This window comes from Amycolatopsis sp. NPDC003865, from assembly GCF_053605345.1.
In genome coordinates this window covers 1-55,642 of record NZ_JBSGJA010000002.1, presented here as the reverse complement: position 1 = coordinate 55,642, position 55,642 = coordinate 1, and the positions used below count along the sequence as shown (strand labels likewise).

The window sequence follows — 55,642 nt, the reverse complement described above, 5'->3', positions numbered from 1 at the left end:
TACGCGTCGCAGGCGATCCGGGCGCAGCAGACGGCCGCGCCGCTGGCCGCACAGTTCGACCTGGACGTCCAGGTCGTCGACGGCGTCCACGAAGTCACCGCCGGCGACCTGGAAGGGGCGACCGACCACGAGTCGATCCGGACCTACATGGAGGTCGTCCGGCGGTGGACGCTCGGCGAGCTGGACCCGGCGCTGCCCGGCGGCGAGAGCGGCACCGACGTGCGCACCCGCATGCTCGACGCGGTCGGTGGGCTGCGGGCCAAGCACGAGGAGACCGACCCGGACGGCGTGATCGCCCTGGTCAGCCACGGTGGCGCGATCCGGCTCTCGGCCGAGTGGCTGGCGTCGAACGTCCACGCCGACGTCGCCAACGCGGCCCTGATCCCGAACACCGGCCTGGTCGAGCTCGAAGCCCGGCCGGAGGGCCGGTGGCACTGCCTGACCTGGGTTGACACGCCGCTCTGATCGTCACGAAAGTGTGATCCCGTCACGTTTAAGACACGTTTGGTGGGGAATTAACGAGGCGAACCAACCTGCCGGAGATCCGTACGTCTACCCAGTAGCACCACACCAGGGAGGCGATTGACATGGTTCGGACGAAGCTTTCTCGGTTGCTGCCGATCATCGCGGCTTCGGCGGGCGTTCTCGCGCTTTCCGCCTGCGGGAGCGGCGGGACCACGAACGCGGCGAGCAGCTCGACGCCGTCGACCACGGCGTCGCCCACCTCGACCACCGTCACCTCGACCGCGCCCAGCGCGAGCAGCTCGACGGCCGCCGCGCCGCCGGTCGCCCAGCCGGCCGACAACGGCCTCTGCAAGGCCGGCGACGTCACGCTGTCGCTCGGCCAGGGCGACGCCGGCGCGGGCTCGGTGTACCGGCCGCTGCTGATCAAGAACACCAGTGCGAAGCCGTGCGAGATCCAGGGCTTCCCCGGGGTCTCCTACGTGGCCGGCGCGGACGGGCACCAGGTCGGCAAGGACGCGTTCCGCGAAGGCACCAAGGGCAACGCGGTCAAGCTGGACCCGGGCCAGACCGCGGCCGCCGACATCCAGTTCGTCAACGTGCAGAACTTCGATCCGGGCACCTGCCAGCCGACGGCGGTGAAGGGCCTGCGCATCTACCTGCCGCAGGAGACGGCGTCGAAGTTCGTGCCGACCGACGGGACGGCGTGCGCGAGCACGAAGATCCCGGGCAACCAGCTCTCGGTGAAGACGGTCCACCCGGCGTGAGCTAGATGCGGCCGCAGATCTCCTGCGCCTGGACCAGGTGCCGCTGGCCGGAGATGTCGTTGAAGTGCAGGCTGAGCACCATCCTGGCGACGCCGTCGATGTGGTCGGCCAGCGGCTGGTAGGTCGCGTTGACCTGGGCCGCGGCCGCGGACAGCTCGCGGGCGGCGGTCATCCGGTGCAGCCGTTCGGGCGTGAGGCCGGGTGTCAGCGACGGCTGCGTGTCCCGGCTCGTGTCCGGCAGGTCGCCGACGCGGTCGAGAGCCTGACACGCGGCCAGCGCGTCGTCGAGCGCGCCCGCGTGCACGCCGGACAGGCCCCACAGCAGCCCGAGTACCCCGCCGCCGAGCACGAACCCGGCCACCGCGCACAGCACGAGCAGCCGCCGCGACTGCGGCGGTGCCGCCGCCTTGACGTCGTCGGACTCGCCCGCGGGCTCGTCGAAGTCGGGGCCGGCGTCGGTGCCGGTTCCGGGGTCCACGGTGCGCATAGCCGCCTCCCACCACCTGGGTGATGAGATATTTCAGCTCACAAACCCGGTTCCTGGTGCTGTAGCGCCACGGCTGAGTCCGATTTGTCATCCAGCGGGAAGCGTCGCAGCGCGACGGCCGCGAACGCGGCGATCACCAGCATCGCCAGCCCCGAGACGGCGAACGTGCGCGCCGCCGTGCCGAGCGCCGTGGTCAGCACCCCGCCGAGCAGGGCGCCGAGCGGGATCGCGCCCCAGACGACCGTGCGCCACACCCCGAGCACCCGGCCGAGCAGCTCGCCGGGCACGAGCGTGTGCCGGGCGGTCGCGAGCACGACGTTCACCGCGACGACCGCGGCCGCGAACAGGCCGAACAGCGCGGCGCCCGCGACCGGTGAGCGCACCAGGCCCATCCCGCCGAACCCGGCACCGCAGCAGAGGATCCCGCCGGTCACGACCGCGCGCCGGCCGGCCACGCGCACCAGCCGCGGGGCGACGCCCGCGCCGAGCAGCCCGCCGATGCCGCCGACGAACGCGAAGAACCCGAAGGTCGCGTCCGAGAGGTGGAGGTCGTCGAGCGCGTACAGCACCAGCTGCGCCTGCGCGAGCTCGCTGACCAGGCTGAGCAGCCCGGCGATGACGACCAGCCGCAGCAGCAGCGCGTTGCCGCGCAGCCAGCGCAGGCCGTCGGCCAGTTCGGTGCGCAACCGCGCCGGCTGCTGTTCGCCGCGACCGCGGTAGGTGCCGGCCAGCCCGAGCAGGACCGCGGCCGCGATCGCGAAGCCCGCGGAGTTGAGGAGGAACGGGAAGGCGGCGAAGAGCGCGAAGGTCATGCTGCCGATCGGGCCGCCGAGGAACGTCTGGCCGACGATCTCGCACGCCTGCAGCTTGCTGTTGGCGCTGTCGAGCGAGCCGTCGCCGACGACGGCGGGGACCAGGGCGTTGGCCGCGCTGTCCGCGATCGTCTCGGCGGTGCCGATGACGAGCGCCGTCAGGTAGACCAGCCAGATCGTCATCCCGCCGGCGGCGACCAGCACGGCGAGGGTGCCGACCGCGACGGCGCGGGCGGTGTTCGCGACGACCATCGCGCGCCGCCGGTCGATCCGGTCGACCAGCGCGCCGGCGACGGCGGCGAAGAGCAGCCACGGCAGGAACTGCGTCGCGGACAGCCCGGCGATGAGCACGGGGTCGTGGGTCAAGGTCGTGGCGAGCAGGGGCAGGGCCACCTTGCCGATGCCGTCGCCCAGGTGGGAGGCGGCGCTCGACGTCAGCAGCCACGTGAGTCTTCGAGCAGGGTTCACCGGATCCCCCAGCACTCATCGCAGTCACCCAATGACTTCGGGTAACAGGATAAGCGCGTGGTCAGCCGCCGGTGGTCACGTTGTGGCTTCAGCCCCAGCCGAGCTCGTGCAGCCGGGCGTCGTCGATGCCGAAGTGGTGGCCCAGCTCGTGCACGACGGTGATGAGGACCTCTTCGACGACCTCGTCCTCGTCTTCGCACATCGCCAGGATCGGCTGCCGGTAGATCGAGATCCGGTCGGGCAGCACCCCGCCGTACGACGACGTCCGCTCGGTCAGCGCGATCCCGTGGTAGAGCCCGAGGATGTCCGGCGCCTCGTCGTTGAACTCCTCGACGAGCACGACGACGTTGTCCATGGCCCGCGCGAACTCGGCGGGGACCTCGTCCAGCGCTTCCGAGACCAGTTCCTCGAACCGCTCCCGGCTCATCTCGACGGGCATCAGCCGTTCGTCTTCGTCGACGGCGGGGCGGAGCTCGACGTCGCCGGGCCGCCGCCCCCGTCCGAAGGCGGGCCGCCGTCCTGGGGCTGGCCGCCGTCCGGGCCCGCCGGGGCGGCCTTGAGGCTGCCGGTCACCGCCTGCAGGCCACTCTTGTCCGGAAGCAGCGCCGCCACCTTGCAGTTGACCTTGGTCGAGCCGGCGTCCCAGCTCTCCTGCTCCCGCAGGTCCCAGGTCAGGATCAGCTTCTTCGCGTCGAGGTCCGCGCCGCCGGTGTAGTCGGCCGCCTGCTTGGTGCACTCGGTGTCGAGCCAGGCCTTCTGGTCGTCCTGCTTCGGGTAGGCGTCCTTGAACTTCGACTTGAGGTCGAGGGTCGCGATGATCTCGTAGGAGTGCGGCTTCGCGCAGTCGATCGGGTCGCCGACGCCCTTGCCCTGCAGCGCGAGGCAGGTGCCCGGCTCGAAGACGAGCGACTGGTCCTGCTCCTTCGCCGGCCCGGTGGTCGGCAGCAGCTTGCCGCCCGGGCCCGCCCACTGCAGGCCGCACCGCAGCTGGCGGTCGCCGTCGTCCCACTGCGACGGCGTCGGCCGCAGCAGGTTCGTCGTCAGCTTCCCGTACGGATCGAGGTTGTGGCCGAGGTAGGGCTTCACGTCCGAGGTGCACTTCTGCTGCGCGATCTGCTGCCACTGGTCCAGTGACGGGACCGGCGCGCCCTCCGGGAACTGGGCGCCGATGTCCACGAGCGCGGTCACCTCGAACAGGTGCGGCTGGGTGCAGGCGACCTTGCGCGCGTCGCTCGCGTCCGGGTTGTCCCAGGTCAGGCAGCTGCCGGGCGGGGAGTGGAAGGCCTCCTGGGCCTCCGCCGAGAGCCTGCCCGCGCCACCGCCGGCGCCGCCGGCGAAGCCGCCGCCGCCGGTGAACAGGACGCTGAGGGCGAGCGCGATGAGCGCGCCCGCGAAGATCCCGCCCATCACGACGCGGGTGCGCAGCGTCTGCGTGGCGGTGGGGAACCGATCGGCGCTGGGAGACATCGCAGTCCATGATGCCCGCGCCGCGCGAGACGTGCGCGATCCGGGTGGTTAGGGTGGGTCACGGTTTCGTGGTGGCCGGGATTACGGAGCGCACATGACGCAGGACAACAACACTGGGGACCAGCCGCCCCCCGAGCCGCCCAAGCGCGGTTCGATGAGATTCCAGGACTCGAACACCCGTCCCAAGCAGCCCTCGCTCGCCGAGCAGCGCGCGCGGCAGCAGGCGCTGGTTCAGGAGGAACGGGACGAGGAGCTCGCCCGCCAGGCCGACGCGAAGGCGGCGACCCGGCGCAAGATCCTCATCGGCAGCGGCGTCACGGTCGGGCTCGTCGGCCTGGTCGCGACGTTCTACTCGGTCGCCAAGACGGAGAACGTCACGGCGGTCTGCACCGACGCGAACGGCGTGGTCCAGAACGACGACTACTGCGACGAGTCGTACGTGACCAGCCACCACGGCTACTCCAGCGGCGGTTTCTGGTTCATCCCGATCAACGGCGGCGGCTACCAGAGCTACCGGTACAACTACGGCGGCACCGGCACGATCGGCCAGCACGTCTCCGGCGGCTCCTACGACCCGCCGTCGTCGCGCACCAACGTCACCACGAAGACCGGCAAGTCCGTCCAGCGCGGCGGCTTCGGCATCAGCGGCAAGAGCGGCAGCACCGGGGGCACCGGCGGCAGCGGCAAGAGCGGGGGATCGTAGGTGTACCGGGACCGGCGTGAGCCGCGGCGCGACTGGCAGCGGATCGTCGAGGAGCAGGGACTCGTCTACGGCACGCCGGCCCGCGACGCCAGTGGCCGGATGCGGCCGTACTGGGACGAGTCGGTGCACTACGTCTTCGACATGGACGAGGTCCTGTCGCTCGAGGCGGACGTCGAGCTGCTGCACTCGATGTGCCTGGAGGCCGTCGACAACGTCGTGACCACCGAGGGCTACCAGCGGTTCGGCATCCCCGAGTGGGTCTGGCCGCACATCGCCGAGTCGTGGAAGCGGCAGGACCCGCACGTCTACGGCCGGTTCGACCTGCGCTACGACGGCAAGTCGCCGGCGAAGCTGCTGGAGTACAACGCGGACACGCCGACCACGCTGCTGGAGGCGTCGCTGCTGCAGTGGCACTGGAAGACCGACGTCTTCCCGGACGACGACCAGTGGAACTCGATCCACGAGAAGCTCGTCGAGCGCTGGGCGTTCCTGCAGGACAAGCTGCCGTCGAACGAGCTGCACTTCACCTGGTCGGCCGCGGATCCCAGCGGCGAGGACAACGTCACCACGGCGTACCTGCAGGAGACCGCGGCCGAGGCCGGGCTCGACACGGTCGGCCTGGCGATCGAGGAGATCGGCTGGGACCCGGTGCTCAAGCGGTTCGTCGACCTCGAAGAGTCGCAGATGGCGACCGTGCTGAAGCTGTACCCGTGGGAGTGGGTGGTCGACGAGGAGTTCGGCCGCCACGCCGTCGAGTCGCTGCCGCGGACGCTGTGGATCGAGCCGCTCTGGAAGATGATCCTCTCCAACAAGACGCTGCTGGCGATCCTGTGGGAGAACTACCCGGGCCACCCGAACCTGCTGCCCGCGTTCGCCGACGACCCGGGCCTGCTCACCGAGTACGTCCGCAAGCCGAAGCTGGGCCGCGAGGGCGCGAACGTCCAGATCGTCGCGACCGGCTACGAGACCCAGACCGACGGCGTCTACGGCGCCGAAGGCTTCGTCTACCAGGCGTTCGACCCGCTGCCCGAGTTCGACGGCTACCGGCCGGCGCTCGGCGCGTGGATCGTCGGGGACAGCTCCGCCGGCCTGGGCATCCGGGAGACCGGCGGCCTGGTCACCGACGACGGTGCCGCATTCGTCCCACATCGCATCCCCGAAGCGTGATACAACACCGTCGCTGATCAGCTCTTTTCTCCTGGGAGACAATTCGTGAACACGACCCTTGCGCTGTCCGACACGTTCGGCTCCGACCTCGTGCGGGGGATCGGCGCGATCCTGCTGTACGGCGTCGTCGGCCTGCTGCTGATGTTCGCCGGCTTCTACGCGATCGACTGGACCACGCCGGGCAAGCTGTCGAAGCTCGTCACGCAGGGCCTGCCGAACGCGGTGATCGTGACCGCGTCCGGGATGCTCTCGATGGCCTTCATCGTCGTCGTGGCGATCTTCAACTCGGCGAGCGACCTGACCGAGGGCCTGATCACGTCGCTGGTCTACGGCCTGCTCGGGATCGTGGTCCAGGTCATCGCGGTCCGGCTCCTGGAGTGGGCGACCCGCATCGACGTGGCGTCGACCATCGAGAGCGAGAAGTTCGCCCCGGTCAGCATCGTCGTCGCGGCCGCGCACATCGGCCTGGGCCTCGTGGTGGCGGTCGGCATCTCCTGACGTCGTGGGCCGATCGGGCATGATCGTGGCCGCGTTCGGCCGTTCGCACTAGCGTGGGGTTCGTGCGCCTGCTGAGGACACCGGACGACCGGTTCACGGACCTGCCCGACTTCCCCTTCGAGCCGAAGTACGTCGAGCTCGACGACCCGCACGGCGGCGTGATCAGAGTCGGTTACGTGGAGGCGGGCCCGGCCGACGGCCCGGTCGTCCTCCTGCTGCACGGCGAGCCGAGCTGGTCGTACCTGTACCGGAAGATGCTCCCGGTCCTGGCCGCGGCCGGCTTGCGCGCGATCGCCCCGGACCTGGTCGGCTTCGGCCGCTCGGACAAGCCGGGCGACCTGACGGACCACACGTACGCGCGCCACGTGGAGTGGATGCGCGGGTTCGCGTTCGACGCGCTGGACCTCCACGACGTGACGCTGGTCGGCCAGGACTGGGGCGGCCTGATCGGGCTGCGCCTGGTCGCGGAGAACCCATCGCGGTTCGCCAGGGTGGTCGCGGCCAACACGGGCCTGCCCACGGGCGACGTCGACATGCCGCCGCAGTGGCACGCGTTCCGCGAGGCCGTGCAGAAGGCCCCGGTGCTGGACGTCGCGCGGTTCGTGCAGTCAGGCTGTGGTTCGAAGCTGTCGGAGGCGGAGCGGGCGGCGTACGACGCGCCGTTCCCGAACGAGATGTACAAGGCCGCCCCGCGCGCGATGCCCGGGTTGGTGCCCTACCGGCCGGACGACCCGGCATCGGAGGCGAACCGCGCGGCCTGGAAGACGTTGACGGAGCTGGAGATCCCGTTCCTGGTGGCGTTTTCCGACGGCGACCCGATCACGGGCGGGATGGGCCCGATCCTGAAGCGCTCGATGCGCGGGGCGGCGGGCTTGGACCACCCGGTGATCGCCGGCGCGGGTCACTTCCTGCAGGAGGACAAGGGCGAGGAACTGGCGGGCCACGTGGCGAGGTTCGTCCGGAGCTGAGCCGAGCGACCCACCGAGCACGTCCGGACGATTGCCGTCCGGGCGTGCTTTTTTCGCACCCTGATGGTGACTGACCGGCTACAGTCGCGACTGGTGAGGGGTTACCCGAGGCAATAGACGGGGACGAGGGGTGGAACGGTGGTTCATCAAGGTAAAGAGTTCGGCGTCGACCTGTACGAGCTGGAGAAAGTGGCGAAGGTCGATTTCCCCACCGTGTCGGCCGACTACGGCGACGCGATCGGCAGCTGCAACCGGGTCCGGAGCGACCTGGCCCAGGTGATGCGACGGCCGGAGCGGTTCGGCGGGGACCCGCTCGGACCGGTGTACCAGGCCTATCTGAATCTGCACGACACCGTGCTCGGGTTCCTGAACGAAACCAGGGCGAATCTGGACGACACCGCTACGGCGCTGGACAAGGCGGCGCGGCACTACGCCGAGACGGACCAGGCAGCTCGTGACGAGCTCTACCGGCGAGCGCAGAACGACCCGGAACTGGGTGGGAAGTTGTGAGCTTCGACCAGCTGATGCAACACGCCCGGGACATCACCGACAAGGCAGTTGACCTGACGGCGAAGGAGCTGGCCCAAAAAGGGGCGACGCAGTCCGGGGCGAACCCCGACCGCAATGCTATCCGGCAGCACTTCGGTTTCATCGAGTCGATGTTCGAGCCGTTTTCCAGGCTGCCCGATCCGGCTCGGTACGACCCGCTGATCGCGGACCTCAACGCGGCCATGGCGAAGCTGAACACCGGTTCTGTCAACAACACCGAGCTCAGCAACGACGTCAGCTTCGTGAACCCGCACCTGGACAAGATGACGACGGACGGTGGGTACCTGCAAGGCTGGACCGGCGACGCCGCTATGGCGTTCAAGGCCAATTTCGTCGATACCTTCAAGTCGATCTCCGGGAACCAGTTCACGGTGCTCTCCACCCTCAAGGGCATCCTCCAAGCACACCGCGAGATGTGGCTGAGGGCGCGTGCCGACATCGACAAGATCGCGGAAAACACGAAGAACGCCCTCGACAACGCCGGCGGGTGCGGCAAGAACCAGTGGACCTTCGAGTTCTCTGTGCTCTCCGCGGTCAGTGCCATCGGCGGGGTCGTGGTCGCCATCGCGACCGGGGGCGTGGTGCCGCTCGCGGCGATCGGTGCGCTCGCTTCGGTGGGGGGGTGCCGGCGTCGCCGGCCTCACGGCGTCCGGAGATTCAGCCGAGACGATCGTCAATTCGATGAGGCAGGCAGCCGATGAGCTCCTCAGGCACATCCAAGAGGTCGAAACACAGCAAATCGCGCAGAAAGTGCGGGCGTTGACCGATGCGGTGAACGCGAACAAGGACAAAATCGTCGCGGCCCGCCCGAACCTCGCCGGCATGAACGATCACGACCTCACCGGTGACAGCGGCTTGGGCCGGTCGGACTAGGCCAGGAGGCGGATCGTGGAGGATTTGGCCGAAAGGCTGGACAGCATCCGGGTTCACGTGCGGGCCCCGGGAACGGAAATCGAGGCCGAGTTCCGCCGTCGGACCGGCGCCACGTTGTCGTTCGGCGAAAGCGTCTACGACTTCATCGGCGAGTCTGCGCTGGAAAGGGCGCTGGCCGCGACGGCGCGCTTGCTCTGGGTCGGGTGGCAGCGGCAGTACCGGACGGCGATCGAGGAGACGGACCTCAACATCGACGCCGATGACTTGCGGGATTCGAACTTCTTCGCAGACCGCGCCAAGGTCGAGGCAGCCGGTGCTTCGAGCGACGAGCGGATCACGATAAGCACGGTGGGCATGGAGAATTTCTCCGTTCACATCGTGCCGGGAACGATACGTGAGATATCCGAGGACGAGTTCGCGGCGAGTGCCTCCGAGGCGGCCACCAAGGTGATCGAAGCTTTCCAGGCCAAGGTGGACGAACTGAAGAAGCGGTACTACGAATGACGCGGCGCGCGCTTGTCCTGTCAGTGCTCGTCGTGGCCGTGGTCGCCGCCGGGGTGATCACGGCGGTGGTCCTGACGCGCGACGAGCCGGTGGCGAAGGCTTGCGACATCCCCGGCGCGGTTCCGGAACAGCCGGTGTCCGCGAAGACAGCGCCCGGCGGAGGCGGGATCGAAGTCACGGAAAAAGGCGTCTCTTCGTCGGGGCTGGCCAGCATGGGAGCCGTCCTGCGCAACACCAGCGAGCGCATCGCCTACCGGACTCGGGTGACGCTCGAAGTGGTCGTCTCCGTCAACGGCCTGCCGCCGGGGCCCGTTCACGGGCCGCTGATGACCGTGGAGATCCCGGTGTTGCTGCCGGGGCAGCAAACCGGCGTCGGCCGGCCGCTCGTCAACGTCGGCGGGACCGCCAAGGTGATCTCGGCGGACGTCGACGTGCGGACGACCACCTGGTTGCCGCCCGGTTCGCTCGGTGGCTTCAGCCCGGTGACGGACACCTACGAATCGACCAGCCGCGTCAAGGCATCGCTGCCGGCCGACGCGGTCCGGTACACCGAGCGCTCGGCCAACTGCCGGGCGCTGGTCAGCCGTCGCACCGCGGTCGTGTTCCGCGCGGCGGACGGCAAGATCGTGGGCGGTGGCTTGCTGCCGCCCGACGGCAAGGGCAACCCCGCGGGCAGCGCGCAGCAGCCGCCGGCGAGCCCGTCGTGCGCGCCGGGCGAACGCATTACCTGGGTCGTTCCGCTGCAGACGATCCCGCCGGGCACGGACGACCGGCGGACGGAGCTGTACTCGTACTGCGATCTCAACGCCCCGCCCTCGGACGTGAACGCCGTCGATTAGGCGTCCAGCGACTGGGTGCCGAGGACGGTGGCGAGTTCCAAGCGGTCGGCGTCCTCGGTGCCCGGCTCGGCGGTGTAGACGCTGATGCGCAGGTCGTCCTGGGCTACGACCAGCGTGTCGCAGTCGAGGGTGATCGGGCCGACCGCCGGGTGGTCGATCGTCTTGCGCCGGGACGGGTCGGGCAGCGGTGGCGGGGCCTCGGCGTCCCAAAGCCCGGCGAACCGCGGGCTGCCGGCCGTCAGGTCGGCGATCAAGCGCCGCAACGCGTGGTCGGCGGGGTAGCGCGACGCCGTCAAGCGCAGGTCGGCCACCAGGCGCGCCTCGTGCTCGGCCTGCTCCTGCTCACTGTGGACGACCCGTGACGGCAGGTGCGTGACGTTGCGCCAGACGGCGTTGCGCTCCAGGCCGCGCCACGCGGTCGTGTCGCCCATCAGCGCGTTGTACGGCGCGTTGGCCAGCACCAGCGTCCAGCTCGCGTCGTAGACGACCACCGGGGTGTGCGACAGCCGGTCGAGCAGCCGCTGGACGCTCGGGGCGATCCGCGACGGCACGACGTCCGGGCCCGGCGCGGCGTGGCCGGCCAACCGGAACAGCAGGTCGCGTTCGACGTCGGACACGCGCAGCGCCCGGGCCAGCGACTCCACCACCTGCGCCGAGGGCGCCGTCGCGCGGCCCTGTTCGAGGCGGGTCAGGTAGTCGGCCGAGATGCCGGCCAGCGCCGCCAGCTCCTCACGGCGCAACCCACTGGCCCGCCGCCGCCGGCCCGCCGGGACGCCGACGGCCTCGGGTGCCACGCGATCGCGCCAGCGACGGACCGTCCGGCCGAACTCCCACGCCTCCACACCGTCCATTCTCGACGAACCCGGGCTCGCTGTCCTGGCCCTGGCAGTCCTACGAAAACCGGACGACTGGTTGCGGCCCGCGCGTCCTCGCAGGCTGGAGGCATGACCGAAACCGGAACCGTCCTCATCACCGGCCCGACCCGCAACCTGGGCCGTCACACCGCGCTGGCCCTCGCCGGCCGACCGGAAGCGCAGCGCCCCGACCTGCTGCTCGTCGGCCGCGCCGGGCGTGACCTGACCGCCGTAGCGGACGAGGCCCGCGCCCTCGGCGCCCGCGTCCGCGAGATCGGCTGCGACCTGGCGAGCCTGGAAGACGTCCGGAAAGCCGCGGCCACCGCCCGCGAGCTGCTCGACACCGGCGCGGTGCGGCCACTGCGCGCGCTGATCGCCAACGCCGGTGTCATGTCGGCCGACACCCGGCAGGCGTCGGCCGACGGCTACGAGCTGACCTTCGCCGTCAACTACCTGGCGCACGCCCAGCTGATCGGTGATCTGCTCGGCTCGTTCACCGCGCCCGCGCGGATCGTGCTGCTCGGCTCGAACACCTACCACGCCAATTTCTGGCGCAAGCTGCTGCACGTCGCCGAGGCCGACTGGGCGGACCCCGTCGAGCTGGCCCGGCCGAGCACCGGCGAGCCGAGCATGGAGGCGTCCGGTGTCGCCTACTCCAACGCCAAGCTGGCGATCCTCTACTACGCCCACGAGCTGCAGCGGCACACGGACGTCAACGTGTCCGTGTTCGAGCCCGGCTGGATGCCGGGCACCGCACTGGGCCGCGGCGCCCCGGCGGCGTTCCAGGCGATGAGCCGCGCGCTGGCCCGCATCCCCGGCGTCTCGACGCCGCGGCGCTCGGGCCCGCTGCTGGCCGCGCTGGCCGTCGACGAGAAGTGGGCGCACCTGCGCGACGGCGCGTTCGTGCTGAAGGACGAGCCGGCGGAGGTCCAGCCGGTCGCCCACGACCGTGATCGTGAGCGCCGGCTGTGGGAGGCGACCGCCGAACTGCTAGGCGAGCGCCGCGTGGGTGGCCGCCAGTGAGTCGACCAGGATGTCCAGGCCTTCCTGGGCCTCCTCGGCGGTCAGCGTCATCGGCGGGCCCAGCCTCAGCACGTTGCCGTGCAGGCCGCCCTTGCCGATCAGCAGGCCACGCTTCTTCGTCTCCTCCAGCATCCGCGCGGCGGCCGCGACATGAGGCGTAGTGGTCCCCGGCTTGATCAGCTCCACCCCGATCATCAGGCCCTTGCCCCGCACCTCGGCGACCAGCGGTGAATCACACGCACGCAACCCCGACAGCAGCTGCGCACCCCGAGCCGCGCAGTTGGCCTGCAGGTCGTGGTCCTTGATGTAGTCCAGCACCGCCGTCGCACCCGCCATCGAGACCGGGTTGCCGCCGAACGTCGAGAACGACTGTGCCTGGAAGCAGTCCAGCACGTCTCCGCGGGCCACCACCCCACCCACCGCGAGCCCGTTGCCGAGCCCCTTCGCGAACGTCATCATGTCCGGGGTCACGCCGTGGGCCTCGATGCCCCAGAAGTGCTCGCCCGTGCGGCCCCAGCCGGTCTGGACCTCGTCGGAGATGAACAGCACCCCGTACGAATCCAGTACCTCCTTCATCGCCTGGAACAGCCCGTCCGGCGGGAGGCTGAAGCCGCCGACGCCCTGGATCGGCTCCGCGATCAGGCACGCCACGTCGCCCGCCGTCGCCGTGTCGAGCACGTCCACCAGGTCCGCGACGCACGCTTCGATGTACGAAGCGTCGGACAGGTCGCGGAACGGGCTGCGGTACCGGTAACCACCGTGGACGTAGTTGACCTTCACCGGGCTCAGCGCCGACGCCGACCAGCCGCGGTTGCCCGTGATCGCGACCGTCCCGAACGACCGGCCGTGATAGGAGTTGCGCATCGCCAGCACCTGGTTGCTGCGCCGGAACTGCGTCGCCAGCATCAGCGCCGTGTCGTTGGCCTCGCTGCCCGAGTTCGTGAAGAACACCTTGGCGTCCGGGATGTTCGACAACGAAGCGATCCGCTCGGCCAGCTCGACCTGCGAACGGATCAGGTACAGCGTCGAGGTGTGCAGGATGCCCGTGTCGAGCTGCTTGCGGACCGCGTCGCCGATCTCGGCGACGTCGTAGCCCATCGAGTTGGTCAGCACGCCGGCGAAGAAGTCGAGGTAGGTGCGCCCCTGCGAGTCCGTCATCCGCCGGTCGTGGGCGTGCACGATCTCGATCGGCTCTTCGTAGAGCAGCGACATCCAGGACGGCATGACTGCGCGGTGCCGGGCGAGCAGCTCATCGGTCATCGAACGCCTCCTCGGGGTCTCAAGCGAGTATGAGGAGGCCGTGAACAGCGCTTCAACGATCAGACTGTCGGGATAACCCAGTAGGGACGCACAGTCTGTACGGACTACCCTCTGTCTTCGTGATTGACCCCAGGACTCTGCGCGAAGACCCGGAAGCCGTGCGCGCGTCGCAGCGCGCCCGTGGTGAAGACGAGGGAGTGGTCGACAAGCTGCTCTCCCTCGACACCCGGCGCCGGTCTTCGATCGCGGCCGCCGACAAGCTGCGCAACGAGCAGAAGCTCCTGGGCAAGCAGATCCCGAAGGCGCCGCCGGAGGAGAAGCAGCAGCTGCTGGCCACGGCCAAGGAGCTCGCCGCGCAGGTCAAGGCCGCCGAGGCGGAGCAGAACACCGCGTCGGAGGAGTTCGACACGCTCTTCCGGACCGTGCCGAACCTCGTGCACCCGGACGCCCCCGTCGGCGGCGAAGACGACTACACCGTGGTCAAGCACGTCGGCGAGCCGACGAAGTTCGGCTTTACGCCGAAGGACCACCTCGAGCTGCTCGAAGCGCTCGGCGGCGTCGACATGGAGCGCGGCGCAAAGGTGTCGGGCTCGCGGTTCTACTTCCTCACCGGCGTCGGCGCGCAGCTGCAGCTCGGCCTGCTCAACATGGCCGTGGCGCAGGCCGTCGAAAACGGCTTCACGCCGATGATCACGCCGTCGCTGGTCCGCCCGGAGGTCATGGCGGGCACCGGCTTCCTCGGCTCGCACTCGAGCGAGATCTACCACCTCGAGGAAGACGACCTCTACCTCGTCGGGACGTCGGAGGTGCCGCTGGCCGGCTTCCACTCCGACGAGATCCTCGACCTGACCGAAGCGAAGCGCTACGCGGGCTGGTCGTCCTGCTACCGCCGCGAGGCCGGCTCGTACGGCAAGGACACCCGCGGCATCATCCGCGTCCACCAGTTCGACAAGGTGGAGATGTTCGTCTACGCCAAGCCGGAGGACGCCGAGGCGGAGCACGCCCGGCTGCTGGGCTGGGAAGAGCAGATGCTCGCGAAGATCGAGGTGCCCTACCGGGTGATCGACACCGCGACCGGCGACCTCGGCACGTCCGCGCACCGCAAGTTCGACTGCGAGGCGTGGATCCCGACCCAGGACACCTACCGCGAGCTGACCTCCACGTCGAACTGCACGACGTTCCAGGCCCGCCGCCTCTCGATCCGCCACCGCGACGAGAACGGCAAGCCGCAGATCGCCGCGACGCTCAACGGCACGCTGGCCACCACCCGGTGGATCGTCGCGATCGTCGAGAACCACCAGCAGGAGGACGGCTCGGTCCGTGTGCCGGAGGCGCTGCGCCCGTTCGTCGGCGGCAAGGAAGTCCTCACGCCCCGCTGAATCGGGCGGATCCGCGGTGCTGCTCCGTTCGTCCCAGTAGTGTCCGGGCCGAACGGGAGGATTCATGCGCATGAAGTGGCAGGTCGTGGCGGCGGTGGCGGCCCTGACCGTGGTTTCCGGCTGCTCGGTGGCCGTCGACGGGACGGCCTCGCCGGTGCCGGGTCAGGGCCCGATCGTGACGGACTTCGACGCTTGCACGCTGCTCGACCAGGAGCAGGTCGACGCGCTCGGCTACGAGTCCCCCGGCCGCTCGGTGAAGGAGAACAAGGAGCGGCTGCAGGCGCCGATGTGCCTGTGGAGCACCAAGGACGACATCGAGCCGTCGGCCACGCTCAACGTCGGCTACACGACGGACCTGGACTTCAACGAGTACATCGCCGGCGCCGTCCCGAAGTCGGAGCCCCAGCAGCTCGGTGGCTTCACCTGGACGCAGTACCCGTCGATCCTCGCCGACGACTGCGTCTTCTACGCCATCCTCGGTGACCAGTCCTTCGCGTTCGTCAGCGTCTCGGGCCCGGAGCTGGCCAAGTCGTGCGAGCTGGCCAAGACCGTGGTTCCGCAGGTCGCGGCCCACCTGCCCGGCGGGCGGACCGCGCCGCCGATCACCCCGGCCGGGCCGAAGAAGGCGGAGCCGGGCGGGCCCCTGCTGTCGGCCGACCCGTGCGCGATGCTGAAGCCGGACCAGGTGGCGCAGCTGAAGAACATCTCGCCCACCGGCGAGAAGGACAGCTCGTCGACGGTGCCCAACGCGACCTACTGCCTCTGGGACGACACCGACGGCGACGGGGGCCAGAAGGCGTTCGAGGTCTGGTTCGGCCCGAGCACGCCGGTGACCGACTGGCCGGGCGTCAAGGGCGTCAACCCGCTCGAGACCGTCGACATCGGCGGCAAGAAGTGGGGCATCTACCCGAACCTGGGCGGCCTGCGGGTGACCTGCGGTGCGTTCCTGCCGATCACCGAGACGTCGTCGGTGCAGGTGGTCAGCGGCTTCATCGGCGACGACGCCAAGACGTGCGACACCGTCAAGCAGGGGCTGCCGCTGGTGACGGCGAACCTGCCGGGTTAGTCCTTCGACACCTGGTCGGCGATGTGGCGCGCGATTTCCAGCGCGCTCGTCGCGGCCGGTGACGGCGCGTTCAGGACGTGCACCTGGTCGCGCGCGGTCTCGATGAGGAAGTCGTCGACGAGCGAGCCGTCGCGGCGCATCGCCTGCGCGCGCACGCCGGAGCCGTGGCGGACGATGTCGTCCGCGGTGACGGCCGGGACGAGCCGGGCGAGGCTCGCGGCGAACCGCTTCTTCGAGAACGAGCGCCGGACCTCGTCGAGGCCGGTCGGGAACGCGTACTTCTTCGCCAGCCGCCAGGCACCGGGGAAGGCCGCGACCTCGGCGACGTCCTTCGCGGAGAAGTCGCGCCAGCGGTAGCCCTCGCGGCGCAGCGCGAGCACGGCGTTCGGGCCGGCGTGGACGCTGCCGTCGAGCATCCGCGTGAGGTGCACGCCGAGGAACGGCAGCGTCGGGTCCGGCACCGGGTAGATCAGGCCCTTGACCAGGCCACGGCGTTCGGGCTTGAGCTCGTAGTACTCGCCGCGGAACGGCACGATCTTCGCCGACGGCGTCAGGCCGGCCAGCCGCGCGACGCGGTCGGAGTGCAGGCCCGCGCAGTTCACGAGCGCGTCGGCCCGGACGACGTCTTCCCCGGTCGCGACTTCCACGCCGCCGTTCGCCCCGGCGCGGATGGCCAGCACGGGACTGTTCAGCCGCAGGTCGACGCCGGTTTCGTCGAGCAGCCGGACGAGCGCGGCGCAGACGCCGGGGAAGTCGATGATCCCGGTGGACTCGACCCGCAGCGCGGCGACGCAGGCCACCTCGGGCTCGTACTCGCGTGCTTCGGCGGGGGACACCTTCTTCGCGGGGACGCCGTTGGCCTCGGCCCGCTCGGCGAGGGTGTTCAGCGCGGGGAGCTCTTTTTCGTCGGTGGCGACGACGAGCTTCCCGCAGACCTCGACGGGCACGCCGTACTGCCGCGCGAAGTCCACGATGGACCGGTTGCCGGCGACGGACATCCGCGCCTTGAAGGACCCGGGCTTGTAGTACAGCCCGGCGTGCACGACGTTCGAGTTGTGCCCGGTCTGGTGGGCGGCCCAGCGGGGTTCCTTCTCCAGCACGGTGACGTCCAGCCCGCGCCTGGTCAGCTCCCAGGCCACGGCCAGACCGACGATCCCGCCCCCGACGACTACGACGTTGCGCACGATCGACCAGGCTACGCGAGCGGGGAAGGGTCAGTCCGCCAGCCCGGCCGTGGTCAGCGCTTTCTGGGTGTTCATCCCCAGCCCCGCCGCGTAGGCGCGCTCGAAACCGGCCGTGCCCAGCGACTCGGCGACCCGCGTCCGCACCGACGTGACGTCCGGGTCGTCGACGATCGCCGTGCCGCGCACGGTCGCCGCCGTGCCGAGGAGCACGGCCGCCTGCTCCGGGCGCGACTCCGCCGCGGCGACGCCGGCCAGGCCCTCCAAGGCGAACGCCACGATGTCGCCGGCGTGCCGGCGCCGCCCGGTGAGCAGTGCCTCGCGGTGCAGCCTGGCGGCTTCGGCCGGCCGCCCTTCCAGCACCGAGAGCCAGCCGAGGGAGATCATCGCCGCCGCGCGGACCGATTCCGCCGAGAACGAGCCGGCCGGGCTTTCGGTCAGCGCGCGCTCGCAGAGCTCCCGGGCAGCGGCCAGGTCGCCCGACAGCCGGGCGAGCGTCGCCAAGCCGACGTAGGCCGCGGAGCGGGATTCCGGCATTCCGGAGCGGCGGGCCGTCGCCGCGGCCAGCTCATAGTCCGCGCGGGCCCCGTCGCGGTCGCCCGACAGCAGGCGGGTCCACCCGCGGCGGCAGATCAGGTCGGCGACGTCGTCGCGCGCGCCGATCTCGGTCATCAGGCCCAGCGCCTCGTTCATCATCGGCAGCGCGGCGGCGTAGTCGCCGCGCCACGCGAGCAGCTGCGACAGGTGGTCGAGCGCCATCGACAGGCCCCACCGCTCACCCAGCTCGCGGAACTGCCTCGCGCCCTCGCGCAGGCCTTCTTCGGCACCAGCCGGATCGCCCGTCATCATCGAGCGCAGGCCCATCCCGGTGGGCAGCAGCGCCCAGCTCCACGGATCGCCGTGGGCCAGCAGCGCCTCGCCGCGGCCGAGCAGCTGCTCGTCCTCGCCCGGCGGACCGGCGACCACGCCCAGCAGCATCACCATGATCGGGTGCCGGGGAGCCCAGTCCACGCTCGTCGCGTACCGGTGGACCATCGGCAGGTACTGCTCCAGGGACTCGTCCGGTTGCCCGGACAACGCGCCGAGCACGCAGATCAGGAACTCCTCGACGTACTCCTCGCGCAGCTCCGGCGGGGTCCGCGAGACGACGGCCAGCGACAGCCCGGCGCCCTCGAACCGCCGTCCGCGCATCCACCAGTACATCCCCAGCTGCGGGACCAGCCGCAGGGCGAGTGCGACGTCGTGCTCGGTCGCCCAGCGCAGCGCGGCGAGGAGGTTGTCGTACTCGGCGTCGATCCGGTCGAGCCACTCCAGCTGCGCCGCGGTCCGCAGCATCGGGTCGGCTTCTTCGGCGAACCGCAGGAAGTACTCGGCGTGCGCCCGGTGGACCGCCTCGGTTTCGCCCGCTTCGGCGAGCTTCTCCGCGCCGAACACGCGGATCGTCTCCAGCATCCGGAACCGCCCGCCGACGGCTTCGACCAGCGACTTGTCAGTCAGCTCGAACACCAATCCGTCGTCCGCGCCGCAGACCTCCGCCGCCGCGGCGAGCGTCGCGCCGCCGGGGAACACCGCCAGCCGCCGTGCCAGTACGCGTTCCTCGTCCCCGAGGAGGTCCCAGCTCCACTCGACGACGCCGCGCAGCGAGCGGTGCCGGGCCTCGGCCGTCCGGCTGCCGCGGCCGAGCAGCCGGAAGCGGTCGTCCAGCCGGGCCGCGATCTCGCCGAGGGTCAGGCTCCGGACGCGGGCCGCGGCCAGCTCCAGCGCCAGCGGCAGGCCGTCGAGGGCCGCGCAGAGGTGCTGGACGTCGCCGACGGTGTCGTCGTCGAGGACGAACGCGGGGTCGCTCGCCGCCGCGCGGTCGGCGAACAGCCGGACGGCCGGGTAGGTCAGGGCCTCCGCGGCGGGCGTCCCCGGCGGCGGGACGGCCAGCCGCGGCACCGGCGCCAGCTGCTCGCCGGTGATGCCGAGCGGCTCACGGCTGGTGGCCAGCACCCGCAGCCCCGGGCACGCGGCGAGCAGCCGTCCGGCCAGCCGGGCCGCGGCGTCGACGACGTGCTCGCAGTTGTCGAGCACCAGCAGTGCCGAGCGGTCGCGCAGCGCCGAGATCAGGCGGTCGGCGGGGTCCCGCGGGCCGCCACGCGAGCTTTCGCGCAGGCCGAGCGCGGCCAGCACCGCCCCGGCGACGCCGTCGCCGCCGTGCGGGGCGAGCTCGACGAACGCGACCGGCCCGGTCTCCGCGGCGGCGGCTTCGACCGCCAGCCGCGTCTTGCCGGTGCCGCCCGGTCCGGTGAGCGTCACGAGCCTGCTGCGGCCCAGCAGGTCCGCGAGCTGCCGCAGCTCGCCGTTCCGGCCGACGAAGCTGGTCAGCTGCGCGGGCAACGCCGGGATCACCGGCTTCTCGGTTTCGCCGCGAAGCACCGCGAGGTGCGCTTCGGCGAGATCCGGACCAGGGTCGGCGCCCAGCTCGCCAGCCAGTGTGCGGCGGGCGTCTTCGAACGCGGCCAGCGCGTCGGCCGGCCGTCCCGCGGCGGTCAGCGCGCGCACGAGCTGCGCGCGCGGGCGTTCCCGCAGCGGCTGCGCGGCGACGGTCTCGCGCAGCTCGGCGAGGACGTCGTCGGCCCGTCCCAGCGCCAGCCGGGCCTCGACGTGGTCGTCCGCGGCGTCGGCGCGCAGCTCGTCGAGCCGGGCGGCCTGGGCCGCGGCGAACGGCGCGTCGGCCAAGTCCGTGAAGGCCGCACCGCGCCACAACGCCAGCGCTTCACCGAGGACAGTCGCCGCGCGCGCGTGCTCGCCGTTCTTCAGCAGCGCGCGCCCTTCGCGCGCAAGCCGTTCGAAGGCAGCTGCGTCCACTTCGTCCGGTTCGATGGCCAAGCGGTAGCCCGCCGTGGTGAATTCGACCGGTGCCAGGTCCTTCAACGCCGTCCGCAGCCGCGAGACCTGCGACTGGAGGGCGTTCGCCGCGCCGTCCGGTGGGTATTCGCCGTACATGCCGTCGATCAGCCGCTCGGCCGGGACGAACCGCCCGGCTTCGAGGGCGAGCAGGGCCAGCAGTGTCCGCGACCGCGGGCCGCCCACGGTCACCGGCGTGCCGTCCGCACCCCACGCGGCGACCGCCCCCAGGACCCCGAATCGCATGCGCACAGCTTAAGACGGCTGCCGACCTGGGGAAGTTGTCACTCGAAAGTGTTCTTCGGCGTGGGGCTGTGAATCACCTGAGTGAGCGTCTATACACTTCGCCGGGTCCCCACGCAATGGGAGAGGTATGTCGACCGACAGCATTGCCCTCGGTCAGCCGACCGTCGGAGAAGAAGAGCTCGCCGCGGTGGCCGAGGTCTTCAGATCCGGCTGGCTGGCCGGTGCCGGACCGGCGTGCCGCCGGTTCGAGGAGCGGTTCGCGCAGGTCACCGGGACCGCGCACGCGTTGACGACCGCCAACTGCGGCTCGGCGCTGTTCCTCGGCCTCAAGGTTCTCGGCGTCCGGCCGGGTGACGAGGTCATCGTCGGCGACTACACCTTCCCGGCCACCGGCCACGCCGTCGTGCAGGCCGGCGCGACCCCGGTGTTCGCCGACATCCGCCCGGACGTCTTCAGCGCCGACCCCGCGCACGTCGAATCCCTGATCACGCCGAAGACGGTGGGCATCCTCGCGGTCGACGTCGCCGGCCAGCCCGGTGACTTCGACGAGTACCGGGCGATCGCCGACAAGCACGGACTCTGGCTCTTCGAGGACGCCGCGTGCGCCGCGGGCGCGACGTACAAGACGCGCCCGGCCGGTAGCCTCGCCGACCTCGCCGCGTTCTCCTTCCACGGCCGCAAGGGCATCACCGCGGGCGAGGGCGGCGCGCTGGTCTCCGACCGCGAAGACCTCATCGCGCACGCCCGCAAGCTGCACACCTACGGCATCGAACCGGCGATCAGCCGCGAAGGCTCGAACGCGCTGCCGATCCCGGAGTTCCACGAGCTCGGCTACAACTTCCGCATGTCGGACGTCCAGGCCGCGATCATGAACGTCCAGCTCGACCGGCTGCCGGACCTCCTCGCCGCCCGCCGGTCGGTCGCGAAGCGCTACCACGAGGCGTTCGACGGTGTCGACGCCTTGACCGTCCCGGTGGAACTGTCCGATCGGGAGCACCCGTGGCAGGCCTACCTGCTCACGGTCGCGCCCGGGGTCAGCCGCGACACGCTCGCCCTGCGCGTCCGCGAACAGGGCGTCCAGTGCAACTTCGGCACCTACGCCTCCCACCTGCAGCCGATCTACGGCCCCCAGGCGCCGCTGCCCGTCTCGGCCGACGCGTTCGCGCGCCAGCTCGCGATCCCCATGCACGCCAACCTCACCGACGCCGAGGTCACCCGCGTCGGCGAGGTCGTGCGCGAAGCCGTGCAGTCCCTGTCCTGAAGCCCCTACCGAGGAGAAATTGGTGTCCGACAAGAAGGTGCTCTTCACCGGGGGCGGTGGGTTCATCGCCGCGCACGTCATCCCGCTGCTGATCGAGGGTGGCTACACGGTCCGGATCTTCGACAACATGACGCGCGGCGACCGGGCCCGCGTCAACGAGTTCGTCGCCACCGGCCAGGTCGAGCTGGTCGAAAAGGACGTTCGGTACGGCGGCGCGGTGCGCGAGGCCATGCGCGGCTGCACGCACGTCATCCACTTCGCGACGGTGTCGATCAACAAGTCGATCGCCGACCCGCACGAGTCGATCGACATCAACATGATCGGCAACCACAACGTGTTCGCCGCGGCCGCGGACGAAGGCGTCGAGCGCCTGGTGTTCGCCTCGACCGCGTCGGTCTACGGCGACCCGAAGCGGCTGCCGATGCACGAGGACGACGAGCTCAAGCCGCTTACGCCGTACTGCATCTCCAAGCGCGCGGGCGAAGACCTGCTGGGCTTCTACGAGCGCCAGAAGGGCCTGTCCTGGAACGCGCTGCGGTTCTTCAACGTGTACGGCCCGGGCCAGAAGATCGAGGCGTACTACACGTCGGTGATCAACCACTTCATCCAGCGCCTGCGCGCCGGCCAGCCGCCGATCATCGACGGCCGCGGCGACCAGTCGATGGACTTCGTGCACGTCACCGACCTCGCGCGGGCCGTCGTCGCGGCCCTGGAGTCGGAGCAGGCCAACCTGCCGATCAACATCGGCACCGGCATCGACACGTCGATCGCCGCGCTGGCAAAGATCCTCATCGAGGCCGTCGGCGTCGACGTCGAGCCGCTGTTCAACGAGCGTGACGTGCTGGTCTCGCGCCGTGCCGCGGACATCACCCGCGCCCGCGAGGTGCTGGGCTGGGAGCCGCGGATCACCGTCGAGGACGGCATGCGGGAACTGGTCAAGGAAACCGAGTGAGTGCCACCGCGGGCCCGGCCCGAGGACGTGCGATGCGCATCGCGGTGGTCAACAACTTCTTCCCGCCCCGGGTGGGCGGGAGCGCGCACATGGCGGCGTCGCTCGCCGCGCAGTTCGTGGCGGCGGGGCACGAAGTCCTGGCCGTCACGGCGGCCTACGCCGACGCCCCGGCGGAAGAGGAGCGCGACGGCTACCGCGTCGTGCGCCTCCCCGCCGTCAAGATGCCGCAGGTCGGCCTGTCGATCGACTTCGACATGAGTTTCGCGTCGCTGCGGCCGGGCAACTGGCGGCGGCTGTGGAAGCTGCTGGACGAGTTCAAGCCGGACGCGATCCACCTGCACGGCCAGTTCTTCGACCTGTCGTGGCTGGCCGGGATCTGGGCGCGGCGCCACGGCGTGCCGGCGCTGCTGACCATCCACACGCTGCTGATCAGCGACAACAAGCTGTACGGCGGCGTGTTCCGGCTGCTCGACGCGGCGCTCGTGAAGCCGATCCTGAAGTACATCCGGCCCCGGTACGTCATCCTCGACAAGCTCGGCGTCGACTACTGCGTCGAGCGCTACGGCACGAGCGACGCGAACTCGGACTACTTCCCGATCGCGGTCGACACCGGCCACTTCGCGAAGCCGGTGACGAAGGACGTCCGCGCGGAGCACGAAATCGGCGACGCGCCGCTGATCGTGTCACTGGGGCACGTCATCCCGCTGCGCAACCGGCTGCCGCTGATCGAGGCCCTGCCGTCCATTTTGGACAAGCACCCCGGGGTCCGGGTGGTCGTGGTCGGCCGCGTGTACCACGACGCGTTCCTGAAGCGGGCGGCCGAACTGGGCGTCTCGGACGCGCTCGTGGTGACGGGCGCGGTGCCGAAGGCGGACGTCCCGGCGTACTTCGCGGCGGCGGACATCGTCACGCACGACCTCAACGGCGGCTGCGGCACGGCGTCCCTGGAGGCGATGCTCTCCGGAACGGCGACGATCGCGTCGGTGACCGAGGACAACTACCCGGGCATCGAGCTGCGCAACGGCGAGAACGTGCTGCTGGTGCGTCCCGACGATTCGGAAGCCGTGGCGCGCACGGTGATCGAGCTGCTCGACGACCCGGATCGCCGGGCCCTGATCGCGCAGCGCGAGAGCGAGCTGGTGCGGTCGAACTTCGGCCTCGACGTCGTCGCCGAGGAACACCTTCGCACTTTCGAGAAACTGGTGTCGGAAGCCGATGTTCTTCGATGACGAGCGCAGCCACCGGCTGCGCCCGCAGATCCTGACCGAGCTCGTTTCGCAGTACATGAACGACGCCGAGCGGGCGCAGTTCTACGGCTTGCCGTCGACGTGCCGCGTGCGCGAGCGCGTGAAGATCATCAGCCCCGAGAACCTCAAGATGGGCGACCACTGCTGGGTGGGCGAGGGCGCGGCGCTCGACGCGAGCGGCGGGCTCGAGATCGGCGAGCACACGAGCATCGGCCTGAACACGCTGATCTTCACGCACTCGAGCTGGCTCGCGAACATGACGCTGCAGAACCACTCGGGCAGCGACCTGATCGAGCGCAAGCCGGTGAAGATCGGGAAGGGCTGCTTCATCGGCGGCCTGGTGGTGATCATGGCGGGCGTGACGATCGGCGACTTCGCGACGGTGCAGCCGAACTCGGTGGTGGCCAAGGACGTCCCGCCGCGGACGTTGGTCGCCGGCAACCCGGCGCGGGTGTTCCAGAGGTACGACGAGGAGTACATCCAGTCCGAAGTGGACCGGGTGCGGGCGGAGAACGCGCGGAGGCGCGAGATCGCGGAGTCACGCGGCGGCGACGCATCCGGCTGGGGCGCGCCCTCCGGCGACTTCTCGGAGTAGCGCCGACCTGAACGCACTCACCACCCAGCGGCCCAGACGTGGATGACGGCGGCGCCGGCGTCGGCCGCCGGCGCCGCCGTCGTGGGACCGCCCGATCGATCCTCGGACCACCCGGCGGCGAAGCCCTCGCGCACGGAGGCGCACGCTGCACAATTTAGTCGCTCGTGACCCAGCGCGAGATATCGATTACGCAACGTTCGCAAGATCGAGAGGCAACCTTTCCGCGGCCCGGCCGTCGCTGGGAGAGGACGGAACGAGGTGACCCATGGCGCGCGGCGACGACGAGTTCGCGGACTTCGTGCGCGCGTCCTCGGCGCGGCTCACCCACGCCGCCTACCTGCTCACCGGTGACCGCCACCAGGCCGAAGACGCCGCGCAGACCGCCTTCACCCGCACCTACGCCGCCTGGGCGCGCGTCCGCCACAAGGACGCCTACGGCTACGCGCGCACGGTCCTGGTGAACCACGTCATCGACGGCTGGCGGCGTCCGATCCGCGAGTACGCCACCGAGGCCATGCCCGACCGGCCGGACCGCCACGACGTCGACCAGGCCGTCACCCAGCGCGCCTGGCTCACCGCCGTGCTGCGGACGCTGACCGACCGCGAACGCGCCGTCGTCGTGCTGCGCCACTTCTTCGACCTGCCCGAGGCCGACGTGGCCCGTGAGCTCGGCGTTTCGCTCGGTACCGTGAAGAGCACGAACTCGCGGGCGCTGGCCAAGCTGCGGGTCGAGGCCGGCGAGGACACGCTGATCGGGGGGAGCGGGCGATGAACGACCTCGACGACTTCCGCGCCGCCCTCCGGCAGCCGCCGGACGAGCCCTTCGCCGAGCCGGACCTCGCCGCCATCATGGCCGGTGGCACGCGCCTCCGGCGTCGCCGCCGGGTGCTGACCACCACGGCCGGCCTCGCCGCCGCGGCCGCCGTCGTGCTGGTCTTCGTCTTCGCCGTTCAGCTTCGGCAGCCCGCGCCCGCGCCGGTCGCGCAGCCGCCGTCGCCGGTACCGGCCACGTCGACGTCCGCCGCGCCACCCGAAGAGCGCCCGATCGGCGACGTCATCGGTACCGGGATCCAGACGGCCGCCGGTGAGATCGTCTTCTTCGCGCGCGCTGTCGACCTGCCGGAACGGCCGGACATCCACTTCGGCGTGGTGGCCGGCTTCCGCTCGGGCACGTCGCTGCGGGCCGCGTTGGCGACGAACGAGTTCCGCGGTTCCGACCGGTCGTTCGGCTTCCACGCCACCGACGGTGGCGAGGTGATCGGCAACCAGGTCATCCCGGTCTTCGGCTACTTCGCCGGCCCGGCGGCGAGGATCACGACCACGGTGCACGGCCGGACCGTCGAGGCGCGCCTGGCCCGGTGGACCGCGGACCCCACCGTGGTCGTCTTCTGGTTCCACCCCGATTCCGTCCCGGACTCCGCGTCCTTGACCCCGCTGATCGCCTACGACGCGGACGGCAAGCGGCTCACCAAGTAGGCGGCCGCGGCAATGGCGGCGATCGGTGTCCCGGCGGCCTTCCCCGTCCCGGTCAGCTAGGCCGCGGCCTGCGTGAGCACCTGCTCGACGACGTGGTGCGACGGCAGGATCAGGTCGCGCTCGGTGTCGGCGTCGACCTTGCCCTCCAGGAGGTCGCAGAACCGGTCCAGCTGCGAGGCCAGCGGCTCGCGCGCCGTGATCAGCTCCGGGATCTCGATCACCGTCTGCTGCCGGTAGCCGAGGCCGTCCGGGGTGACGGAGTCGTGCGAGACGTGCCGGTAGATCGTCACGTCGCGGCGGAGCAGGTCGATCTCGATCAGCCGGTCCAGCTCCGACACCACCAGCGAGCGGACCTTCTTCTGGCCCAGCCGCGACGCCGACACCGTGGCCAGGCCGGTCGGGAACGACAGCACCGTCTCGATGGTGTCCTCGGCGCCCTCGACCGACGACGGGTGGAAGTACCCCGCGCCGGACGTCACGCGCGAAGGCGTTGCGCCGCCGAAGAACTGGATCGCCAGGTCGACGTCGTGCACCAGCAGGTCCCACGCGACCCCGGTCTTGATGCGCGGCGCGTACGGGCCGTGGCGGCGGGCCATCAGGTGCACCGGCTCGTTCACCAGCGCCCGCGCGGTCATGACCGCCGGGTTATACCGCTCCAGCAGGCCGCACATCAGCGGGATGTCGTTCTTCGCGGCCAGCGAGACGATTTCCTGCGACTTCTCGAAGCTGTTGCAGACCGGCTTTTCGACCAGCATGGGCTTGCCCTGGCCGAGGATCTCCTGCGCCAGGTCGTAGTGCACCTCGGTGGCCGACGCGAGCACGACCGCGTCCACATCGGACAGTTCGCCGATCTCCGGCGTCCAGTTCGTCTCGTACCGCTCGGCGACGGCCTTGCCCGCTTCCTCCCGCGGATCGATCACCCGGACCAGGTCGACGCGCTCGTTCTGGGCGAGCACGCGGGCGTGCAGCGACCCCATGTTCCCGGTTCCGACAAGAGCGATCCGATGCGTCATGCGCCCAGTACCTCGCGAACGGTTTCGATGATGGTGTCCAGGTCGGACTCGGTCAGGTGCGGGTGCACCGGCAGCGAAAGCGCCTGCTCGGCGACTGACTTCGCGACCGGGAAGTCTTCGACGCGAGCGCCCGGGATCAGGTCGTGACCCGCGTAGCAGTCGTAGTCGAAGACGATCTTGGGGTAGTAGATGCCGTTGCCGATGCCGCGCTCGGTGAGCGCCGCGGCCAGCTCGTCGCGCGAGAGGAACGCGTGCGGGCCGACCAGCACGGTGTACTGGTGCCAGACGTGCTCGCGGCCCGGCAGCACCTGCGGGACGTCCAGACCGGGCGTGCCCGCGAGGCCCTCCGAGAGGCGCTTCGCGTTCGCCTGGCGGGCCGCGGTCAGCTGGTCGAGCTTCGCCAGCTGCGGGATGCCGACGGCGGCGTGCAGGTCGGTCATCCGGTAGTTGTGCCCGGCGACCTCGTACTGGTACCGGGCGCGCATGCCCTGGTTGCGCAGCACGCGCAGCTTGTCGGCCAGCGCGTCGTCGTCGGTCGTGATGACGCCGCCCTCGGCGGTGGTGATGTTCTTCGTCGCGTACAGCGAGAAGCAGCCGATGCCGAACGAACCGGCCTGCTTGCCCTCGAACGACGCGCCGACGGCCTGCGCCGAGTCCTCGATCACCTGGAGGCCGTGCTCGGCGGCCAGCGGGGCGAGCTTGCCCATGTCCGCCGTCTGGCCGTAGAGGTGCACCGGCATGAGGACCTTCGTGCGGTCCGTCACGGCCTTGGCCACGGCGTCGGGGTCGATCGCGAAGTCGTCGCGCCGGATGTCGGCGAACCGGACGGTCGCGCCCGCCTCGAGGATCGCGTTCAGCGTCGCCACGAAGGTGAACGGCGAGGTGATGACCTCGTCGCCCGGCTTCAGGTCCAGGACCTGGAGGGCGGCGACCAGCGCGGTGGTCCCGTTGTTGACCGCGATCGCGTGCTTCGTCCCGGAGACCGCCGCGAAGGCGTCTTCGAAGCGCTTGACCATCGGTCCCTGTGCGATGGCGCCGGAACGCAGGACCTCGACGACGAGGTCCTCCGCGTCGCGGACGTCGACCACGGTGATGGGGATCATGGGCAGTCTCTCTCGGCAGGCGATTTCGGCGCGTCCGGTACAGTGAGCCGCCGGTTCTGCGCCCGGCCGCCCTGCATGAACGCGGGCCACACGTTACCGGGCGCGGTAGCACGCCCAGTACCCAGCCGCCGACGAACGGACGACCACCCGTGGCCAACCGCATCCACCCGACCGCTGTCATCGGCGAAGGCGTCGAACTCGGCGAGGACAACGTGATCGGGCCGTTCGCGGTGATCGTCGGGCCGGCCCGGATCGGCGACGGCAACTGGATCGGCCCGCACGTGACGATCGGCACGCCCGGCGAGGACCGCGGCCGTCCCCACCCCGACGCCTGGGCCACGGCGCCGGCAGGTGACCCGGATCACGACGGCCACGGCGTCGTCATCGGCAGCCGCAACCGGATCCGCGAGTACGTGAGCGTCCACCAAGGGACCTGGCGGACGACGACGGTCGGCAGCGACGGCTACTTCCTCCGCAACTCCCACATCGCGCACGACTGCCTGGTCGGCGACGGCGTGACGATCGCCTCCAACGCCGTCACGGGTGGCCACTGCCACATCTGGGACGGCGCCAACCTCGGCATGGGCGCGATCCTGCACCAGAAGGTCGTGATCGGGCCCGGCGCGATGATCGGGATGGGCTCGGCGGTGCGCCGCGAGATCGGCGCGTTCACCATCGCCGTCGGCAACCCGGCCCGCGTCACCGGCGTCAACGTCGTGGGCCTGTCCCGCCGCGGCGTGGACGAGGAGACCGTCGAGGCGCTCGGGCCCTGGCTGAAGGGCAAGGAAGGTCTCCCGGACGTCACCCTGCCCGGCGACCTCTCTACCTTGGTAAAGGCGTGGGACGCCCGCCCGCGCGAAGAGCACTAGGAGTCACGCACATGTCTGTCGCCCCCAAGCTGCGCGAGGTCTTCGTCGAGGCGCTGGACCTCGACGGCGACGTGGACGTCGAGAACCTGAAGTACCGCGACATCGAGGCGTGGGACTCGGTCGGCCACATGGCGCTGGTCGCGGCCATCGAGGACGAGTTCGACGTCGAGTTCGACACCGACCAGGTGATCGACATGTCGAGCTTCAAGGTCGCCGTGGACATGGTGACCGAGCTGCAGGCGAAGAATGACTGATTCGCCGCTGTCCGGTCGCGTCGCGCTCGTCACCGGCGGGACGCGGGGGATCGGCCTGGCCACCGTGCGCGCCCTGGTGGACGCCGGCGCGACGGTGGTGCTGACCGGACGTGACGAAGCTCGCGCCAAGGAAGCTGCTTCAGCGGCCGGCGCCGCGGCCGGGCTCGCGCTCGACGTCACCGACGCGAAAGCGGTGTCGTCGCTGGTCAGGGGCGTCGCGAAGGAGCACGGCAAGCTCGACATCGTCGTCGCGAACGCCGGGATCATGGAGGACGCGCTCCTCGGCATGATCAAGGAAGAGCTCGTCGACACGACGCTGAGCACGAACGTCGCCGGCACGCTGCACACCGTCCAAGCCGCGGCGCGGGCGATGATGCGGAAGAAGTCCGGCTCGATCGTGGTGCTCGCCTCGATCGTCGGCGAGTACGGGAGCGCCGGTCAGACGGTGTACGCGGCCTCGAAGGCGGCAGTGGCGAACATCGCGAAGTCGGCGGCGAAGGAGCTCGGCCGGTCCGGCATCCGCGTCAACGCGGTCGCGCCGGGCGTGATCGAGACCGACCTGACCGCGGGCCTGAGCGAGGACGCGAAGGCGGAGAACACCGGCAAGACGCCGCTCGGGCGGCTGGGCCGGGCGGAAGACGTGGCGAACGCGATCCGGTTCCTGGTGAGTGACGAAGCTTCGTTCATCACCGGCCAGGTGCTGGGCGTCGACGGAGGCTTGGTGCTGTGACGCTGTTGGGTGCGGGAGCCCGGCTGGTCGATGTGGCCGGGGGCCGCACGCTGGCGGGCGCGGAACTGTCGGCCGAGGTCGGCCGCTCCATGGAGGCGCTGGCGGCGCTGCCGACCGGCGTCGTGTTCGCGCGGATGTCGGTCGACCTGCCGAGCGTGCTGACCTACCTCGGCGCGTTCGAATCCGGCCGGGCGATCGCGCTGATCGACCCGGCGCTGGACGCCGACGTGCTGGCCGGGCTGGTCGCGCGGTTCCGTCCGGCGGCCGTGCTGTCGGCCTCCGGCGAAGCGCCGTCCGGGTACACCACCCGGGGATCGGACTGGGTCCGCGACTCCGCCGAGGGTGTCCAGCCCCACCCCGACCTGGCCGTGCTGCTGCCGACCAGCGGGTCGACCGGCAACCCGAAGCTCGTCCGGCTGTCGCGCCAGGCGATCCTCTCGAACGCCGACGCCATCGCGCAGGTGCTGCACATCGACGCCGACGAGGTCGCGCCGACCTGCCTCCCGCTGCACTACAGCTACGGCCTGTCGGTGCTGAACTCGCACCTGGTGCGGGACGCGACCGTCGTGATCGAGCCGTCCGGCGTGCTCGGCCGCGGCTTCTGGGACGCGGTGAACACCTACGGCGTCACGTCCCTCTCGGGGGTGCCGTACCACTACGAAATGCTGCGGCGGCTCAAGTTCGACCCCGCGAAGTACCCGACGCTGCGCACCCTGACGCAGGCCGGCGGGAAGCTGCGCGACGAGCTGGTCGCCGAGTTCAACGAGAAGATGCTCGCGGTCGGCGGCCGGATGTACGTCATGTACGGCCAGACCGAAGCGTCGCCGCGGATGACGACGGTGCCCGCCGAAAAGCTGGCCGAAAAGCTCGGTTCCGCCGGGCCGGCGCTGCCCGGCGGCAAGTTCGCGGTCCGCCGGGACGACGGGTCGGAGACCACGCACCCGAAAATCGTCGGTGAGGTCGTCTACCGTGGGCCCAATGTGATGCTGGGTTACGCGGACGACGAGTCCGGCCTGGCCAAGGGCGACGAATACGGCGGCGTGCTCGCCACCGGTGACCTCGGGTACCTCGACGAAGACGGGTACCTGTTCATCACCGGTCGGCTCAAGCGCATCGGCAAGGTGTTCGGCAACCGCGTCAGCCTCGACGACCTCGAGCACGCCGTGCGCGCGGCGGCGGTCGGGATCGACGTGGTGGCGGCGGTGCCCGCCGGCGACAAGGTGGTGCTGTTCGCCGAGGGCGCCGACAAGGACATCTGCAAGGACGCGTCGCGGGCGCTGGCCGAGCGGCTGCACCTGCACGCCAGCGGGTTCGACGTCCGCCCGATCGACACCGTGCCGCTGCTGGCCAGCGGCAAGATCGACTACCGGTCACTGGAGGCGAAGGTATGAGCGTGTTCACTCGGTCGCAGGCTGACCGGGAGGCCTTGCTGCTGCCCGAACTCGTCGATCTGACGGCCCACCACCGGGCGAACTCCGAGGGCTACGACCGGATCCTGTCTTCGCTCGGGATCGCTTCGGACGCGAAGTTCGGCTCGATCGCGGACCTGCCGTGGCTGCCGGTGCGGATGTTCAAGACGCACGACCTGAAGTCGGTGCCGGACAGCGAGGTCTTCAAGACCCTGACGTCGTCGGGCACCACCGGCGCGGGCGCGTCGCGGATCTACCTGGACAAGGAGTCGGCGGGCGCGCAGACCAAGCAGCTCGGCGCGACCCTGCAGGAGGTCCTCGGCGGCGAGCGGCTGCCGATGCTGATGGTCGACACGATCGGCATCATCAAGAACCGCCGCTCGTTCTCCGCGCGGGGGGCTGGTGTGCTGGGCATGGCGAACTTCGGCCGCAAGCACACGTACGTGCTCGACGAGAACGACAAGCCGGACGTCGAGGCCGTCAAGAAGTTCCTGGCCGAGTACGGCGACAAGCCGTTCCTGATCTTCGGCTTCACGTTCATGGTGTGGCTGTACCTGTACGAGGTCGCGCGGGACAACGGGCTCGACCTGTCGAACGGGATCCTGATCCACAGCGGCGGCTGGAAGAAGCTGATCGACCGCGCGGTGGACAACACCGAGTTCCGCCGCCGGTTCAAAGAGGACACCGGCCTCACCCGGATCCACAACTACTACGGGATGATCGAGCAGATCGGCACCGTGTTCCTCGAGGGCCCGTCCGGGAACTCGCTGTACTGCCCGGACTTCGCCGACGTCGTGATCCGCAACCCGGAGACGTGGGAAGAGCAGCCGGTCGGGGAGCCGGGCGTGATCGAGGTCGTCTCGACGCTGCCGACGTCGTACCCCGGGCACGTGCTGCTGACCGAAGATCTCGGCGTCTGCAACGGCATCGACGACGGTGACTGGCCGGGCAAGCACTTCTCCGTGCTCGGCCGGCTGCCGAAGGCCGAGGCCCGCGGGTGCTCCGACACGTTCTCGGGAGCGGCGGCATGAGCGCGTTGACCCAGCGGTTCCCCCTCGGGGACGCCGTGGCCGTGGGCGAGCTGGTCGAGGAACTGCGTGCCGCGCCGCCGGGCGGCCGGTTGCGCGTGGGCGACCCGCGGGTCGTCGAGTTCATCACGAAGTTCGCGCGCAAGCTGCTGGCGCCGGCCACCGCCCGGCGCTTCCCGGAGCTGGCGTCGCTCGGCTTCTTCCTGCGCAAGGGCGAGATCGCCAAAGCGTTGTCCACTTTGGACACTTCGGGGAGCTCGCTGCGCTTCCCGCGCGGGCTGGTGTTCCACGTGCCGCCGGCGAACGTCGACACGATCTTCGTCTACTCGTGGGCGTTGTCCGCGTTGGCGGGCAACCACAACGTCGTGCGGGTCTCGTCGCGCTCGGCCGGAGCCGCGGAGGCGGTGCTGGAGGCGCTGAACGCCGCGCTGTCCGAAGTGGACGCGTCGGTCGCGGAGGCCATCACGGCCACCCAGCGCATGGTGACCTACGACCGCAGCGACGAGGTGAGCGGCGCCCTGTCCCTGGCCGCCGACCTGCGCGTCATCTGGGGCGGCGACGGCTCGGTCGCGGCGCTGCGCAAGTACCCGCTGGCGCCGCACGCGCGGGACCTGACGTTCCCGGACCGCTCGTCGTTCGCGGTCGCGTCGGTGGCGGGCTGGCAGCGGGCGTCCGAAGCGGAGCGTCGCGCGGCCGCCGAAGGCTTCTACAACGACTCGTACTGGTTCGACCAGGCGGCCTGCTCGTCGCCGCGCGCGGTGTTCTGGGTCGGCGACGCGGAGGGCGCGTCGGCGGCCGGGAGTGAGTTCCGGGCGCTGCTGGCGGACGTGCTGGCCGTGAAACAGCACGTCACCGAGCCGGCGATGGCGGTCCAGAAGCGCGTGTCGGCGTACGGCGCGGCGGTCGACGGGCTGGTCAAGGAGATCGCGTTCGACGGCAACGGCCTGGCCACGCTGGAGCTGGCGGACCCGGCGGTCCTGCCGCGCGAGTGGCTCGGCGCGGGCACGTTCGCGAACGCCCGAGTGTCCTCTTTGTCCGATCTCGTGCCGATCGTCCTGCGGAAGGACCAGACGGTCAGCCAGTTCGGCTTCACGGCCGAGGAGCTGACCGAGTTCGCGCACGAGCTGGCGGGCCGCGGGGTCGACCGGATCGTGCCGTTCGGCAGCGCCCTGACGTTCTCCGCGGTCTGGGACGGTTACGATCTGCTCCACGAATTCAGCCGCCTGGTGACGGTGCAGGCCTGAGGAGACGGTCGATGACGACAGTTGAGGACTTGCCGGCTGCCGGCAAGCAGCCGAAGAGCACCAAGGCGAAGATCCTCGACGTCGTCAGATGGGTCGCGATCCTGCTGGTCATCGGCTTCGCGGCGAAGCAGCTGGCCTCGAACTGGGGCGAGTTCTGGCACACGCTGCGCGACGTGGCGTGGGAGTCGTCCCTGCTGAGCCTGCTGGCCCTGGTCGCGGCGATCATGGTGTCGACCTGGGGCTGGCAGGTGATGGTCGACGACCTGGGCAAGCCGATCGGCTACGCCAGGGGAGCGCAGATCTGCCTGGTCGGCTCGCTCGGCAAGTACGTGCCGGGGTCGGTCTGGGCGTACCTGCTGCAGATGGAGCTGGGCCGCAAGGCGGGCCTGGCCCGGGCCCGCATCTTCACGGGCTCCCTGATCCAGCTGGGCGTCGGCGTGGTGTCGGCACTGGTGGTCTCGCTCCTGGCGGCCCCGGCGGTGTTCAGCAACAGCCCCCGCGCGCTGTGGCTGTTCGTGCTGATCCCGGTCGGCCTGGCGATGCTGCACCCGAAGATCCTGACCTGGGGGACGTCCCTGGTCCTGCGCCTGCTGCGCCGCCCGCCGCTGGCCCACCCGCTGGGCTGGAAGGTGGTGGGCAAGGTCTTCGGCGCCTCGACGGCGGCGTGGTGCCTCCAGGGGATCCACCTGTGGCTGCTGGCGAACTCGGTGGGCACGCCGGGCTTCAGCGGCTTCATCCTGTGCGTGGGCGCGATGGCCGTCGCGATGACGGTGGGGACGTTCGCGTTCATCCTGCCGAGCGGAGTGGGCGTCCGCGAGGTGGCCCAGGTCGCGGTCCTGACGGCGAGCGGCCTGACGGTCGGCCAGGCCACGGCGTTCGCGGTGGCGTCCCGGGTGATGTTCACGGTGGCCGACCTGCTGACGGCGGGCCTGGCCGCGGTGGCGGCCCGCTCGACCCGCCCGGCGGTCACCCCCGCCTGAGGAGTTGTCCACCGGTTGTCCACAGGCGGTGCGCACATGTGGACAACTCAGGGGACGAGGCGGTAGATCACCGCGTCGGAGTTGCGCCAGGCCTCCTTCAAGAACGGCTTCCCGGCCAACCCCACCAACCCCGGCTGATAGGGCTCCGCCGGGGGCGGCACCGGCACGCCCAGAATCACCCACCGGACGTTCAGCCGCCGAACCGCCGCCCGCACCGCCGGGTCCGTCTCGTAGTCCCGGAACCGCTCCGCCAGCAACCGGGCGTCCGAAGGCGGCAATGTCTGGTCGTAGTGCGCGGCGACCGTGCGCACCCCCGACAGCGCGTACGTCCACGCCGTGCCGTCGAAGCGGTCGTTCATCGCCCACTCGCCCGGGGCCGCCAGCTTGCCCAGCTCCACCATCGCCGCTTCCTCGCCCGGCGTCACGTGCAGCTTCTCCGGGTCTGCCGCCTGGTAGCCCGTGTACACCCGGGCTCCGTTGGAACGGAAGTACAACCCGTTCGACAGCACCACGAAACCCAGCAGCACCACCACGGCGACCGCCACCGCCGGCACGCGCGAAGGCAACCGCTCGCACAACCACTGCTGTGCCGACGCCAGCCCGTGCGCCGCCAGCACGCACAACGGGATCGCCGCCATCGAGAAGAACCGGTACGGGTCGTCCCACCACGGCCTGGACAACGCCATCACCAACGGCGTGCTCGTCGACGCCACCGTCAGGTACGCCAGGCCCGTCACCGCCGCCGTCAAGCCGATCCAGCGCAACGCCCCCGCCCGCGTGAAGAACACGATGCCCAGGAACAGCGCCACCGACAGCCACACCTGTGGGTGCGCCTCGAAGTGTTGGAAACTCAGCAACGCGCCCAATGCCGTGGACGCGCGCCACTCGTTCGGCCAGCCGTAGTACGGGACGTCGCTCGTGGCCAGGCCGAGCGCTCCGAACAACTGCAGCCACGCCACCAGCAACGCCGCCACCGCGATCGGCAGCAGCGCCAGCAGGTCACGGCCGATCCGGCGCCACGAAGACAGCCAGCGCTGCACCAGCAGCGGTCCGGCGAACAGGATTCCGCCGAACAACGTCGACGAATGGATGCACAGCAGGCCCACCGCCGCGAGCAGCAGCACGAAACCCGTGTCCGGCGCGACGCGGTCCAGGTACCGCCGCAACGCCACCGCCGCCAGCGGGGTCAGCGTCACGCCCAGCGCGAACGGCAGCAGCGGCCCGCGGTCCATCGACTCGTAGACGCCCATCACCGGCGCCACCGCCGTCAGCGCCACCGCGCCCGCCAGCACCGCGCGCCCGCGGAACTCGCGGACCAGCGTCACCAACGACAACGCCAGCAAACCCGGCAGCAGCAGCGTGTTCGCGTCCAGCGTCGCCGGGATCGACGCCCCGCTCAGCCGGAAAGTCACCGACGCCAGCAGGTGGTAGGCGTTGGGGTAGAACACCGGCGCCGCGTCGCCGTACCAGTTCACGCTCCCCGTGCCGAACAGGCCGCCGTCGCCGGTGTCGGCGATGTAGCGGACGGCGTTGCCGTGGTACACCGCGTCGAAACCCTGCGGCAGCGCGCCGATGTGGCCCAAGCCGCGCAGTGTCGCGTAGCCGCCGACCGCCGCCCCGAACAGCAGGCACGCGCCCACGGCGAGGTGCCCGCGACGGTCCCACAGCCCGGGTTCCGGCTCGGGCGCCCAGCGGCGGACCGTCAGTTTCCGCACACCCCAAGCGATCGCGGCGAACAAGACCGTCGAAACCGCGTACGTCAACGGGGTGAACGACCACCCGATCGCCGCCGTCCACGGACCGGTCAGGCCGCCGATCGCGTAACTCAGCAGCGGTGCCAGCCCGGCCAGGGCCCAGCCGCGCACTCCCGCGGCGAATCCGGTCAGGAGGCCCGGGACGGCGATGACGACAACGGCAACGCAGACGGAAAGCACGCTGGAGACTAAGCCGCCGACCGCCGGTCAACCGTTCCGGGGGTTGGAGTCCGAACGGGACACTCCGTCGCGATACCCGAACGGGTTATATTGACCAGTGCGTTTCCCTGCTTGACTGACGCCGGGCGGAGCGATCTTCACGAGGGGGCCGGGTGGTCTACGCGGTCGTGGTTGCGTGGCTGGTCCTCGCCGCGATCGTGGTGCTGACCTGGGGACGCCTCGACACCGACCGCGGCTGGCGCGGCTTCGTCCTCGCTCTCACCCTCGGCCTTTCGCTGCTGCACCAGCTGCTGTTCGCGACCGTCACCGAGGACGCGCTCGTGTCCTTCCGGTACGCCCAGAACATCGCCGAGGGGAACGGCCCGGTGTTCAACCCGGGCGAACGCGTCGAGGGCTACACGAACTTCCTCTGGCTGGTCCTGATCGCCTTGCCGCGAGCCGCGTTCGGCGCCGACGTCCGCACGGTCGCCGTCGTGTTCGGGGTCGTCGCCGCGCTCGGCTGCGTCCTGCTGTCCTGCTTCCTGGTCAACCGGATCGTCGCGGCGGCCGCCCCCGCCGGCGCCGAACCGCGGCCGGCGATCGGCGTCGCCGCCGCGGTGCTCACCGCCTGCGCCGGCGGCCTCGCCGCCTACGGGCCGTCCGGCTCCGAGGTCCCGCTGTTCGTCCTGCTGTTGCTCGCCGTCTGCTACTCGCTGGCGGCGCGCCGTCCGGTGGTCGCCGGCGTGCTCGTCGCGTTCGCCGTGATGACCAGCCCGGAAGGCCTGGTGGCCGGCGTGCTCGGCTTGCTCTGGCTGGCCGGGGCCGCGCTGAGGAAGAAGCACAGCTGGTGGGCGCCGGTGGGGTACGTGCTGGGCGCGCTCGTGTTCCTGATCCCGCGGCTGGCCTGGCGGGCGACGTTCTACGAGCACTTCCTGCCCGCGCCGCTGGCCGCGAAGCTCGGCGGCCCGCTCGGAGCGCAGGTCGCCGCCGGCTGGCCGTACCTGTCCGGGTTCGCCCTGGCGCACCAGGGTTTCCTCCTGCTCGGTCTGGTTTCAGCGGTCGCGCTCCTGTTGCGGCGCACCGACGCCCCTGAGGCTCGCACCCTCATCTGGCTGTTGTTCGTGACGGCGCTCGGGCTCGCGGCCGCCGCGGTGCTGATCGGCGGCGACCCCGGCCCCTCGTGGCGGCTGCTGGCCCCGATACCGCCGCTGATCGCCGTCGCGAGCGTCGCCACCTACGGCGTGCTGACCGTGGACGTCGAGGCGAAGCCGTCGCCGCGGCCGAGGACCTGGCCCGCCGCGACGCGGCTGGTGCCGGTGACCGCCTGCGGGCTGGCCGGGATCGCGGTGCTCGTCTCCGTGTTCAGCCCCGAGATGCTCGACCGCGTCCGCGACTGGCGCGCGCACGGCACCGAACTCACCGAGATCGGCGGCTGGCTCGGCGAGTACCTGCCGCCCGGGTCGGTCGTCAGCGCCGCCGCGCCCGGCGCGCTCGCCGCGCACGGCGGCCAGCTGCTCATCGTCGACGTCCTCGGCCGCACCGACGACCACATCGCCCGCGAAGGCCGGCACGACGGCGGCGTCGCCACGGACTACGACTACGTCGTCAACGCCCGCCGACCGACCGTCGCGGTGCCCGCCGACAGCGGCTACGCCGACCGCCAGCACTGCGTGATCGACCCGGTCTACGCGGGCAAGTACCAGGTCGCCACCTTCCGCCGCGTCGGCACGCCCTACTGGGTGTCGGTCTACCCGCGCGCGGAGGAGGCGAAAGCCGTGGTCACGGACCTCGACCGGGGCCCGGACTTCCGCTACGTACCCTGTCCTTCGTGAAGCTCGACGTCCCGAAAGCGCGGCTGGGTGCCGAAGCCCGGCTCGGGATCGGGGTCTTCGGGGCGTCGCTCCTGCTCTTCGTCGTCCGGTTCCTGGTGCCGCGGCCGATCGCGATGTCGAACAACGGCGACGGCGGCCGCGTGCTCTGCGGTGCCGGGATCACGTGGAAGGGCCTGCCCGAGCCGTTCGTCCACCTCGCCTACACCGTCGCGCCGGGCGCGCCGCCGTGCCGGCCCACCTACTTGCTGACGCAGAGCTGGCTCGCGGAGGCGTCCGTCGGGCTCGCCCGGCTGGCCGGGTTCCCGGCGACGCTGAGCCTGGTCGTGCTGGGCCTGCTGAGCAGCACCATCGCCGCCGCGGCGATCACCGCGATCGTGCTCGGCCTGCCGTACCCCCGCCGCGTGCGGCTGGCCGTGGCCGCCGGGCTCCTGCTGGTCGTCGCCGATTCGGCGTTCTTCGGCTACTTCGCGGCGATCCTCGGCGAAGGCGCGGCCTTCCTCGGCCTGCTGCTGATCGCCGGTGGCCTGCTGCTGACCGCACGCGAGGGCCGGTGGAGCTACGCGGGCATGGCGGTGACGTTCGCCGGTGGCGTCCTGGCGGTCAACGCCAAGGTCCAGACGCTGATCATCTTGCCGATCCTCGCGCTCGCGGTGCTGCTGGTCCGGCCGGGCGCGCTGCGCGGGGCGAAGCGGTGGGCGGCCGCGGCACTGGTCATCGGGGGCCTCGGCGCCGTGACGCTGTTCGCGCAGCAGAGCGTCGAGCCCGCTCTCGCGCCCGACGGCACGTACTCCGCGTTCCCGGGCGACGACTCGCGCGAGATCAACATGTTCAACTCGATCTTCCTGAACATCGTCGACGGCAGGCACGACACCCAGGCCGATCTGGCCGCACTCGGTCTGCCGCCGTCGTTCGCCCAGTACGCGGGCAACGGCTGGTGGCACCCCCACCCGGCGACGATGGACCCGCGCTACCCGAGCTACCGCGACAAGATGACCCGCGAGAACGTCCTCGGCTACTTCGCGAGCCACCCCGGCCGGACGCTCGAAGTGCTGGACCGGGCCGCGACCGACCAGCTCACCGCCCGCCCGGGCTACCTCGGCAGCTTCGACCAGGAGGCCGGCTTCGCGCCGCACGCGCAGGAGTACCGGGTGCCGGTCGTGTCGTGGCTGACCGGCCTGCTCAGCCCGCTGGGCCTGTTCGCGCTCGGGCCGATCTGGCTGTTCGTGCTGGTCAGAGCGTGGCTCCAGCGTCGCGGCCCGGTCGGGGTCGTGCTGGCGTTCCTGCTCGCCGTCTCGCTGACGCAGTTCGGCACCGCGGCCCTCGGCGACGGCATCGAGGGCGTCAAGCACCAGTCCGTCGCGCTGTTCACGCTCCTGCTCGCGCTGGTCCTGGCGGCGCTGCCTCAGTCGCGGTCGAGGGAACCCCGGTGGGGGAGGAACTCCTCGGTCGGGGGGCCGTCGTCGGCCGGCGAGACCGGCCGCGGCGACGGCTTCGGCCAGAACGGCGGCACCTCGAGCAGCACGAACACGAGCAGCCCGGCCAGCCCGACCAGGAAGATCGTCGACGACGACGCCAGCTTGTAGTTCACCGCCAGGTAGAGGAAGAACACCACGCCGACCCAGAGGCGCCGGGCTTCCCCGCGGTGCCGGTCGAGCTGGACCGCGACCAGCCCGATGACCAGCGGCGCGAGCATCACGAAGACGCGCTGGGTGTCCGTGGCGACCAGCCGCCCGGCCAGGCAGCACAGCCCCAGCCAGACGCTCGACACCAGCAGCAGGCTCCGGCTGCCTTCGCGCCGGAACTCGCGGTAGAGGCCGTAGGCGAAGATCAGCCAGAAGAAGCCGAACGTGCTGTACAGCGCCGCCTGGTCGACGCCCTTGTTCGACGACAGCGCGAACCGGATGTTGCCCAGCAGGCCGCTGTTGGCCTGGCCGGCCCCGAACCCGTAGTCGCCGCCGATCAGCGCCTGGGCCCACAGCCGGAACGCGAAGTACAGAACGCCCGCCACGACCACGGCGACCAGCCCACCGATGACCTGCTTGTCCCGCAGCGACCGCGACCGCGTCCACGCCGCCAGCGGGTAGAGCGGCGCGAGCAGCAGCGTCGTCTCCTTGTTGATCGAGCCGATGACGATCACCAGCGCGAACCAGATCAGCCGCCGGTCGAACAGCAGCCACAGCGCGAGCAGGTAGAGCAGGTTGTTCAGCGGGTCGACCAGGTACGGGTTGCTGAACGCGTACGGCGCGTACCAGAACGTGCAGGCCAGGGCGACCGCGGCGAGCGACGAGGTGTACAGCCGCAGGTCCAGGCGGACCCAGAGGAACTCGAAGAAGACGATCGCCGCGGCCAGGACCAGCACGAACGTGAACGCCAGCCACACCGAGTCCAGCGAGATGCCGGTGAACCGGTTGACGGTGTGGACCAGCCACGGGCTGAGCATCCGCAGGGCGAACGGGTTGTCGACCTGGGCGCCGGTCCGCACCGACATCGCGTAGTACTCGGCGGCGTCGCCCCACGCCTTCTCGTGCGCGTTCGGCTGCACAGGGGCGTAGGAGATGAGGTTGAGCAGTGTCACCGTGGCCAGGCCCAGGTACACCGCGACTCGGTGGCCGGCTCGTCGCACAGGCGATTCGATCACTGTCCCCACGCCGGAAGCCTAGTGGTCGTTCGATCGACGTGAGCTTCGCCCGGTTTGTGGCCTTCGCCGCTGAACGGCGGTCAAGAACCTACGGTCCCGTAACCTTGAGCGATGGCCGACTTCGTGTACCCGCCCGTGATCGCCGCCGCCCGGACGATGTTCCGGGTACTGGACAACCGCATCCGGGTCGAGGGCGCGGAGCACATCCCGCGCCGCGGCGGCGCGGTCATCGCCTGCAACCACGTGAGCTACCTGGACTTCATCTTCTGCGGCCTCGGCGCGCGCCCGGCCAAGCGGCTGACGCGGTTCATGGCGAAGAAGGAGATCTTCGACAACAAGATCGCCGGGCCGCTGATGCGTGGCATGCACCACATCTCCGTCGACCGCGACGCGGGCCTCGCCTCCTACCGCGAGGCGCTCGCGAAGCTGCAGGCAGGCGAGGTCGTCGGGGTCTTCCCCGAAGCGACGATCAGCCGATCTTTCACCGTCAAGGACATCAAGTCGGGCGCGGTCCGGATGGCCGCGGCGGCCGACGTCCCGGTCGTCCCGATGGCGCTCTGGGGCACCCAGCGGCTCTGGACGAAGGGCAGGCCGAAGGACCTGACCCGGCGGCACGTGCCGATCTCGATCCTCATCGGCGAGCCGATGCACCCGGCCAAGGGCGACGACTGGGACGTCGTCACGAAGGAGCTGCGCACCCGGATGAGCGCGCTGCTCGACCGGGCCCAGGCCGAGTACCCGGACCAGCCCGCTTCCGACGAGGAACGCTGGTGGCTGCCCGCCCACCTGGGCGGCACCGCGCCGACACCGGAGGAAGCGGCCGAGCTGGACCGCCGCTAGAACCACCGCTCCAGGACCTGCGCGACGCCGTCCTCACCGGCCGGGCCGGTGACCTCGTCGGCCACGTCCATGACCAGCGGGTGCCCGTTCTCCATCGCGACGCCGTGGCCGGCCCAGCGGAGCATTTCGACGTCGTTGGGCATGTCGCCGAAGGCGATCACCCGCTCCCGCTCGACGCCCAGCCGCTCGGCGACGTCGGCCAGGCCGGTCGCCTTGGTGATGCCGTGCGCGGACAGCTCCACCAGCCCGCCCGAGGACGAGTAGGTGACGTCGACCTCGCGGTCGAACAGCGCGTTCACCGCGTCCGCCATCTCTTCCGACGACATCCCGATGTGGCTGACCAGCAGCTTGATCGCCGGGTGCCCCAGCACTTCGGCGCGCGGCGCGGTGCGGCCTTCGCCGTCGCCCCACGGGTTGTGGTACTTCGGCTCGATCACGAAGCTGCGCATCTCGTGGTCGGCGTCGGTGCTGACGCGCTCGGCGGCCAGCCGGCAGCCGGGCACGGCCTTGTCGAGCGCGTGCGCGATGTCGTGGAGCAGTTCCGGCTTGAGCAGGCCGTGCACCGCGACGACCTCCTCGCGGCCGCAGTCGTACAGGACGGCGCCGTTCGCGCACACGGCGTACCCGGTCAGCTCCAGCGGCTTGGCGACGGGCGCGATCCACCGCGGCGGACGGCCGCTGGCCAGCACGAACGGGACGCCCGCCTCGATCGCCCGGCGGACGGTCGCGATGGTGCGGGCGCTGAGCGATTCGGAGGGGCCGAGCAGGGTGCCGTCGACGTCGGACGCGATCAACTGGGGTCTCTCCACCCCGCCATTGTCCCTGACACGTTCGGGTGGCCTCGTCCCCGTCCGAGCGATTGTCGGTGGTTACCGATACGGTCCGGACCTGTGCGAGTAGGCATCGTCATTCTCCCTGAAGATCGTTGGTGGGCCGCCGAGCCGAAGTGGCGCGCGGCCGAGGAGTACGGCTTCGACCACGCGTGGACGTACGACCACCTGGGCTGGAGAAACCTCGTCGACGGCCCGTGGTTCTCCGCCGTCCCGACCCTGACCGCGGCCGCGATGGTGACCTCCCGGATCCGGCTGGGCACGTTCGTGGCGTCCCCGGTCGCCCGGCACCCGGTGCCGTTCATGCGCGAGCTGACCACCCTCGACGACATCTCCGACGGCCGGTTCGTCCTGGGCGTCGGCGCGGGCGTCGACCACCAGCACTACGACGGCGCGGTGCTCGGCGCCCCCGAGCTGACGGCCAAGCAGCGCGCCGACCGGTTCACCGAGTTCGTCGAGGCGCTCGACGGCCTGCTGATGACCGACAAGTTCGACTTCGACGGCGAGTACTACCGCGCCCGCGAGGCCCGCAACCTGCCGGGCACCGTCCAGCGCCCGCGGCTGCCGTTCGTGGTCGCGGCGAACGGCCCCCGCACGATGACGCTGGCCGCGCGCTTCGGCGCGGGCTGGGTCACCACGGGCCGGGGCGGCAAGACCGAGGACGAGTGGTGGGCCGGCATCAAGCAGCTCACCGACGTCTTCGACGAGCGCCTCGACGCCGCGGGCCGCGAACGGGCGAGCATCCAGCGCCACCTGAGCCTGGACGCGTCGCCGGTGTTCTCGCTGAGCAGCGTGGAGGCGTTCCGCGACGCGGCGGGCCGCGCGGGCGAGCTGGGCTTCACCGACGTCATCGCGCACTGGCCGCGGTCGTCGTCGCCCTACGAAGGCCGCGAGGCGGTGCTGGAACAGGTCGCCGGCGATGTCTTGCCGGAGCTGCACGCTGCTCCGAACGGGTGACATTCTGCTAGCCGGGAAACCGATTGCCGTCCCTGAGGCGTCCATGAGTGCAGACGCCAGAGATCACCCCGGGGGTGGTTGGGGGACGGAGGGCCCTCGTGGCCGCGGCACGGGGCGCCGCGGCCACGAGGGCTTTGTCATTTGACCAGCTGGTAGATGACCGCGCCGGGGTTCCGGTAGATCTCCTTGACGAAGTCGTGGCCGTCCAGGTGACGCAGGCCCGGGGCGATCGGCGTGTCCCGGCGGATGGTGCCGCTGCCCACCAGCACGTAGTGGATGTTCAGCCGCCGAGTCGCCGCGCGGACCTGCGGGTCGCTGTCGTAGTCGCCGAAGTGCATCGCCAGGTAGAGCGCGTCCGGGGGAGCGACGCCCGCGTCGTAGTGGCCGGCCACCGGGTGCACGCCGGTCAGCGCGTACATCCAGGCCGTGCCGTCCATGCGGTCGTTGAGCACCTTCTGGTCGGCCGGGATCCCCAGCGTGCCGAGGTGTTCCATCGCGTCGATCTCGTCCTGGCTGACCGGCGGGACCACCTCGCCGGGCAGGCCGTTGTAGTAGAGCAGCGACACCGTCTTGGCGTTGGCCGCGCGGTAGAACCCGCCGGTCAGCACGCCCATGGCCACGACCAGCAGCACCGCCGTCGCCAGCCCGACCCGGCCGGTCAGCCACGGCCGCGCGCGCACCCAGGCGCGGCCGCTCGCCAGCTTCGCCACCCAGCGCTGGGCTTCGCTCATGCCGTGCGCGGCGAGCAGGCACATCGGGATCGCGGCCAGCGCCATCAGCCGGAACCGGTCGTTCCACCAGGGCCGCGACAGCGTGATCACCCAGTCTTCGCCGCCGAAGCACGCGACGACCACGAACAGGGCGGACAGCCCGAGCGCCGAGAGCACCACCCAGCGCATCCGCCGCAGCGCGAGCAGCGTCAGCACGCCGATCGCGAGGAACACCGTCAGCCAGATCTGGGGGACCGGCAGCACCTGCTTGAAGGTCGCCAGCATGGCCAGCGCCTTCCACACCGGCATGTGCGAGCCCCAGGCGTGGTACGGGTACGACCCGGACGTGAACGTGATCGCGCCGAGGATCATCGGCGCGGACAGCAGCCCGGCCGCCAGCATCACCGGCACCATCCGCAGGACGTCGCCGCCGACGACCCGCCAGGCCGCCTTCCCGGGCGCGACCCCGTCGAGGCGCTTGCCCCGCACCGCCCGGTACCAGCGCTGCACGACCAGCGGGAACGCGAACAGCAGCGCCCCGAACAGCGCGCTCGAGTGCGCGGCGAGCAGGCCGGTCGCGCTCAGCGCCAGCACCGCGCCGGTGTCGACGCCCGGCCGCACGACGAACCGCTGCAGGGCGACCACCGCCAGCGGCGTCAGCACGATCCCGAGCGCGAACGGCAGCAGCCCGCTCGACACCGACTCGTACGCCCCGGTCGTCGCGCCGCCGGCGACCAGCGCCACGCTGCCGCCGAACACCGCGCGGCCGCCGAGCTGGCGCACCAGCGCGACCATGGCCAGCGCGAACACCCCGGCGATCGGCATCGTGACGGCGTTCAGCGTCACCGGGACCGAGGTGCCCGACAGCTGGTAGACCAGCGCGCCGACCAGGTGGTAGGCGTTCGGGTAGAAGGAGCCGTCCGGGTACCAGTTGATGGTGCCCATGCCGGTCAGCGAGCCGTCGCCGGTCTCGGCGATGTAGCGGATGCCGTTCGCGTGGAAGACGGTGTCCCAGCGCTGGAACACCGCGGTCGTCCCGCCCCGGCCGGTGACCACGACGGCGATCGACACGGCCGTGGCGACCGCCACGCACGCGCCAACGGCCAGGTGCGCCCGGCGCGTCCACGGCGTCGGCGGCTCTTCGGCGCCGGGTGCCATCCAGCCACGGGCGACCGCCAGCCGGCGGAGGCCGTAGAGCGCGCCGGCGAGCAGCAGCGTGACCGCGGCGACGCTGAGCGGGCTGTACGGTACGTGCGCGATGGCGAGCCACGGGCCGGCCAGGCCGGTGATGGCGTAGCTGAGCAGCGGCGCGAGCCCGGCCAGGGCCCAGCCGCGGACCCCGGCGGCCCATCCGACGACGCCGCCGGGCACCGCGAGTACGGCCAGGTAGGTGGCCACCGCGGCGAAGTAGCTCCAGAAGTCCTCGGGTGCAGGCACTGCTTTCCAGGTGTGTCGTAAGCCGAAATGTGATAGTCGGGTGCGGCCCGGGTCAGCGACCCCCGTACCCTCGACGCCCGTGAGCGCGCACACGAACCCCGCACAGATTACTGAAGACGATTTCGCAGGTTACGACCTCGTCGTCGTCGGGTCCGGTTTCTTCGGTCTGACCGTCGCCGAACGGGCCGCGGCCGAGCTGGGCAAGAAGGTCCTCGTCCTCGAACGGCGTAGCCACATCGGCGGCAACGCCTACTCGGAGCCGGACCCGGAGACCGGGATCGAGGTGCACAAGTACGGCGCGCACCTGTTCCACACGTCGAACAAGCGCGTCTGGGAGTACGTGAACCGCTTCACCGAGTTCACGAACTACCAGCACCGCGTGTTCGCCCGGGTCAAGGACCAGGTCTACTCGTTCCCGATGAACCTGGCCCTGATCAACCAGTTCTTCGGCAAGTCGCACACCCCGGACGAGGCCCGCGAGCTGATCGCGAAGCAGTCGTCGGAGTTCGAGACCGCCAACGCGCAGAACCTCGAGGAGAAGGCGATCTCGCTGATCGGCCGTCCCCTCTACGAGGCGTTCATCAAGGGTTACACCGCGAAGCAGTGGGAGAACGACCCCAAGAACCTGGGCGAGAACATCATCACCCGCCTGCCGGTCCGCTACAACTTCGACAACCGGTACTTCAACGACACCTACGAGGGCCTGCCCGTCAACGGGTACACCGCGTGGCTCGAGAAGATGGCCGAGCACGAGAACATCGAGATCCGGCTGAACGTCGACTACTTCGACGTCCGCGAGCACATCCCGGCGGGCACCCCGACCGTCTACACCGGGCCGCTGGACCGCTACTTCGGCTACTCGGCGGGCCGGTTCACCTGGCGCACCGTCGACTTCGAGTCCGAGGTCGCGCAGACCGGCGACTTCCAGGGCACCTCGGTCGTCAACTACAACGACCAGGAAGTCCCCTACACCCGGATCATCGAGTTCCGGCACTTCCACCCGGAGCGGGACTACCCCAAGGACAAGACGGTCATCTTCCGCGAGTACTCCCGCTTCGCGGGCGAGGAGGACGAGCCGTACTACCCGATCAACACCCCGGACAACCGCGAGAAGCTCGAGGCCTACCGGGAGCTGGCCAAGACCGAGGCACGCGAGAAGAACGTGCTGTTCGGCGGCCGGCTGGGCACGTACAAGTACCTCGACATGCACATGGCCATCGGCTCGGCGCTGTCGGCGTTCGACAACAAGATCGCCCCGCACCTGACCGACGGCGCGCCGCTCGACGGGTCCCTCGATGCTTGAGAAGGGCACCCCGGCGGGTGAGGTCGCGGTCCTGGCGAAGGCCCAGGGCTTTCTGAAGAGTGAAGCTTCGGTTAAGGCTGCGCGCGGCATGTCCCACTTCGGTGAGCACGCCATCGGCTGGTTCGGCCTGGGTCTTCTCGGGGCCGTGGTCGACAAGAAGCGGCGCAAGGACTGGCTCGTCGCCTCGGCCGGTGTGGTGGGTGCGCACGCCGCGTCGATCGCGGTGAAACGCGTGGTCAGGCGGCCCCGACCGGACCACCCGAGCGTGGAGGTACTGGTCGGCACGCCGAGCAAGCTGAGCTTCCCGTCGTCGCACGCGACGTCCACGACGGCGGCGGCGGTGCTCTACTCCGGATTGACCGGGCGTAACCTGGTGCCCGCCCTGGTACCGCCGATGCTGGCCTCGAGGCTCGTGCTCGGCGTTCACTATCCGACAGACGTTCTGGCCGGTGCAGCTCTCGGGGGGCTCGTCGGTGGTCTGATACGACGGAAGCTGAAGAAGAATCCATGAGCGAAACGACCGAGCAGCGCAACAGCGACGAAGCGGCCGTGACTCCTGAGGCACCGGAGACACCGGTGACGGCGGAGGCGACAACGGAGACCGCTTCGCGCGGCCCGTTCGGCCTGGTGGGCGGCGTCATCAAGACGGCGCGGCCCCGGCAGTGGGTGAAGAACGTCCTGGTCTTCGCGGCCCCGTTCTTCGCGTTCTCGAAGTCGACCGACCGCACCGGTCTCCTGATCGACGCGATCATCGCCTTCGTGGCCTTTTCGCTGACAGCGAGCTCGGTCTACCTGATCAACGACGCCATCGACGTCGAGGCCGACCGGGCCCACCCGACCAAGCGCAACCGGCCGATCGCGGCCGGCATCGTGCCGGTCCCCGTCGCGTACGGGGCCGCGGTCGTGTTCTTCCTGGCCGGCCTCGCCGTGTCGTTCGGGGCGAGCTGGCAGCTGGCCGTGGTGCTGGGCGTCTACGAGGCCGTCCAGCTCGGCTACTGCTTCGGCCTGAAGCACCAGCCGGTGGTCGACCTGGCCATCGTCGGCTCCGGCTTCCTGATGCGCTCGATCGCGGGCGGCGTCGCGGGCGGTATCGCCCTTTCGCAGTGGTTCCTGCTGGTCACGGCGTTCGGCTCGCTGTTCATGGTCGCCGGCAAGCGCTACGCGGAGATCATGCTGTTCGAGCGCACCGGCGCGAAGATCCGCTCGTCGCTGAAGAAGTATTCGGCCAGCTACCTGCGGTTCGTCTGGGCGACGTCGGCGGCGATCCTGATCATGTCGTACTGCTTGTGGGCGTTCGAGATCCGCCAGACCGAGCACAACTCGGTGTGGGCGCTCATCTCGATGGTCCCGTTCCTGGTGGCGGTCCTGCGCTACGCGGTCGACGTCGACGGCGGCATCGCGGGCGAGCCCGAGGAGATCGCGCTCAAGGACCGCATCCTGCAGGTGCTCGGCGCGAGCTGGGTGATCACGCTGTTCCTGGCGTTCTACCTGTGAGCTCTCATGGCGGATCGACAGGTTCGTTTCAGCTGACGCACAGCTGAGCGGCGCACCCTGAGGTGGTGGGGGGCGGGCACTGCGCCCGTCCCCGTGACCACAGGAGCGACGATGAACGACCAGCCGCGCGAAGTCCCGGAGGGGACCGAGAAGCCGACCGTCGAGCAGCCCACGGCGCAGTCCGCGGCCGACCAGCCGACGGCACAGCAACCGGTCGCGCCGGAGCCTGGCGAGACGACTGCTTTGCCGAGCGCCGCGCCGGGCCAGGAGCCTGCGACTCAGGCGGCGCCCACCGCCGCGCCGGGCCAGGAGCCCGCGACTCAGGCGGCGCCCACCGCCGCGCCGGGCCGGCCGGCCGCGACCACCGCTTTGCCGAACGCCGCCCAGGGCGAGCCCGCCGCGCAGCCGCCTGCCGGAACCACCGCCCTGCCCAACGCAGCGCAGGCGGGCGACCAGACCGCGGCCCACGGGCAGCAGCCGCCGCCCACCCCGCAGCTCTCCCAGCCCGGCCCCGGCCAGGCCTACGGCGCCTGGGGCCCACCGCCGGCTGCCGCCCCTCGGCAGCCCGGCGGCTTCCGGCGGTTCGTCGGCCACCGCGCCACCCAGCTCGTCGGCGTCGGCGTCCTCGGCCTGCTGATCGGCGGGGGCATCGTCGGCGGGATCGCCGCCGCGACCCACCACGGCGGTCCGCGCAACGGCCACCCCGGCATCCACCGCCAGTACGGCGGCCCCAACCAGGGCCCGGACGGCCGCGGCTTCCCGGGCCGCGGCGGCGGAAATTCCGGCAACTCGGGCAATTCCGGCGGCGGCAACGGCATTTGACCGCTGTGGGCTGAGCCACCCGTACCCCGCTCAGATCACAGAAGCATCACGGGCGAGGTACGGTGTCCGGGATGCGAAGCGCCTCCGCAGAACTCCCCGAGGCCGCCGGTGCGCTGCCGGCGGTCGTCCCCCTTGCCCGCTCGTGGGCCCTCCCGGCCGGTGCCGCGGCGGCCTCCGCGCTGATGTTCGCCCTGGTCAGCAGCCATCTCATCGATGACACCTACATCACGCTGTCCTACGCGAAGAACCTCGCCTTCCACGGCCACTGGGGCCTGATCGAGCAGGGGACGGCGAACACCGCGACGTCCCCGCTGAACGTCCTGGCCCTGGCCGCGGTCACCTTCGTCGTCCGCGACGCCGTGCTGGCCGCCGGGATCGTGTTCGTCGCCGCCCAGGTGCTGCTCGTCCTCGGCCTGCGCCGGCTGGGCGAGCGGGCCGGGCTGCCGGCGGCGTTCACGCCCGTGGCGTTCGCGTTGCTGCTGCTCAACCCGCTGCTGCTGTCGTCGGTCGGGCTGGAGGTCGCGCTCGGCGCCACCGGTGTCGTCTGGACGCTGGTCTACGCGGGCGAGCGCAAGGCCGGCCGCCTCGGCGTCGTGATCGGGCTGCTCGCGCTCGTCCGGATCGACCTGCTGCTGATCGCGGCGGTGGTGTTCGCGGCCCGCCGCGAGTTCTGGGCCGGCATCTGGCGGACGGCGTTCGCCACCTTCGCCGTGACGCTGCCGTGGTTCGCGTTCAGCTGGGTCGTGCTCGGCTCGGCCGTGCCGGACACGCTGGTCATCAAGATCAGCCAGCAGTCCTGGGGCCCGTTCAGCTTCACCAACGGCCCGCTCCTGTACTGGCGCAACTTCCCGGCCGAGGCGGCGCTGTCGTTCCTGCCGCTGCCGCTCGCGGGCCTGGCCGGCGTCGTCTGGATCGTCCAGTACCGCCGCGGTTCCGAGGTGGCCCGCCGCCTGACGCCGTTCGCGGCACTGGCCGTCGCGAGCGCCCTGCACTACCTGGCCTACAGCCGCCTCGGCGTCCCGCCGTACCACTGGTACTACGCGCCGAGCATCATCGGCGCGACGATCTTCCTGGCGGCGTGCGCGAGCGCGGTGCCGGACCGCGTCCGCCGCGGAACGTGGACGGCCGCGGGGGTGGTCCTCGCGGCGAGCGTCGCGGCGTACGCGCTGCCGGGCCTGCCCCGCCAGTTCGCGCCGATCACCAGCAACCACGCGTCGACGACGGAGTACCGCGAGATCGGCCGCCAGCTGGCCGCGATCGCCCACGGCCGCACGGTGGAGACGGCCGGCGAGGTGGGCGCGCTGGCGTACGCGTGCGACTGCGAGCTGGTGGACGAGTTCTCCGACCGCGGCGCGGTCGACCCCGCGATCAGCGAGACGAAGCGCCGCAGCGGCGACCTCGGCCGTGCGCTGCTGGAGGCCAACTTCCACAACTTCGACCACAGCGTCGCGCCGATCAGCCCGGACCTGGTCCTGGCCACGACCCGGCGCACCCCACCCCCGACGGCGCTGGCGAGCTGGCGGATCGACTCCCCGTGGATGGGCGTCCAGAACCTGTACCTGATGCCCGCTCACGCGGCGGGCAGCTGATCCCGGCCGCGGAACACCCGGTTGAGCGTGCCCTCGCGGGCGAGCAGCACCTGTGTGACGACCTGGAGCAGCACGAAGCTCCCGATCGACAACGCCGTGTCGAGGCCCGGCACCACGTCCACGGGCAGCGTGTACGCCATGACGATGCTGCCCGCGCTGTGCAGCAGCCCGCCGACACCCCACACGACCGCCAGCACCCGCCAGACCCGCCGGAACGACGCCGTGTCCGCCCAGCGGGCCTCCAGCGCCGCCGCCCGGCCGGGCAGCAGGGCCAGCGTGGCCTGGTACGTCGTCGGGCGGCGGCCGATCCACAGGCTCGCGAGCATCCACCCGCCGATCAGCACGCTGAACCACGCGCCGCGGACCAGCTGCAGCCGCGCGTCGCCGGTCAGCAGCGTCGTCGCCAGGCCCACCGCCACGATCAGCAGCACGAAGACGCCCATGCCGTCGACCCGGCGGTGCCGCGCGGCCAGGTACAGCACCCGCAGCGCCGGCGGGAGGCCGCTCAGCGTCAGCGCCCAGACCGGCGCGACGTCGAACGCGCGCAGCAGGTAGTAGCCGCCGACCGGGGCGGCGAGGTCGCAGAGCAGCGTGCCGAGCATGCCTCCGAGCATCGGTGACGAGGGCGGCCGCCGGCATCGTCGAGCCGGCTCGTCACGCATCCACCGTCCGGTTGATGCCCAGCCGTTGCCGGGTCAGCTTCACGCCGAGGAGCACGCTGCCCACGGTCAGCACGCTGTCGAGGAAGGGCACGACGTCCACCGGCAGCGTGAACGCCATCACGACGACCGCGCACCCCAGCAGCAGGCACCCGGCGCCCCACCACAGCGTCGCCGAGCGCCACCGCTCCCGGAACGCCCGGGAAACGCCCCACAGCCGATCGAGGGACCCGGCGCGCGCGGGCTGGAGCGCGCACACCGCCCGGAACAGCAGCGGCCGCCGCCCGACGACCAGGCTGGCCAGCATGACCGCGCCGAGCGGCAGCGTGAGCCACGCGCTGCGGACGAGCAGCAGCCGGGCGTCACCGGAGAACACCGCCACCGCGGCGTTGACGAGCAGCACGGCCAGCACGAACGCGCTGACCGGGTCGATCCGCCGGTGCCGCACCAGGACGTACCCGGTCCGCAGCACCGGCGGCACGGCGCTGACCAGCAGCGCCCACAGCGCGTCGACCTCGAAGGAGCGCAGGACGTAGTACAGGGCCATCGGGAGGGCGACGTCGCGGAGCAGCATCGTCAGCCCACCGCGGTCGCTCGTCGTGTTCACCATGACGACAGTCTGTTTCGACCACCTGGTGCGCACATCGGCGTGCGGGCCGGGCCCGGATGGAACCCGGGGTCAACCCCGGGGTGGAGACGTCAGATCGGGAGCTTGCGGAAGATCGGCCGCGGGACGTGCCGCAGCGCCGACATCACCAGCCGGAACTGCGCCGGCGCCCACACCAGGTCCTTGCCCGCGCGCGCGGCGGTGACCGCGGTCTCGGCGACCTGCTCGGCCGTCTGCGCCAGGGGAGCGTCCTTCAGGCCCTCGGTCATCTTCGTCTTGACGTGGCCCGGGCGGACGACTGTCACCTGCACGCCGTGTGGGGCGAGCGCCTCGCCGAGGCCCAGGTAGAAGCCGTCGAAACCGGCCTTCGTCGAGCCGTACACGAAGTTGGACCGCCGGACGCGCTCACCGGCCACCGACGACAGCGCGATCACTGTGCCGTGGCCCTGAGCCTTGAGCTTCTCCGACAGCGCGACGCCGACCGACACCGCGGCGGTGTAGTTCACCGTGGCCAGCTCGACGGCCTTCGCGTGGTCCTGCCAGACCTCTTCGGGGTCACCGAGCAGGCCGAACGCGACGACCGCCACGTCGATGTCGCCGCCCTCGAACGCCTTGGCCAGCACCGTGGGGTGCGACGCCGTGTCCTTGGCGTCGAAGTCCACAGTGGACACCTCGGCGCCGCGGTCCTTCAGGCGCTGCGCGGCCGCGTCGAGCCGCGGCGACGGACGCGCCGCGAGCACGACCCGCAGCGGCTTCTCGGCCAGGTACTTCTCGGCGATCGCCAGCGCGATGTCGGACGTGCCGCCGAGCAGGAGCAGGGACTGGGGGTTGCCCACCGCGTCGATCACAGTTCGAGCCTCCGGCTCATGTCAGAGGCGAAAACGCCTTCGGGGTCAACGGAAGCGCGGATCTTGCGCCACTCTTCGAGCCGCGGGTACATCTTCGCGAACGTCTCCGCGGAGGTCCGCGAGTCCTTCGCCGTGTACAGCCGGCCACCCGCCGCGAGCACGGCGTCGTCGAGCTCCAGGCAGAACCGGCTCAGGCCGTCCTTGATCGGGAAGTCGACGCTGAGCATCCAGCCCGGCGACGGCCACGACATCGGCGCCGGGTTGGCGTCGCCCATGCGCTTGAACACGTTGAGGAACGAGTAGTGGCCCGAGGTCGCGATCCGCCGGCAGATGGCCTTGAGCTGGTCCTCCGCGCCGAACGGCACCGAGAACTGGTACTGCAGGAAGCCCTTGGAGCCGTAGGCGCGGTTCCACTCGCTGAGCATGTCCAGCGGGTGGTAGAACTGCGTCAGGTTCTGGATCTTGCCGCGCGCGCCCTTCTTGGGCACGGTCTTCTGCCACAGCTCGTTGATGAGCCCGAAGGTGAGCTTGTTGCCCAGGCCGTTCGGGAAGACGTCCGGCAGGGTCGCCAGCTGCGGCGCGTCGAACTTGAGCGGCTCGGACCGCAGCTTCGGCGGCAGCTGGTCGAGCTTCGCCAGCGAGCCCCGCGAGAACGTCGCCCGGCCGAGGCGGTGGTCGGAGGAGATCAGGTCCGGCACCGACATCGAGTAGTCGTAGGTCAGGTCCGAGCCGTCGGTGAACAGGCCGAGCGTCTCGTCGAGGTTCGCCGTGCGGTCGGCGTCCACGATGAAGTACGCGGTCTCGGTCTTCTTCATCCGGACGATGGCCCGGACGATGATCCCGGTCAGCCCGATGCCCGCGACGGTCGCCCAGAACAGCTCCGATTCGGGGCCCTCCGGGGTGAGCGTGCGCACCTGGCCGTCGGCGGTCAGCAGGTCCATCGACACGACGTGGTTGCCGAAGCTGCCCGCGCTGTGGTGGTTCTTGCCGTGGATGTCGTTGGCGATCGCGCCGCCGATCGTCACCTGCCGGGTGCCCGGCAGCACCGGGACCCACAGGCCGTAGGGCAGCGCCTCGCGCATCAGCTTGTCGAGGCTGACGCCGGCGTCGAGGTCCACGAGACCCGAGTCCGGGTCGATCGAGTGGATCCGGTCGAGCGCGGTCATGTCGATGACGAGGCCGCCCGCGTTCTGCGCGGGGTCGCCGTAGGACCGGCCGAGGCCACGCGCGATGACGCCGCGTTCGCCGGCCTGGCGCACGGCCTTGGCGATGGTCTCGACGTCCGGCGTGCTCAGGACGTCGGCGACGGTCGGCGCGGTGCGTCCCCAGCCGGAAAGCGTGCGACGCTGTGTCTCGGGGGATTGGGTCACCCGACCAGGGTAGCCACGCCGAACGGCGCCCGAGACGTGACCCTGAAGTGGCCGTCTCTACACTTTGCGCATCAAGGCACAAGCGCCCGCGCGGGTGACCATGACTCAGGCAACGAGGTAATGCAGTGGTGGCGACCGATCCGCAAGCCGACGTGACGGCTGCTCAGTCCTCCCCCGGACTGCTGGGCCAGCTCATCCGCTTCGCCCTGATCGGGGGCTTCTGCGCCCTGGTCGACCTGGGCACGTACACCCTGCTGACGCAGGTGGCCGGGATGGCCGCTTCACCGTGGGTCGACATCGCCCGCGCTATCAGTTTCATCGTGGGCACGACCACGGCGTTCTTCCTGAACCGGAAGTTCACGTTCGCCGGCGGGCGCAAGGACGGCAAGGCGCAGATCGGCTCGTTCGTCCTGCTCTACACCGTGACGTTCTTCGTCGCGGTCGGGGTGAACCAGCTGATGCTGAACGTGCTGCCGGAGTCCGCCTGGCAGCACACACTGTGCTGGGCCGTGTCGCAGGCCACCGCCACGGTGATCAATTTCGTGATGCTCAAGTGGGTCGTGTTCCGCGAGCCGTCGACCGAGGAGAACTGAGGAACTCAATGCCCGGTAAAACAGCCACCCCGGCGCCGACCACCGAAGCCGGCGCGGCCGCCGAGACGCGGTTCACCGAGCACACTCCGCAGGGTCGCCTGACGGCGCAGCGCGGTCTCTACGCCGGTCCGGCGCCGATCGTCAGCAAGGACCTCTACGCCGAGCTGGAGTGGGGTTCGGCCGTGCGCGAGCGTGCGGTCATCACCCTCGAGCCCGCCTCCAAGGTGTCCGGCAACACGTACTTCGGGCGGTTCCCGGCCAGTTACTGGCAGCGGTGGACGACGGTGACGGAGGTGGCGGTCGAGGCGGTCGTGACCGGTACCGGTCTGCTGTCGATGGGTGCCTCCGACGTCGAGGGTGAGCCGCGGGTGGTGGCGGCCGAGCAGGTCGCCGACGCCAAGCAGGCCAAGGTGACCCTGACCGGCAAGCTGGACAAGTTCTACGACGGTGGCGCGCTCTGGCTGGACCTGGAGACCGAGGGTGGCCAGACGCTGCGGGTGGAGCAGGTCCGCTGGACGGTCGAGGCGCCGGAGAAGATCCGCCCGACCGCGGTGACGATCTGCACGATGAACCGTGC

The 55,642-nt window shown here is 70.8% G+C and carries 54 protein-coding genes and 1 pseudogene (1 of these 55 cut by a window edge); 38 read left to right on the top strand and 17 right to left on the bottom strand.

Going from position 1 to position 55,642, the window contains the following annotated elements; all coding sequences use genetic code 11:
• Positions 1-465: the 3' portion of a histidine phosphatase family protein gene (locus tag ACWEVP_RS05120; protein WP_452061365.1), read on the top strand. It extends 153 nt beyond the left edge of the window; 465 of the gene's 618 nt are visible here — the last part of the coding sequence; its start codon lies beyond the left edge, outside the window; the stop codon is at positions 463-465.
• A gap of 122 nt (positions 466-587) precedes the next feature.
• The gene (locus ACWEVP_RS05115; RefSeq protein ID WP_452061364.1) at positions 588-1,229 is read left to right on the top strand and encodes a DUF4232 domain-containing protein; all 642 of its coding nucleotides are present in this window, start codon (positions 588-590) and stop codon (positions 1,227-1,229) included.
• A 1-nt stretch (position 1,230) separates the two neighbouring features.
• Here the strand turns inward: ACWEVP_RS05115 and ACWEVP_RS05110 are convergent, their stop codons facing one another.
• From ACWEVP_RS05110 to ACWEVP_RS05095, 4 genes are all read right to left on the bottom strand, one after another.
• A complete protein-coding gene (locus ACWEVP_RS05110; protein ID WP_452061363.1) occupies positions 1,231-1,716 on the bottom strand; it encodes a hypothetical protein in 486 nt (161 codons plus the stop codon).
• Positions 1,717-1,754: 38 nt separating this feature from the next.
• Positions 1,755-2,996 carry an MFS transporter gene (locus ACWEVP_RS05105; protein ID WP_452061362.1) on the bottom strand — a complete coding sequence of 414 codons (1,242 nt, stop codon included), beginning with the start codon at positions 2,994-2,996 and terminating at the stop codon, positions 1,755-1,757.
• Between the two features lie 88 nt (positions 2,997-3,084).
• Positions 3,085-3,435, bottom strand: a complete 351-nt coding sequence (locus tag ACWEVP_RS05100) for a metallopeptidase family protein (RefSeq protein ID WP_093945617.1) — start codon at positions 3,433-3,435, stop codon at positions 3,085-3,087.
• Complete coding sequence (locus tag ACWEVP_RS05095; protein WP_452061361.1) at positions 3,435-4,463, bottom strand: septum formation family protein; 1,029 nt, start codon at positions 4,461-4,463, stop codon at positions 3,435-3,437. Before ACWEVP_RS05095 ends, ACWEVP_RS05100 begins: the two co-directional genes overlap by 1 nt.
• Positions 4,464-4,617: 154 nt before the next feature.
• Here ACWEVP_RS05095 and ACWEVP_RS05090 point away from each other — a divergent pair, with 154 nt between their 5' ends.
• From ACWEVP_RS05090 to ACWEVP_RS05050, 9 genes are all read left to right on the top strand, one after another.
• Entirely contained in the window at positions 4,618-5,166 is a 549-nt protein-coding gene (locus ACWEVP_RS05090) for a hypothetical protein (protein WP_452061360.1), read from the top strand.
• Positions 5,167-6,333 (top strand): glutathionylspermidine synthase family protein, encoded by a 1,167-nt coding sequence (locus ACWEVP_RS05085; RefSeq protein ID WP_452061359.1) that lies wholly within the window; start codon positions 5,167-5,169, stop codon positions 6,331-6,333.
• Positions 6,334-6,378: 45 nt separating this feature from the next.
• On the top strand, positions 6,379-6,831 hold the full coding sequence (locus ACWEVP_RS05080; RefSeq protein ID WP_364464090.1) for a DUF350 domain-containing protein: 453 nt from the start codon (positions 6,379-6,381) through the stop codon (positions 6,829-6,831).
• A gap of 62 nt (positions 6,832-6,893) precedes the next feature.
• On the top strand, positions 6,894-7,799 hold the full coding sequence (locus ACWEVP_RS05075; RefSeq protein ID WP_452061358.1) for a haloalkane dehalogenase: 906 nt from the start codon (positions 6,894-6,896) through the stop codon (positions 7,797-7,799).
• A 138-nt stretch (positions 7,800-7,937) separates the two neighbouring features.
• The gene (locus tag ACWEVP_RS05070; RefSeq protein WP_452061357.1) at positions 7,938-8,309 is read left to right on the top strand and encodes a WXG100 family type VII secretion target; all 372 of its coding nucleotides are present in this window, start codon (positions 7,938-7,940) and stop codon (positions 8,307-8,309) included.
• A complete protein-coding gene (locus ACWEVP_RS05065; RefSeq protein ID WP_452061356.1) occupies positions 8,306-9,049 on the top strand; it encodes a hypothetical protein in 744 nt (247 codons plus the stop codon). The genes ACWEVP_RS05070 and ACWEVP_RS05065 overlap by 4 nt, the downstream gene beginning before the upstream one ends.
• Entirely contained in the window at positions 9,030-9,221 is a 192-nt protein-coding gene (locus ACWEVP_RS05060; RefSeq protein WP_452061355.1) for a hypothetical protein, read from the top strand. The genes ACWEVP_RS05065 and ACWEVP_RS05060 overlap by 20 nt, the downstream gene beginning before the upstream one ends.
• Positions 9,222-9,236: 15 nt before the next feature.
• Positions 9,237-9,725 carry a hypothetical protein gene (locus tag ACWEVP_RS05055; RefSeq protein ID WP_452061354.1) on the top strand — a complete coding sequence of 163 codons (489 nt, stop codon included), beginning with the start codon at positions 9,237-9,239 and terminating at the stop codon, positions 9,723-9,725.
• Positions 9,722-10,564 carry a hypothetical protein gene (locus tag ACWEVP_RS05050; protein WP_452061353.1) on the top strand — a complete coding sequence of 281 codons (843 nt, stop codon included), beginning with the start codon at positions 9,722-9,724 and terminating at the stop codon, positions 10,562-10,564. The genes ACWEVP_RS05055 and ACWEVP_RS05050 overlap by 4 nt, the downstream gene beginning before the upstream one ends.
• On the opposite strand, the gene ACWEVP_RS05045 is transcribed toward ACWEVP_RS05050, so the two are convergent.
• Positions 10,561-11,415, bottom strand: coding sequence for a helix-turn-helix transcriptional regulator (locus tag ACWEVP_RS05045; RefSeq protein WP_452061352.1), 855 nt, complete (start codon positions 11,413-11,415; stop codon positions 10,561-10,563). The genes ACWEVP_RS05050 and ACWEVP_RS05045 overlap by 4 nt on opposite strands.
• Before the next feature lie 93 nt (positions 11,416-11,508).
• Between ACWEVP_RS05045 and ACWEVP_RS05040 the strand changes: the two genes are divergently transcribed.
• Positions 11,509-12,441, top strand: coding sequence for an SDR family NAD(P)-dependent oxidoreductase (locus tag ACWEVP_RS05040; RefSeq protein ID WP_452061351.1), 933 nt, complete (start codon positions 11,509-11,511; stop codon positions 12,439-12,441).
• Here ACWEVP_RS05040 and ACWEVP_RS05035 read toward each other — a convergent pair.
• Positions 12,409-13,701 (bottom strand): aspartate aminotransferase family protein, encoded by a 1,293-nt coding sequence (locus tag ACWEVP_RS05035; RefSeq protein ID WP_452061350.1) that lies wholly within the window; start codon positions 13,699-13,701, stop codon positions 12,409-12,411. The genes ACWEVP_RS05040 and ACWEVP_RS05035 overlap by 33 nt on opposite strands.
• A 119-nt stretch (positions 13,702-13,820) precedes the next feature.
• Here ACWEVP_RS05035 and serS point away from each other — a divergent pair, with 119 nt between their 5' ends.
• Both serS and ACWEVP_RS05025 read left to right on the top strand, forming a co-directional pair.
• On the top strand, positions 13,821-15,080 hold the full coding sequence (gene serS / locus ACWEVP_RS05030) for a serine--tRNA ligase (protein WP_452061349.1): 1,260 nt from the start codon (positions 13,821-13,823) through the stop codon (positions 15,078-15,080).
• A 64-nt stretch (positions 15,081-15,144) separates the two neighbouring features.
• Entirely contained in the window at positions 15,145-16,146 is a 1,002-nt protein-coding gene (locus ACWEVP_RS05025; RefSeq protein WP_452061348.1) for a DUF3558 family protein, read from the top strand.
• On the opposite strand, the gene lhgO is transcribed toward ACWEVP_RS05025, so the two are convergent.
• The gene (gene lhgO / locus ACWEVP_RS05020; RefSeq protein ID WP_452061347.1) at positions 16,143-17,330 is read right to left on the bottom strand and encodes an L-2-hydroxyglutarate oxidase; all 1,188 of its coding nucleotides are present in this window, start codon (positions 17,328-17,330) and stop codon (positions 16,143-16,145) included. The two genes, ACWEVP_RS05025 and lhgO, sit on opposite strands and share 4 nt — an antisense overlap.
• A gap of 30 nt (positions 17,331-17,360) precedes the next feature.
• On the bottom strand, positions 17,361-20,462 hold the full coding sequence (locus ACWEVP_RS05015) for a BTAD domain-containing putative transcriptional regulator (RefSeq protein ID WP_452061346.1): 3,102 nt from the start codon (positions 20,460-20,462) through the stop codon (positions 17,361-17,363).
• Between the two features lie 127 nt (positions 20,463-20,589).
• Between ACWEVP_RS05015 and ACWEVP_RS05010 the strand changes: the two genes are divergently transcribed.
• From ACWEVP_RS05010 to ACWEVP_RS04985, 6 genes are all read left to right on the top strand, one after another.
• Positions 20,590-21,723: a DegT/DnrJ/EryC1/StrS family aminotransferase gene (locus ACWEVP_RS05010; RefSeq protein WP_452061345.1), complete on the top strand. Its 1,134-nt coding sequence runs from the start codon at positions 20,590-20,592 to the stop codon at positions 21,721-21,723.
• A gap of 22 nt (positions 21,724-21,745) precedes the next feature.
• Complete coding sequence (locus ACWEVP_RS05005) at positions 21,746-22,675, top strand: NAD-dependent epimerase/dehydratase family protein (protein ID WP_452061344.1); 930 nt, start codon at positions 21,746-21,748, stop codon at positions 22,673-22,675.
• Positions 22,676-22,707: 32 nt separating this feature from the next.
• Positions 22,708-23,904: a glycosyltransferase family 4 protein gene (locus ACWEVP_RS05000; RefSeq protein WP_452061343.1), complete on the top strand. Its 1,197-nt coding sequence runs from the start codon at positions 22,708-22,710 to the stop codon at positions 23,902-23,904.
• On the top strand, positions 23,891-24,517 hold the full coding sequence (locus tag ACWEVP_RS04995; RefSeq protein WP_191308941.1) for an acyltransferase: 627 nt from the start codon (positions 23,891-23,893) through the stop codon (positions 24,515-24,517). The genes ACWEVP_RS05000 and ACWEVP_RS04995 overlap by 14 nt, the downstream gene beginning before the upstream one ends.
• 265 nt (positions 24,518-24,782) lie before the next feature.
• Positions 24,783-25,289, top strand: a complete 507-nt coding sequence (locus tag ACWEVP_RS04990) for a SigE family RNA polymerase sigma factor (RefSeq protein WP_452061342.1) — start codon at positions 24,783-24,785, stop codon at positions 25,287-25,289.
• Entirely contained in the window at positions 25,286-25,993 is a 708-nt protein-coding gene (locus ACWEVP_RS04985; protein WP_452061341.1) for a hypothetical protein, read from the top strand. Before ACWEVP_RS04990 ends, ACWEVP_RS04985 begins: the two co-directional genes overlap by 4 nt.
• 56 nt (positions 25,994-26,049) lie before the next feature.
• On the opposite strand, the gene ACWEVP_RS04980 is transcribed toward ACWEVP_RS04985, so the two are convergent.
• Both ACWEVP_RS04980 and ACWEVP_RS04975 read right to left on the bottom strand, forming a co-directional pair.
• Complete coding sequence (locus ACWEVP_RS04980) at positions 26,050-27,006, bottom strand: Gfo/Idh/MocA family protein (protein WP_452061340.1); 957 nt, start codon at positions 27,004-27,006, stop codon at positions 26,050-26,052.
• Positions 27,003-28,109, bottom strand: coding sequence for a DegT/DnrJ/EryC1/StrS family aminotransferase (locus tag ACWEVP_RS04975; protein WP_452061339.1), 1,107 nt, complete (start codon positions 28,107-28,109; stop codon positions 27,003-27,005). The genes ACWEVP_RS04980 and ACWEVP_RS04975 overlap by 4 nt, the downstream gene beginning before the upstream one ends.
• A gap of 149 nt (positions 28,110-28,258) precedes the next feature.
• Between ACWEVP_RS04975 and ACWEVP_RS04970 the strand changes: the two genes are divergently transcribed.
• Genes ACWEVP_RS04970 through ACWEVP_RS04940 form a run of 7 tightly spaced genes read left to right on the top strand, consistent with a single transcriptional unit; the run spans position 28,259 to position 34,623 of the window.
• Positions 28,259-28,978 carry a UDP-N-acetylglucosamine acyltransferase gene (locus ACWEVP_RS04970; RefSeq protein ID WP_452061338.1) on the top strand — a complete coding sequence of 240 codons (720 nt, stop codon included), beginning with the start codon at positions 28,259-28,261 and terminating at the stop codon, positions 28,976-28,978.
• 11 nt (positions 28,979-28,989) lie between these two features.
• Complete coding sequence (locus ACWEVP_RS04965) at positions 28,990-29,232, top strand: acyl carrier protein (RefSeq protein WP_086675568.1); 243 nt, start codon at positions 28,990-28,992, stop codon at positions 29,230-29,232.
• Positions 29,225-29,962 (top strand): glucose 1-dehydrogenase, encoded by a 738-nt coding sequence (locus tag ACWEVP_RS04960; protein WP_452061337.1) that lies wholly within the window; start codon positions 29,225-29,227, stop codon positions 29,960-29,962. The genes ACWEVP_RS04965 and ACWEVP_RS04960 overlap by 8 nt, the downstream gene beginning before the upstream one ends.
• Positions 29,959-31,353, top strand: coding sequence for an AMP-binding protein (locus tag ACWEVP_RS04955; RefSeq protein WP_452061336.1), 1,395 nt, complete (start codon positions 29,959-29,961; stop codon positions 31,351-31,353). The genes ACWEVP_RS04960 and ACWEVP_RS04955 overlap by 4 nt, the downstream gene beginning before the upstream one ends.
• Positions 31,350-32,402: a LuxE/PaaK family acyltransferase gene (locus tag ACWEVP_RS04950; protein ID WP_452061335.1), complete on the top strand. Its 1,053-nt coding sequence runs from the start codon at positions 31,350-31,352 to the stop codon at positions 32,400-32,402. Before ACWEVP_RS04955 ends, ACWEVP_RS04950 begins: the two co-directional genes overlap by 4 nt.
• Positions 32,399-33,643, top strand: coding sequence for an acyl-CoA reductase (locus ACWEVP_RS04945; RefSeq protein WP_452061334.1), 1,245 nt, complete (start codon positions 32,399-32,401; stop codon positions 33,641-33,643). The genes ACWEVP_RS04950 and ACWEVP_RS04945 overlap by 4 nt, the downstream gene beginning before the upstream one ends.
• Positions 33,644-33,654: 11 nt before the next feature.
• The gene (locus ACWEVP_RS04940; RefSeq protein ID WP_452061333.1) at positions 33,655-34,623 is read left to right on the top strand and encodes a lysylphosphatidylglycerol synthase transmembrane domain-containing protein; all 969 of its coding nucleotides are present in this window, start codon (positions 33,655-33,657) and stop codon (positions 34,621-34,623) included.
• 47 nt (positions 34,624-34,670) lie between these two features.
• Here ACWEVP_RS04940 and ACWEVP_RS04935 read toward each other — a convergent pair whose 3' ends face one another.
• A complete protein-coding gene (locus ACWEVP_RS04935; protein ID WP_452061332.1) occupies positions 34,671-36,557 on the bottom strand; it encodes a DUF6541 family protein in 1,887 nt (628 codons plus the stop codon).
• A 152-nt stretch (positions 36,558-36,709) separates the two neighbouring features.
• Between ACWEVP_RS04935 and ACWEVP_RS04930 the strand changes: the two genes are divergently transcribed.
• The 3 genes from ACWEVP_RS04930 (at position 36,710) to ACWEVP_RS04920 (ending at position 41,846) form a co-directional block, all read left to right on the top strand.
• A complete protein-coding gene (locus ACWEVP_RS04930) occupies positions 36,710-38,368 on the top strand; it encodes a hypothetical protein (protein ID WP_452061331.1) in 1,659 nt (552 codons plus the stop codon).
• The gene (gene wsfD / locus ACWEVP_RS04925) at positions 38,365-39,951 is read left to right on the top strand and encodes a glycan biosynthesis hexose transferase WsfD (protein ID WP_452061330.1); all 1,587 of its coding nucleotides are present in this window, start codon (positions 38,365-38,367) and stop codon (positions 39,949-39,951) included. Before ACWEVP_RS04930 ends, wsfD begins: the two co-directional genes overlap by 4 nt.
• A gap of 1,166 nt (positions 39,952-41,117) precedes the next feature.
• Positions 41,118-41,846, top strand: a complete 729-nt coding sequence (locus ACWEVP_RS04920; RefSeq protein ID WP_452061329.1) for a lysophospholipid acyltransferase family protein — start codon at positions 41,118-41,120, stop codon at positions 41,844-41,846.
• Here ACWEVP_RS04920 and ACWEVP_RS04915 read toward each other — a convergent pair.
• Complete coding sequence (locus ACWEVP_RS04915; RefSeq protein WP_452061931.1) at positions 41,843-42,640, bottom strand: HAD family hydrolase; 798 nt, start codon at positions 42,638-42,640, stop codon at positions 41,843-41,845. The two genes, ACWEVP_RS04920 and ACWEVP_RS04915, sit on opposite strands and share 4 nt — an antisense overlap.
• 96 nt (positions 42,641-42,736) lie before the next feature.
• Here ACWEVP_RS04915 and ACWEVP_RS04910 point away from each other — a divergent pair, with 96 nt between their 5' ends.
• Positions 42,737-43,633, top strand: a complete 897-nt coding sequence (locus tag ACWEVP_RS04910) for an LLM class flavin-dependent oxidoreductase (protein WP_452061328.1) — start codon at positions 42,737-42,739, stop codon at positions 43,631-43,633.
• Positions 43,634-43,770: 137 nt separating this feature from the next.
• On the opposite strand, the gene ACWEVP_RS04905 is transcribed toward ACWEVP_RS04910, so the two are convergent.
• Entirely contained in the window at positions 43,771-45,780 is a 2,010-nt protein-coding gene (locus ACWEVP_RS04905; protein ID WP_452061327.1) for a DUF6541 family protein, read from the bottom strand.
• A gap of 79 nt (positions 45,781-45,859) precedes the next feature.
• On the opposite strand from ACWEVP_RS04905, the gene glf reads away from it, so the two are divergent.
• The 5 genes from glf to ACWEVP_RS04880 all read left to right on the top strand — a co-directional run bounded on the left by glf (position 45,860) and on the right by ACWEVP_RS04880 (position 50,988).
• Positions 45,860-47,083, top strand: a complete 1,224-nt coding sequence (gene glf / locus ACWEVP_RS04900; protein ID WP_452061326.1) for a UDP-galactopyranose mutase — start codon at positions 45,860-45,862, stop codon at positions 47,081-47,083.
• Positions 47,076-47,594: a phosphatase PAP2 family protein gene (locus tag ACWEVP_RS04895; protein ID WP_452061325.1), complete on the top strand. Its 519-nt coding sequence runs from the start codon at positions 47,076-47,078 to the stop codon at positions 47,592-47,594. The genes glf and ACWEVP_RS04895 overlap by 8 nt, the downstream gene beginning before the upstream one ends.
• Positions 47,591-48,577: a decaprenyl-phosphate phosphoribosyltransferase gene (locus tag ACWEVP_RS04890; protein ID WP_452061324.1), complete on the top strand. Its 987-nt coding sequence runs from the start codon at positions 47,591-47,593 to the stop codon at positions 48,575-48,577. The genes ACWEVP_RS04895 and ACWEVP_RS04890 overlap by 4 nt, the downstream gene beginning before the upstream one ends.
• Before the next feature lie 111 nt (positions 48,578-48,688).
• Positions 48,689-49,399: a hypothetical protein gene (locus tag ACWEVP_RS04885; RefSeq protein WP_452061323.1), complete on the top strand. Its 711-nt coding sequence runs from the start codon at positions 48,689-48,691 to the stop codon at positions 49,397-49,399.
• A gap of 71 nt (positions 49,400-49,470) precedes the next feature.
• A complete protein-coding gene (locus tag ACWEVP_RS04880; RefSeq protein ID WP_452061322.1) occupies positions 49,471-50,988 on the top strand; it encodes a hypothetical protein in 1,518 nt (505 codons plus the stop codon).
• Here ACWEVP_RS04880 and ACWEVP_RS04875 read toward each other — a convergent pair.
• The 4 genes from ACWEVP_RS04875 to ACWEVP_RS04860 all read right to left on the bottom strand — a co-directional run bounded on the left by ACWEVP_RS04875 (position 50,970) and on the right by ACWEVP_RS04860 (position 54,472).
• Positions 50,970-51,590, bottom strand: a complete 621-nt coding sequence (locus ACWEVP_RS04875) for a VC0807 family protein (protein ID WP_452061321.1) — start codon at positions 51,588-51,590, stop codon at positions 50,970-50,972. The genes ACWEVP_RS04880 and ACWEVP_RS04875 overlap by 19 nt on opposite strands.
• Before the next feature lie 52 nt (positions 51,591-51,642).
• The gene (locus tag ACWEVP_RS04870) at positions 51,643-52,257 is read right to left on the bottom strand and encodes a VC0807 family protein (protein WP_452061320.1); all 615 of its coding nucleotides are present in this window, start codon (positions 52,255-52,257) and stop codon (positions 51,643-51,645) included.
• An 89-nt stretch (positions 52,258-52,346) separates the two neighbouring features.
• Positions 52,347-53,102, bottom strand: coding sequence for a decaprenylphospho-beta-D-erythro-pentofuranosid-2-ulose 2-reductase (locus ACWEVP_RS04865; RefSeq protein WP_452061319.1), 756 nt, complete (start codon positions 53,100-53,102; stop codon positions 52,347-52,349).
• Positions 53,099-54,472 (bottom strand): FAD-binding protein, encoded by a 1,374-nt coding sequence (locus tag ACWEVP_RS04860; protein WP_452061318.1) that lies wholly within the window; start codon positions 54,470-54,472, stop codon positions 53,099-53,101. The genes ACWEVP_RS04865 and ACWEVP_RS04860 overlap by 4 nt, the downstream gene beginning before the upstream one ends.
• Before the next feature lie 125 nt (positions 54,473-54,597).
• Here ACWEVP_RS04860 and ACWEVP_RS04855 point away from each other — a divergent pair, with 125 nt between their 5' ends.
• Both ACWEVP_RS04855 and ACWEVP_RS04850 read left to right on the top strand, forming a co-directional pair.
• A complete protein-coding gene (locus ACWEVP_RS04855) occupies positions 54,598-55,065 on the top strand; it encodes a GtrA family protein (RefSeq protein ID WP_452061317.1) in 468 nt (155 codons plus the stop codon).
• Between the two features lie 8 nt (positions 55,066-55,073).
• Positions 55,074-55,642 (top strand): annotated as a pseudogene (locus tag ACWEVP_RS04850) (glycosyltransferase); the annotation flags it as partial.

What these genes read in the sequence shown, in the direction of transcription:
- ACWEVP_RS04885 (WP_452061323.1), top strand. Translation starts at nt 48,689, where the DNA reads ATGAACGACCAGCCGCGCGAAGTCCCGGAGGGGACCGAGAAGCCGACC.
- ACWEVP_RS04950 (WP_452061335.1), top strand. Translation starts at nt 31,350, where the DNA reads ATGAGCGTGTTCACTCGGTCGCAGGCTGACCGGGAGGCCTTGCTGCTG.
- ACWEVP_RS04875 (WP_452061321.1), bottom strand. Translation starts at nt 51,590, where the DNA reads ATGCTCGGCACGCTGCTCTGCGACCTCGCCGCCCCGGTCGGCGGCTAC.
- ACWEVP_RS04985 (WP_452061341.1), top strand. Translation starts at nt 25,286, where the DNA reads ATGAACGACCTCGACGACTTCCGCGCCGCCCTCCGGCAGCCGCCGGAC.
- ACWEVP_RS04940 (WP_452061333.1), top strand. Translation starts at nt 33,655, where the DNA reads ATGACGACAGTTGAGGACTTGCCGGCTGCCGGCAAGCAGCCGAAGAGC.
- ACWEVP_RS04880 (WP_452061322.1), top strand. Translation starts at nt 49,471, where the DNA reads ATGCGAAGCGCCTCCGCAGAACTCCCCGAGGCCGCCGGTGCGCTGCCG.
- ACWEVP_RS05000 (WP_452061343.1), top strand. Translation starts at nt 22,708, where the DNA reads ATGCGCATCGCGGTGGTCAACAACTTCTTCCCGCCCCGGGTGGGCGGG.
- ACWEVP_RS05035 (WP_452061350.1), bottom strand. Translation starts at nt 13,701, where the DNA reads ATGACCGATGAGCTGCTCGCCCGGCACCGCGCAGTCATGCCGTCCTGG.
- ACWEVP_RS05110 (WP_452061363.1), bottom strand. Translation starts at nt 1,716, where the DNA reads ATGCGCACCGTGGACCCCGGAACCGGCACCGACGCCGGCCCCGACTTC.
- ACWEVP_RS04945 (WP_452061334.1), top strand. Translation starts at nt 32,399, where the DNA reads ATGAGCGCGTTGACCCAGCGGTTCCCCCTCGGGGACGCCGTGGCCGTG.
- ACWEVP_RS04975 (WP_452061339.1), bottom strand. Translation starts at nt 28,109, where the DNA reads ATGATCCCCATCACCGTGGTCGACGTCCGCGACGCGGAGGACCTCGTC.
- ACWEVP_RS05040 (WP_452061351.1), top strand. Translation starts at nt 11,509, where the DNA reads ATGACCGAAACCGGAACCGTCCTCATCACCGGCCCGACCCGCAACCTG.
- ACWEVP_RS05010 (WP_452061345.1), top strand. Translation starts at nt 20,590, where the DNA reads ATGTCGACCGACAGCATTGCCCTCGGTCAGCCGACCGTCGGAGAAGAA.
- ACWEVP_RS04920 (WP_452061329.1), top strand. Translation starts at nt 41,118, where the DNA reads ATGGCCGACTTCGTGTACCCGCCCGTGATCGCCGCCGCCCGGACGATG.
- ACWEVP_RS04870 (WP_452061320.1), bottom strand. Translation starts at nt 52,257, where the DNA reads ATGGTGAACACGACGAGCGACCGCGGTGGGCTGACGATGCTGCTCCGC.
- ACWEVP_RS05060 (WP_452061355.1), top strand. Translation starts at nt 9,030, where the DNA reads ATGAGGCAGGCAGCCGATGAGCTCCTCAGGCACATCCAAGAGGTCGAA.
- ACWEVP_RS05050 (WP_452061353.1), top strand. Translation starts at nt 9,722, where the DNA reads ATGACGCGGCGCGCGCTTGTCCTGTCAGTGCTCGTCGTGGCCGTGGTC.
- ACWEVP_RS04890 (WP_452061324.1), top strand. Translation starts at nt 47,591, where the DNA reads ATGAGCGAAACGACCGAGCAGCGCAACAGCGACGAAGCGGCCGTGACT.
- ACWEVP_RS04960 (WP_452061337.1), top strand. Translation starts at nt 29,225, where the DNA reads ATGACTGATTCGCCGCTGTCCGGTCGCGTCGCGCTCGTCACCGGCGGG.
- ACWEVP_RS05115 (WP_452061364.1), top strand. Translation starts at nt 588, where the DNA reads ATGGTTCGGACGAAGCTTTCTCGGTTGCTGCCGATCATCGCGGCTTCG.
- ACWEVP_RS05100 (WP_093945617.1), bottom strand. Translation starts at nt 3,435, where the DNA reads ATGCCCGTCGAGATGAGCCGGGAGCGGTTCGAGGAACTGGTCTCGGAA.
- ACWEVP_RS04990 (WP_452061342.1), top strand. Translation starts at nt 24,783, where the DNA reads ATGGCGCGCGGCGACGACGAGTTCGCGGACTTCGTGCGCGCGTCCTCG.
- ACWEVP_RS04965 (WP_086675568.1), top strand. Translation starts at nt 28,990, where the DNA reads ATGTCTGTCGCCCCCAAGCTGCGCGAGGTCTTCGTCGAGGCGCTGGAC.
- ACWEVP_RS05025 (WP_452061348.1), top strand. Translation starts at nt 15,145, where the DNA reads ATGCGCATGAAGTGGCAGGTCGTGGCGGCGGTGGCGGCCCTGACCGTG.
- ACWEVP_RS05090 (WP_452061360.1), top strand. Translation starts at nt 4,618, where the DNA reads ATGAGATTCCAGGACTCGAACACCCGTCCCAAGCAGCCCTCGCTCGCC.
- ACWEVP_RS04980 (WP_452061340.1), bottom strand. Translation starts at nt 27,006, where the DNA reads ATGACGCATCGGATCGCTCTTGTCGGAACCGGGAACATGGGGTCGCTG.
- ACWEVP_RS04995 (WP_191308941.1), top strand. Translation starts at nt 23,891, where the DNA reads ATGTTCTTCGATGACGAGCGCAGCCACCGGCTGCGCCCGCAGATCCTG.
- ACWEVP_RS05095 (WP_452061361.1), bottom strand. Translation starts at nt 4,463, where the DNA reads ATGTCTCCCAGCGCCGATCGGTTCCCCACCGCCACGCAGACGCTGCGC.
- ACWEVP_RS05015 (WP_452061346.1), bottom strand. Translation starts at nt 20,462, where the DNA reads ATGCGATTCGGGGTCCTGGGGGCGGTCGCCGCGTGGGGTGCGGACGGC.
- ACWEVP_RS05045 (WP_452061352.1), bottom strand. Translation starts at nt 11,415, where the DNA reads ATGGACGGTGTGGAGGCGTGGGAGTTCGGCCGGACGGTCCGTCGCTGG.
- ACWEVP_RS04895 (WP_452061325.1), top strand. Translation starts at nt 47,076, where the DNA reads ATGCTTGAGAAGGGCACCCCGGCGGGTGAGGTCGCGGTCCTGGCGAAG.